Source organism: Streptomyces sp. NPDC047130 (assembly GCF_040643475.1).
In the GTDB taxonomy this organism is placed as follows: Bacteria; Actinomycetota; Actinomycetes; order Streptomycetales; family Streptomycetaceae; genus Streptomyces.
Genome location: NZ_JBEYUK010000002.1, coordinates 512,128 through 556,287 on the forward strand (window position 1 = coordinate 512,128; position 44,160 = coordinate 556,287).

General features: G+C 73.1%; 31 protein-coding genes, 2 tRNA genes and 1 pseudogene. 4 read left to right on the forward strand and 30 right to left on the reverse strand.

The window, feature by feature from the left end:
- Positions 1-441: 441 nt before the first annotated feature.
- The 12 genes from ABZ836_RS04865 to ABZ836_RS04920 form a co-directional block, all read right to left on the reverse strand.
- Entirely contained in the window at positions 442-1,287 is an 846-nt protein-coding gene (locus ABZ836_RS04865; RefSeq protein WP_356136346.1) for a DegV family protein, read from the reverse strand.
- A 222-nt stretch (positions 1,288-1,509) separates the two neighbouring features.
- Positions 1,510-2,244, reverse strand: a complete 735-nt coding sequence (locus ABZ836_RS04870) for a hypothetical protein (protein ID WP_356136348.1) — start codon at positions 2,242-2,244, stop codon at positions 1,510-1,512.
- A 234-nt stretch (positions 2,245-2,478) separates the two neighbouring features.
- A complete protein-coding gene (gene leuS / locus ABZ836_RS04875; RefSeq protein ID WP_361139268.1) occupies positions 2,479-5,355 on the reverse strand; it encodes a leucine--tRNA ligase in 2,877 nt (958 codons plus the stop codon).
- Positions 5,356-5,624: 269 nt separating this feature from the next.
- Positions 5,625-5,697, reverse strand: a tRNA-Ala gene (locus ABZ836_RS04880).
- A 125-nt stretch (positions 5,698-5,822) separates the two neighbouring features.
- Positions 5,823-6,056 carry a hypothetical protein gene (locus tag ABZ836_RS04885; RefSeq protein ID WP_108955357.1) on the reverse strand — a complete coding sequence of 78 codons (234 nt, stop codon included), beginning with the start codon at positions 6,054-6,056 and terminating at the stop codon, positions 5,823-5,825.
- Between the two features lie 151 nt (positions 6,057-6,207).
- Positions 6,208-7,023, reverse strand: a complete 816-nt coding sequence (locus tag ABZ836_RS04890) for a hypothetical protein (RefSeq protein WP_361139271.1) — start codon at positions 7,021-7,023, stop codon at positions 6,208-6,210.
- Between the two features lie 135 nt (positions 7,024-7,158).
- Positions 7,159-7,231: transfer RNA gene (locus tag ABZ836_RS04895), tRNA-Ala, on the reverse strand.
- Positions 7,232-7,341: 110 nt separating this feature from the next.
- On the reverse strand, positions 7,342-8,019 hold the full coding sequence (locus ABZ836_RS04900) for a histidine phosphatase family protein (RefSeq protein ID WP_356136481.1): 678 nt from the start codon (positions 8,017-8,019) through the stop codon (positions 7,342-7,344).
- Positions 8,013-8,462 carry a ribosome silencing factor gene (gene rsfS, locus ABZ836_RS04905; protein ID WP_356136354.1) on the reverse strand — a complete coding sequence of 150 codons (450 nt, stop codon included), beginning with the start codon at positions 8,460-8,462 and terminating at the stop codon, positions 8,013-8,015. Before rsfS ends, ABZ836_RS04900 begins: the two co-directional genes overlap by 7 nt.
- Positions 8,463-8,623: 161 nt before the next feature.
- On the reverse strand, positions 8,624-10,432 hold the full coding sequence (locus tag ABZ836_RS04910; protein ID WP_361139275.1) for an LCP family protein: 1,809 nt from the start codon (positions 10,430-10,432) through the stop codon (positions 8,624-8,626).
- A gap of 16 nt (positions 10,433-10,448) precedes the next feature.
- Positions 10,449-11,102: a nicotinate-nucleotide adenylyltransferase gene (nadD, locus tag ABZ836_RS04915; RefSeq protein ID WP_356136358.1), complete on the reverse strand. Its 654-nt coding sequence runs from the start codon at positions 11,100-11,102 to the stop codon at positions 10,449-10,451.
- Positions 11,103-11,188: 86 nt separating this feature from the next.
- Positions 11,189-11,350: a hypothetical protein gene (locus ABZ836_RS04920; RefSeq protein ID WP_356136360.1), complete on the reverse strand. Its 162-nt coding sequence runs from the start codon at positions 11,348-11,350 to the stop codon at positions 11,189-11,191.
- A gap of 160 nt (positions 11,351-11,510) precedes the next feature.
- Between ABZ836_RS04920 and ABZ836_RS04925 the strand changes: the two genes are divergently transcribed.
- A complete protein-coding gene (locus ABZ836_RS04925) occupies positions 11,511-12,524 on the forward strand; it encodes a M48 family metallopeptidase (RefSeq protein WP_356136483.1) in 1,014 nt (337 codons plus the stop codon).
- Positions 12,525-12,579: 55 nt separating this feature from the next.
- Here ABZ836_RS04925 and ABZ836_RS04930 read toward each other — a convergent pair whose 3' ends face one another.
- The 5 genes from ABZ836_RS04930 to proB form a co-directional block, all read right to left on the reverse strand.
- Positions 12,580-13,689, reverse strand: a complete 1,110-nt coding sequence (locus ABZ836_RS04930; protein WP_361139278.1) for a hypothetical protein — start codon at positions 13,687-13,689, stop codon at positions 12,580-12,582.
- Positions 13,690-13,773: 84 nt separating this feature from the next.
- Positions 13,774-14,457, reverse strand: a complete 684-nt coding sequence (locus ABZ836_RS04935) for a hypothetical protein (protein ID WP_356136364.1) — start codon at positions 14,455-14,457, stop codon at positions 13,774-13,776.
- Positions 14,458-14,552: 95 nt separating this feature from the next.
- On the reverse strand, positions 14,553-15,854 hold the full coding sequence (locus ABZ836_RS04940) for a glutamate-5-semialdehyde dehydrogenase (protein ID WP_356136365.1): 1,302 nt from the start codon (positions 15,852-15,854) through the stop codon (positions 14,553-14,555).
- Between the two features lie 105 nt (positions 15,855-15,959).
- On the reverse strand, positions 15,960-16,427 hold the full coding sequence (locus tag ABZ836_RS04945; RefSeq protein WP_356136367.1) for a hypothetical protein: 468 nt from the start codon (positions 16,425-16,427) through the stop codon (positions 15,960-15,962).
- A 157-nt stretch (positions 16,428-16,584) separates the two neighbouring features.
- Entirely contained in the window at positions 16,585-17,691 is a 1,107-nt protein-coding gene (gene proB / locus ABZ836_RS04950; protein ID WP_356136485.1) for a glutamate 5-kinase, read from the reverse strand.
- A 282-nt stretch (positions 17,692-17,973) separates the two neighbouring features.
- Here proB and ABZ836_RS04955 point away from each other — a divergent pair, with 282 nt between their 5' ends.
- Positions 17,974-19,986 carry a hypothetical protein gene (locus ABZ836_RS04955; RefSeq protein WP_361139283.1) on the forward strand — a complete coding sequence of 671 codons (2,013 nt, stop codon included), beginning with the start codon at positions 17,974-17,976 and terminating at the stop codon, positions 19,984-19,986.
- 184 nt (positions 19,987-20,170) lie between these two features.
- Here the strand turns inward: ABZ836_RS04955 and ABZ836_RS04960 are convergent, their stop codons facing one another.
- The 6 genes from ABZ836_RS04960 to galE form a co-directional block, all read right to left on the reverse strand.
- Complete coding sequence (locus ABZ836_RS04960) at positions 20,171-22,210, reverse strand: hypothetical protein (protein WP_361139286.1); 2,040 nt, start codon at positions 22,208-22,210, stop codon at positions 20,171-20,173.
- Between the two features lie 245 nt (positions 22,211-22,455).
- Positions 22,456-23,955 carry a bifunctional cytidylyltransferase/SDR family oxidoreductase gene (locus ABZ836_RS04965; RefSeq protein WP_356136373.1) on the reverse strand — a complete coding sequence of 500 codons (1,500 nt, stop codon included), beginning with the start codon at positions 23,953-23,955 and terminating at the stop codon, positions 22,456-22,458.
- A gap of 269 nt (positions 23,956-24,224) precedes the next feature.
- Positions 24,225-25,664, reverse strand: coding sequence for a GTPase ObgE (obgE, locus tag ABZ836_RS04970; protein ID WP_356136375.1), 1,440 nt, complete (start codon positions 25,662-25,664; stop codon positions 24,225-24,227).
- Between the two features lie 136 nt (positions 25,665-25,800).
- Positions 25,801-26,055, reverse strand: coding sequence for a 50S ribosomal protein L27 (rpmA, locus tag ABZ836_RS04975; RefSeq protein WP_049715810.1), 255 nt, complete (start codon positions 26,053-26,055; stop codon positions 25,801-25,803).
- A 14-nt stretch (positions 26,056-26,069) separates the two neighbouring features.
- Positions 26,070-26,390 carry a 50S ribosomal protein L21 gene (rplU, locus tag ABZ836_RS04980; protein ID WP_151773201.1) on the reverse strand — a complete coding sequence of 107 codons (321 nt, stop codon included), beginning with the start codon at positions 26,388-26,390 and terminating at the stop codon, positions 26,070-26,072.
- Positions 26,391-26,669: 279 nt separating this feature from the next.
- Positions 26,670-27,641, reverse strand: coding sequence for a UDP-glucose 4-epimerase GalE (gene galE, locus ABZ836_RS04985; protein ID WP_356136378.1), 972 nt, complete (start codon positions 27,639-27,641; stop codon positions 26,670-26,672).
- A 437-nt stretch (positions 27,642-28,078) separates the two neighbouring features.
- Between galE and ABZ836_RS04990 the strand changes: the two genes are divergently transcribed.
- Together ABZ836_RS04990 and ABZ836_RS04995 are read left to right on the forward strand one after the other, a co-directional pair.
- Positions 28,079-30,919 carry a CDP-glycerol glycerophosphotransferase family protein gene (locus tag ABZ836_RS04990; protein ID WP_361139375.1) on the forward strand — a complete coding sequence of 947 codons (2,841 nt, stop codon included), beginning with the start codon at positions 28,079-28,081 and terminating at the stop codon, positions 30,917-30,919.
- Positions 30,916-32,124, forward strand: a complete 1,209-nt coding sequence (locus tag ABZ836_RS04995; protein WP_361139291.1) for a glycosyltransferase — start codon at positions 30,916-30,918, stop codon at positions 32,122-32,124. The genes ABZ836_RS04990 and ABZ836_RS04995 overlap by 4 nt, the downstream gene beginning before the upstream one ends.
- Positions 32,125-32,255: 131 nt before the next feature.
- Here ABZ836_RS04995 and ABZ836_RS05000 read toward each other — a convergent pair whose 3' ends face one another.
- The 7 genes and pseudogenes from ABZ836_RS05000 to ABZ836_RS05030 form a co-directional block, all read right to left on the reverse strand.
- Positions 32,256-36,635, reverse strand: coding sequence for an Rne/Rng family ribonuclease (locus ABZ836_RS05000; protein ID WP_361139294.1), 4,380 nt, complete (start codon positions 36,633-36,635; stop codon positions 32,256-32,258).
- Between the two features lie 246 nt (positions 36,636-36,881).
- A complete protein-coding gene (locus ABZ836_RS05005) occupies positions 36,882-37,643 on the reverse strand; it encodes a TIGR03936 family radical SAM-associated protein (RefSeq protein ID WP_356136384.1) in 762 nt (253 codons plus the stop codon).
- A 46-nt stretch (positions 37,644-37,689) separates the two neighbouring features.
- On the reverse strand, positions 37,690-38,850 hold the full coding sequence (locus ABZ836_RS05010) for a hypothetical protein (RefSeq protein WP_361139298.1): 1,161 nt from the start codon (positions 38,848-38,850) through the stop codon (positions 37,690-37,692).
- Positions 38,851-38,997: 147 nt separating this feature from the next.
- Complete coding sequence (locus ABZ836_RS05015) at positions 38,998-40,962, reverse strand: TIGR03960 family B12-binding radical SAM protein (RefSeq protein WP_361139301.1); 1,965 nt, start codon at positions 40,960-40,962, stop codon at positions 38,998-39,000.
- Between the two features lie 154 nt (positions 40,963-41,116).
- Entirely contained in the window at positions 41,117-42,625 is a 1,509-nt protein-coding gene (locus ABZ836_RS05020; protein ID WP_361139304.1) for a CYTH and CHAD domain-containing protein, read from the reverse strand.
- 188 nt (positions 42,626-42,813) lie between these two features.
- Positions 42,814-44,016, reverse strand: a complete 1,203-nt coding sequence (rodA, locus tag ABZ836_RS05025; RefSeq protein ID WP_356136392.1) for a rod shape-determining protein RodA — start codon at positions 44,014-44,016, stop codon at positions 42,814-42,816.
- Between the two features lie 41 nt (positions 44,017-44,057).
- Positions 44,058-44,160 (reverse strand): annotated as a pseudogene (locus tag ABZ836_RS05030) (dTDP-4-keto-6-deoxy-D-glucose epimerase); the annotation flags it as partial.

The following is a 44,160-nucleotide window of genomic DNA, read 5'->3' on the forward strand; positions in this document are numbered from 1 at the left end:
ACCACTCCTGGCGCCCGCGGGGGCCCGGTGCGGCGCGCCCAGGAGGGCGTCGCCCCCGCAGCCGGCGGTGGCCCTGCCGCGCCGGCCCCGGGCGCGGGCCCGGCGCGGAGCGGCGTGCGCGCGCCGGGCTGCGGCGCGGGAGGAGGCGCAGGACGAGACGCTCCGTGCGGTGCCGGACGAGGCGCCTCACGGGACGCCTCACGGGACGCCTCGAAAAGTGCCTGACGCCCTGCCTGACGAGGTGCCGTGTGAACGGTGGTTCCCGAGGTCATGGGCCCAGGATCCGCCTTTGCCCCACCCCGCGATGATCAAGGTCGAAACCTGTGGACAACCGCGCCCGTTGTGGACAACCGCGTCACCGTGAGGAGATCACCGCCGGAAGATCACCGCCGGAAGATCACCGCGGGAAGATCATCCCGCGCGGAAATCACCGCCGGGAGATCACCGCGGGGAGATCACCACGGCCAGCAGCCCCGGCCCGGTGTGCGCGCCGATCACCGCACCGACCTCACTGACGTGCAGGTCGGCGAGGCCCGGCACGCGGGCGCGGAGCCGGTCCGCGAGGGCCAGGGCCCGTTCGGGGGCGGCCAGGTGATGGACCGCCATGTCGACCTCCGCCGCGCCCGCCCGCTCGGCGGCGATCTCCTCGAGCCGCCCGATGGCCCGCGAGGCCGTGCGCACCTTCTCCAGCGGCTCGATCCGCCCGTTCTGCAACTGCAGCAGCGGCTTGACGGCCAGGGCGGAACCGAAGAACGCCTGCGCCGCTCCGATGCGCCCACCGCGCCGCAGGTACTCCAGGGTGTCGACGTAGAGGAACGCGGACGTCCCGGCGGCCCGCTTCTCCGCGGCCGCGGCCACCTCGTCCACGCCGCCGCCCGCCTCGGCCGTCTCGGCGGCGGTCAGCGCGCAGAACCCCAGCGCCATCGCGACCATGCCGGTGTCCACGACCCGGACCGGCACCGGCGCCTCCCGCGCGGCCAGCACGGCCGCGTCGTAGGTGCCGGAGAACTCGGCGGACAGGTGGAGCGAGACGATCGCCGAGGCGCCGGTCTCCGCGATCCGCCGATAGGTTTCCGCGAACACCTCGGGGCTGGGCCGTGACGTGGTGACGGGCAGTTTCCGGCGCAGCGACTCCGCGAGGGAGCGGGCGGAGATCTCGGTGCCCTCCTCCAGCGCCCGGTCGCCGAGGACCACGGTCAGCGGGACGGAGGTGATCCCGTGCCGCGCCGTCGTCCGGGGCGGCAGGTAGGCCGTGGAATCGGTGACGATCGCGACATGGCGGGACATGGATGGGAGGTTACCTGCCGTACTTCCCGCCCGGCATACCACCCCGGTGACGCGGGCGTTACGGCGCCGGAGCCGCGGCGCCCGAGGCCCGGCGCCCACGACGACGGCCGACCGGACACCGCGAGGGATCAGACCGCCCGGAATCAGACCGCCCGGGATCCGACCGCCCGGGAATCAGGTCGCCCGGGGATCAGGCCGCCCGGACATCAGGGCGCCCGGGGATCAGGTCGTCCCCTCCGGGCGGGCCTGGGTCTGCTTCTCCCACGAGTACGGGTTCCGCGGCCGCGACGGGTCCAGCGCCGCGCGGTCCACGCGCGGGTCCGGCCGGGACGGGTCCGGCTGCACCTGCGGCTCCGGACGGGTCCTCGGGTCGGGCTGCTCCGTCCGCGCGGCGGACGGCCGGTCCTCCTCCGTCCGGTCCCAGTGCCGCAGCGCGCCCGCCTCGACGTCGATCTGGGCGCTCAGCGACTCCAGGTCGTCGTCGGCGAAGCGCCGCGCCCGGTCCCGGGCGGCCCAGCGCAGCGAGTCGGCCGAGCGGACGATCTGCTCGGTGCGCTCCCGCAGGGACGGCAGCCGCTCGGCGAGGGTGGCGCGGTCGGGCTCCGACTGGAGGCGCTTGAGGTCGTCGTCGAGCTCACGGCCGTGCACGCCGAGCCGCTCGAACAGCGACCGGGTCTCCTGCAGCGAGGCGTCCTCCGGGGACCCGGCCTCCAGCGCCTCCTGGGTGGCCCGCATCGACGTGCGCAGCTTGAGACGCAGGTCGGCGAGCTCGCCCACGGGGCCGGGCTGGGCCAGCGAGCGGGCGCGCAGCGTGGTGTCCTCGACCGTGCGGCGGGCCTGGGTGATGGTGCGGTCCACGCCGCGCCGGGCCGCGCCGACGGCCTTGACCGTGCCCCAGGCGGCCAGCGAGACCAGCACCAAGAAGATCACCGCGATCACGGCAAGGATCACATCCACCGCAGTTCCTCCTTCGCGCCCGGCCGCCCGGTGCGGGAATCGGTTCCCACACCACTCTCCCACGGTAAACGCCAGGGGCAGGTCCGGAGTTCCTCGGAACCCCGGACCTACCCCTGATCATTCCCCGGATCCGCAGGCCCTGCGTCCCCTAGGGGCCGCATGCCCGCCGGATCCGGGCCCACTCCTGGTTCGCCGCTCGTCCGTCACGGCTCGCCCACGAGCACCGCTCTCCCGTCACGCCGGGACGATGTTGACCAGCTTCGGCGCGCGGACGATCACCTTGCGGACACCGGCGCCGCCCAGCGCCGCGACGACCCGCTCGTCGGCCAGCGCGATCTTCTCCAGCTCCTCCTCGGAGACGGACGGCGGCACCTCCAGGCGCGCCTTGACCTTGCCCTTGATCTGGACGACGCAGGTCACCGTCTCGTCGACCACGTACGCCGGGTCCGCGACCGGGAAGTCCTGGTGGACGACCGAGTCGGTGTGGCCCAGGCGCCGCCACAGCTCCTCGGCGATGTGCGGGGCCAGCGGGGCCACCATCAGCACCAGCGGCTCGGCGACCGAGCGCGCCACCGGGCCGCCGGTCTTGGTCAGGTGGTTGTTCAGCTCGGTGATCTTGGCGATCGCCGTGTTGAACCGCATGCCCTCCAGGTCCTGGCGGACGCCGTCGATCGCCTTGTGCAGCGCGCGCAGGGTGTCGTCGTCGGCCTGCTCGTCGACCACGGTGACCTCGCCGGTCGCCTCGTCGACGATGTTGCGCCACAGCCGCTGCAGCAGGCGGTACTGGCCGACCACCGCGCGGGTGTCCCAGGGGCGGGAGACGTCCAGCGGGCCCATCGCCATCTCGTACAGGCGCAGGGTGTCGGCGCCGTACTCGGCGCAGATCTCGTCCGGGGTGACGGCGTTCTTCAGGGACTTGCCCATCTTGCCCAGCACCCGGGAGACCTTCTCGCCCTGGTACCAGTAGGCGCCGTCGCGCTCCTCCACCTCGGCGGCCGGCACGGCGATGCCCCGGCTGTCGCGGTAGACGAAGGCCTGGATCATGCCCTGGTTGAACAGCTTGTGGAACGGCTCGGCCGAGGAGACGTACCCCAGGTCGAACAGGATCTTCGACCAGAACCGCGCGTACAGCAGGTGCAGCACCGCGTGCTCCTGGCCGCCCACGTACAGGTCCACACCGCCGTGCGGCATGCCCTCGCGCGGACCCATCCAGTACTGCTCGATCGCGGGGTCGACCAGCTTCTCGTCGTTGTGCGGGTCCAGGTAGCGCAGCTCGTACCAGCAGGAGCCGGCCCAGTTGGGCATGGTGTTGGTCTCGCGGCGGTACTTCTTCGGCCCGTCGCCCAGGTCCAGCGTGACGTCGACCCAGTCCTCGTTGCGGGACAGCGGGGTCTCCGGCTGGGTGTCGGCGTCGTCCGGGTCGAAGGTGCGCGGCGAGTAGTCCTCGACCTCCGGCAGCTCCAGCGGCAGCATCGACTCGGGCAGCGCGTGCGCCACGCCGTCCTCGTCGTAGACGATCGGGAACGGCTCGCCCCAGTACCGCTGACGGCTGAACAGCCAGTCGCGCAGCCGGTAGTTGACGGTGCCCTCGCCGATGCCGTTCTCGGCCAGCCAGGCGGTGACGCGGGCCTTGGCCTCGACGACGCCCAGGCCGTCCAGGGAGACGTCGTCGCCGGAGGAGTTGATCAGCTCGGCGTCGTACGCGGCGAAGGCGTCGTCCCACTCGGCCGGGTCGGTGGAGCGGCCGTCGGTGGGCTCGACCACGCAGCGCATGGGCAGGTCGAAGGCGCGGGCGAAGGCGAAGTCACGGCTGTCGTGGGCCGGGACGGCCATGATCGCGCCGGTGCCGTAGCCCATCAGCACGTAGTCGGCGATGAAGACCGGGATCCGCTCGCCGTTGACCGGGTTGGTGGCGAAGACGCCGGTGAACACGCCGGTCTTGTCCTTGGCCTCGGCCTGCCGCTCCACGTCGGACTTGGAGGCCGCCTGCGCGCGGTAGGCGGCGACCGCCTCGGCCGGGGTGGCGTGACCGCCGGTCCAGGCCTCGCGGGTGCCCTCCGGCCAGGCCGCGGGGGTGAACTTCTCCACCAGCGGGTGCTCCGGCGCCAGCACCATGTAGGTGGCGCCGAACAGGGTGTCCTGGCGGGTGGTGAAGACGGTGATGGCCTCCCCGTCGACGGGGAAGTCGACGCGGGCGCCCTCGGAGCGGCCGATCCAGTTGCGCTGCTGCATCTTGATCGCCTCGGGCCAGTCCAGCCCGTCCAGGTCGTCCAGCAGGCGGTCCGCGTAGGCGGTGATGCGCATGTTCCACTGGCGCAGCCTGGCCTTGAAGACCGGGAAGTTGCCGCGCTCGGAGCGGCCGTCCGCGGTGACCTCCTCGTTGGCCAGCACGGTGCCCAGGCCGGGGCACCAGTTGACCGGCGCGTCCGAGGCGTAGGCCAGGCGGTACTCGCTCAGCAGGTCGGCGCGCTCGACGGCGGACAGCTCGGACCAGGCGCGGCCGCCGGGGACCTCACGCTCGCCGCTCTCGAACTGCGCGACCAGCTCGGTGACGGGGCGGGCCTTGCCGGCCTCGGGGTCGTACCAGGAGTTGAAGATCTGCAGGAAGATCCACTGGGTCCACTTGTAGTACTCCGGGTCGATCGTGGCGAACGACCGGCGCTTGTCGTGGCCCAGGCCCAGGCGGCGCAGCTGCGCCTTCATGTTGGCCATGTTGGCCTCGGTGGAGACCCGCGGGTGGGTGCCGGTCTGCACCGCGAACTGCTCGGCGGGCAGGCCGAAGGCGTCGAAGCCCAGGGTGTGCAGGACGTTGTGCCCGGTCATCCGCTGGTGGCGGGCGTAGACGTCGGTGGCGATGTAGCCCAGCGGGTGGCCGACGTGCAGGCCCGCACCCGACGGGTACGGGAACATGTCCATGATGAACTTCTTGGGGCGTGCGGCCAGCTCCGGGTCGCCCGCCAGGTCACCCGACGGGTTCGGGGCCTCGTAGGTCCCGTTCTCGTCCCAGAAGTCCTGCCAGCGTGCCTCGATCTCGGCCGCCAGCGCGGCCGTGTAGCGGTGCGGCGCGACCTCCGCCGGTTCGGCGGCGGTAGCGGGGTTCGTCTCGCTCATGATCTCAAAGCTCCTGATCGACGTCGTCTCTGCCCAGCGGTGCCTGCGGTGCGGAAATGAAAAAGCCCCTCGCACAGGAGGGGGCGCCGCGCCGATGCCGGCCACGGTTCTCGTGGTGGCCGGGACTGATCAGCGCGGCTAGCTAAGCAGAAGGCGTACGGCACGCATGGCGTCAGGGTACCGCAGCCCTCGGGAGCGCTGCGACGGAGTTCGGGACCCGGGAAACACGAAGGCGGGCCATCCTGATCGGATGACCCGCCTTCTCACTGTGGAGCTAAGGAGAATTGAACTCCTGACCTCCTGCATGCCATGCAGGCGCTCTACCAACTGAGCTATAGCCCCTTGCGCTGTGTCGTCCGGGCTTCCCTCGCGGTTCCCCCGGCGACACAGAGAACATTACATGACCGTGGGGGCCGGACACCAAATCGTTTCCGCTCTGTCCGTTTATGCCCGTTAAGTCGCGCGGCTCAGGCGGTTTCGAACGAGTAGAAGCGCTTCAGCGTGCAGAGCTCGTCGAGCAGCCGGCCGTAGATCGGCTCTCCCTCGAGTTCACGGTAGGTCTCGATGGGATCGCCTTTTATGATCAGCGCCCTGGCGCACTCCTCGCACCAGTACTGGTACTCCTCGTTGACCGGCTCCATGTCCCGCACGATCGGTGTGCCGCTGCCGCACCAGTCGCACTTTCGGCGGTGTGCCCCCACGCGCCACTCCCTCCCGTCGGGCCGCGGTCCCCTTCCGGCCGTCCGATTCTGCCACGGGGCCCGGCGCCCCCACCGGGACGACGCCGCGGCCGCCGAGCCCGATACCAGGCTGATACGAAAAGATCCCGTCCTTGCGGACGGGATCCCTTCCCTACTGCACGTCCACGTAGTCGCCGCTCGAGGTGCTGGCGCCGGTGGTGGTGTTGCCGTAGTACTTCCAGCGCCAGGTGCCGTCCTCGGTCGCCTTCACCGTGGTCCTCAGGACGCCGCTGCTGTTGGCGGTGACCTTCTTCACCGTGGTGTACGCCGAGGAACCGGCCGGCTTGAACTGCAGGCTCACCAGCCGCCCGCCGTAGTTGTCGTACCGGTGCTCGGTCCAGTTGGCCCGCTGGACGGTGCCCTTGACGGTGATCGTCCCGCCCTCGGCCACCGGCTCCGGCGACGCGTTGTGGCTCTGGACGCGGGAGTTCCGCTGCAGGGTGACGGTGGCGGACGTGGTGTCCTGGTCGTACCCCTTCTCGTACCGTCCGCCCAGGCCGAAGGTCTTCCACACCGTCGCGTCGCTGTTCACGAGGTCGTCGTTGGCGGTCTGGGTGGATATCCACCGCGGATCGACGCTCACCGTCTCCTCGCAGCGGTTGTACGTGTAGCCGGAGCTGACGGTGGTCGAGCAGCCCCACCGGATCCAGGAGTTGACGAGCGCGCGCTCGCTGTTCGTACCGAGGGTTCCCCGGTAGGCGTTGATGTCCCAGAAGTCCAGCTTCACCGTGCTCCGCACGGTGTAGGTGAGCGGCACCTCGACCGGGTGGGTGGTGCCCACCACGATCGGCTCTCCCTCGTTGAAGACGATGTTCGAGAAGGAGATGTCGCCCTCGGCCGCCTGCGCGTTCGGCGCGCCGAGCAGCACGGCGGCGAGCGCCGTCGTCCCCGCCAGGAGGACACGGCCGAGCTGTGCGGTTCTGTTCATCCCGCCCCTGGTTCTGTGAGAACGCCGGTCGGTTGTCGGCCGGCGGCTGGAACTCTAGATCATCGGGAAAGGAGACCATCATGAAAAAACGACGATCCCGCCCGGTCGAGGTGACCGGGCGGGATCGTCCGAGTGTGGAGCTAAGGAGAATTGAACTCCTGACCTCCTGCATGCCATGCAGGCGCTCTACCAACTGAGCTATAGCCCCTTGCCGTTCTCCCCCGCACCGCGGGGCGAACGAGTAGAACTCTAGCCTGTGACCAGCCGAAAAGTGAAATCGGCGGTCCCGGGCCCCCGGCTGGGGCCCGGGGGAGGCCGTCAGGTGTCGTCGCCGAGCACCGGTTCGGGCAGGGAGCCCGCGTTGTGCTCCAGCAGGCGCCAGCCGCGGGCGCCCTCGCCGAGGACGGACCAGCAGCAGTTGGAGAGGCCGCCCAGCCCTTCCCAGAGGTGCGCGTCGAGGCCCAGCAGCCGGCCGATGGTGGTGCGGATCGTGCCGCCGTGGCTGACCACGACCAGCGTGCCGTCGACGGGCAGCTTGTCGGCGTGCCGCAGCACGACCGGGGCCGCCCGGTCGGCGACCTCGGTCTCGAGCTCGCCTCCGCCGCGGCGGACCGGCTCGCCCCGCTTCCACGCCCGGTACTCCTCACCGTGCCGGGCGAGGATCTCGTCGTGGGTCAGGCCCTGCCAGACACCCGCGAAGGTCTCCCGCAGTCCCTCCTCCTGGACGACCTGCAGGCCGGTGAGGGCGGCCAGCTCGGAGGCGGTGTCCGCCGCGCGCCGCAGGTCGGAGGCGACGATGGCGTCGGGCGCCAGCCGCGCGAGCAGCTTGGCGGCGCGCCTGGCCTGGGCGCGGCCGGTGTCCGTGAGGTCGACGTCCGTGGTGCCCTGGAAGCGGCGCTCGACGTTCCACGAGGTCTGGCCGTGCCGCCACAGGATGATGCGCCGGCCGCGGCCGGCGTTCCTCGACGCGGCGGCTCCCCCGGCAGCCGTCACCAGTCCTCACCGTCCGCGAGTCCGGCCTCCTCCTGGGCCGCCCGCTCCTTGGCGTGCTCCTCGGCCTTGCCGCGGGTCGCCTTGGCATCCTCCGGGAGGTCCAGCTCGGGGCAGTCCTTCCACAGCCGCTCCAGGGCGTAGAAGACGCGCTCCTCGCTGTGCTGGACGTGGACGACGATGTCGACGTAGTCGAGCAGGATCCAGCGGGCGTCACGGTCGCCCTCGCGGCGCACCGGCTTGGCGCCGAGCTCCTTCTGCAGCCGCTCCTCGATCTCGTCGACGATCGACTTGACCTGGCGGTCGTTGGGCGCGGAGGCGAGCAGGAAGGCATCCGTGATCGACAGCACGTCGCTGACGTCGTAGGCGATGATGTCGTGCGCGAGCTTGTCTGCCGCGGCCTGGGCGGCGGTGGTGATGAGCTCGAGGGATCGGTCGGTGGCGGTCACTGCCTGGCTTTCCGTCGTCGGACTTCTACCCGTCCAGGGTCTCACGGACCGCCCGGGCCTCCTCACGGATCACCGCGAGGCCATGGCCACACCGGCCCTTCCCCGCGAACGGCCGGAGCCGGCCCCGCGGCGGCGGGACCGGCTCCGGGAGGACGGCGGTGTCAGGAGGCCGGCCGGTAGTCCTGACCGAGCACCACCGTGACGTCGGCGTTGGAGGCCGTGGCGCCCTCGGCGACCGAGGACTCGGGCAGGCCCAGGGTGCGGGCCACCTCGATGGCCTCGTCCTTGGCTCCGGCGTCGGCGTACCGCACCTGGGAGGCGGCCGCCGCGTCGGCGCTGCCGGCGGCGACGTAGGTGTAGCCGCCGTTGACCAGCGCGACGCGGGCCAGGTCGGCGAGCGGCTGCTCCTTGTCGTTGGTCTTGCCGCCGGTGGCGTTGCGGAGGCTGACGCGGATGCCCTCGCCGTCCTGGCCGGGGCTCTTGGCCTGGCCGCCGAGGACGTTCTCGACGACCTCCCGGCCGGCCTTCTCGCCGAGCGTGCCGTCGGTCTCCACCTGGAGCACGGTGGTGCGGTAGTCGCCGCCCTTGGCGTGGTCGGCGAGGCCGGCGAGGAAGCGGCCGAGGTCCTTGTCGGTGAGCGGCGGCTCGATGATCTGGCCGAGCGTCTGCACGGTCCTGGTCGCGCCCTCCCGGTCGGAGGAGAACTTGCGCAGGACGCCCTGCATGACCTGGCCGAACCGCTGCAGCTGCGCGCTCTGCGGCTCGCCCTGGCCGCGGTAGGTGGCGTAGGCGGCGGCCATCTTCCCGCTGAGGGTCTGCTGCTCGCCCTGGTGGACCAGCGGGCCGGCGTCCTCGCCCTCCGCCTTCGGGTCGGGCACGTCGGTGTCGGTGTCGACCTCGATGTGGCCGACGAGGTCGACCAGGTTCTGCAGGAACGGGGTGTCCAACCGCCAGGTGCCCTCGATCCGGGTACCGAGGATGGTGTCCAGGGACTCCCGGGTGCCGGAGGAGCCGTCGTCGCCGACGGACTGGCCGAGGGTGGTGGCGTTGCCGTCCTGGTCGCTCAGGGCGAGCGAGTTGGGCAGCAGCACCGCGCTGCCCTGCTGGGTGGTGGCGTTGTCCACCAGCAGCAGGGTGGAGGTGTCCTTGCCCTTGGTGTTGTGCAGGTGGACGACGATCACGTCGCGCTTCTGGGCGCCGAGCGAGGCGTCGGAGGCCTGCGCGGTGTCCGAGGAGGACAGGAAGGGCAGCTTGCCCGCGTACCAGAGGTAGCCGCCGCCGCTGACGAGCACCAGGGCGAGCACCACCAGCACGGCCGTCGTCCGGGCGCGGGCGCGGCGCTTGGCCTCCTCGCGGCGCTCGGTGCGGTTCTCGGTGAACTGGAGCCAGTCGATGACGTCCTCGGCCTCGGCCTCGGCTTCCTCGACGAAGGCGAACTGCTCGGTGTCGTACCCCGGCCCCGCGTCGCGGCGCGGGGCCGGGCCGGGGCCGCCGTGCTGCTGCGGGATGCGCGCGGTCTGCTCGGCCACGCCGGGGCGGCCCATGGGCGCGCCGGAGCCGCCGTACGGCTGGGCGCCGGGGCCCTGGCCGGGCGGGCCGGGACGCTGCGGGGGCTGCGGGGGCTGCGAGGGCTGCCGGGGCGGCTGCTGGGGGTGGGGCGGCGGGCCGCCGTAGGGCTGACCGGCCGGGGGCGCGGGCGGCTGCTGCCCGGTGCCGGGGCCGCCGGAGCCGTAGGGGTCGTGCCCGGTCCGGGGCGGCGGCTGCTGCCTGCCGTGCTGTCCGGACCCGGTCGCGTACGGGTCGTACCCGTACCCCTGCGGCGGGCCGGCCTGGGGCTGCGGGGGGTAGCCCTGCGGGCCGGCCTGGCGCGGTGCCTGCCGGTACACGGGCTGCCCGTACTCGTCGTAGCCGACCAGTTCGTACTGGCCGTCCGCGTTCCCCGCGTGTCCCGCGTCGTATCGGTCGTTCACCGGTGCCCCTCTCGGCTCACTCGCCGCGGTACAGCTGGCGCTTGTCGATGTAGCGCACGACTCCGTCCGGCACCAGATACCAGACGGGGGCGCCCTTGGCGACTCGCGCACGGCAGTCCGTGGACGAGATGGCGAGGGCGGGCACCTCGACCAGCGAGACACCGCCCTCGGGGAGCCCTGGGTCGTGCAGTATGTGTCCCGGTCGCGTCACGCCGATGAAGTGCGCGAGGGAGAAGAGCTCGTCCGCGTCCCGCCAGGTCAGGATCTGGGCGAGCGCGTCCGCGCCCGTGATGAAGAAGAGGTCCGTCTCCGGGTTGAGCGCGCGCAGGTCGCGCAGCGTGTCCGTGGTGTAGGTCGGACCGCCGCGGTCGATGTCGATGCGGCTCACCGAGAACTGCGGGTTCTCGGCGGTGGCGATGACCGTCATCAGGTAGCGGTCCTCCGCCGGGGTGACCTCCCGGTGGCTCTTCTGCCAGGGGCGGCCGGTGGGCACGAAGACGACCTCGTCGAGGCCGAAGGCGGCGGCGACCTCACTGGCCGCCACCAGGTGCCCGTGGTGGATCGGATCGAACGTCCCGCCCATCACCCCGAGGCGGCGGCGTCTGCTCCTGTCGGCCGGGCCGGCGGCCGGGACGCCGCCCGGACCGGCAGGCATGTCCTGCTCTCCCATGCGTGCAGACCCTACCGGCCCGGTCGCCCGTCCTTGACCGCGACCTCTCCCACCTGGGGTTGTGCGGCGGGATCACCCGTTCCGGTTCAGCGGTCGCGGTTGAAGCCCATGGTGATGAACAGCAGCAGCATGAGGATCACGAAGGCGCCGATGCCCGGGATCAGGGGGTTGAGGTTCATGTGGTGGCCGGTCTCGCCGCCCTCGGCGGCGAGGGTGACCAACTGCGCGGCGCTCTGCTCAAAGCTCATCTTCGGCTGGACCAATCCGTATGGGCTGGATAAGGACGTCGGCTCATCGTATGCGCCGCCGCCGGGCGGGAACCATCGGGCCCGCCCGCTCGTCCTACGCACTGCGACACCGGCCGGTCGGCCGGGGGGTGGACGGGTGACGACACGGGCGGGGGACCTGATGCCGGGCGGAGAGAACACCGAGCGCGACGGCGGGGCCGCGGCGCGCAGCCGACGACGCTTCCCGGGGCTGTCGTCCCGGGCCTACGAGCACCCGGCGGACCGCTCCGCCCTGGTGGCCCTGCGCAAGCTCAGCGGCTTCGACACGGTCTTCAAGGCCCTCAGCGGGCTGATCCCCGAGCGCAGCCTGCGGCTGCTCTTCCTGTCGGACTCCGTCCGGGTGGGCGACGAGCAGTTCCCCCACCTGCACGACATGCTCCGTGACGCCTGCTACATCCTCGACCTGCAGAAGGTCCCGGCGATGTACGTCTCCCAGGACCCGAAGCCGAGCGCGATGTGCGTGGGCCTGGACGAGCCGGTGATCGTGGTGACCACCGGCCTGGTCGAGCTCCTCGACGAGGAGGAGATGCGGGCCGTCGTCGGCCACGAGGTGGGGCACGCCCTCTCCGGCCACGCCGTCTACCGGACGGTGCTCCTCTTCCTGACCACGCTGGCGGTCCGCGTCTCGTGGATCCCCCTCGGCAATGTCGCGATCATGGCGATCGTGACGGCGCTGCGGGAGTGGTTCCGCAAGTCGGAGCTCTCCGCGGACCGGGCCGGTCTGCTGGTCGGCCAGGACGTCCACGCCTCGATGCGGGGCCTGATGAAGCTGGCCGGCGGCAACCACCTGCACGAGATGAACGTGGACGCCTTCCTGCGCCAGGCCGAGGAGTACGAGGCCGGCGGCGACCTGCGGGACTCGGTGCTGAAGATCCTGAACGTGCTGCCGCGGTCCCACCCGTTCACCACGGTCCGGGCGGCCGAGCTCAAGCGGTGGTCGTCCTCGCGGGACTTCCAGCGGCTGATGGACGGCCACTACCCGAAGCGGGAGGACGACAAGGACGCGTCGGTCACGGACGCGTTCCGGGAGTCCGCGGCCAGCTACGCGGAGACGGTCCGGACCTCCACCGACCCGCTGCTGAAGATGGTCGGCGGGGCCACCGACCGGATACGCCGGGGCTTCGGCGGGGCCTGAGACGGGGGCCGGGGCCTGAGCCGGGGCCGGGGGCCGGGACCTCGCGGCCCTGGTGTCACAGCCTGGGCATGGCCGCCGGGGAGAGGGTGCCGCACAGGCCGGCCGGGCTGGCCGCGCGGTAGGGGTCGGTGCCGGGCGGCACCGCGTCGCCCGCGCGCTGGCCGGCCAGCAGCGGCCGCAGCACCTGGTCGGGGTCTCCGGTGCAGGACAGCGGTCCGGCCTGCACGGAGGCGGACACCACCCGCACCTGCCGCAGCCGCAGGTTGTCCTGGTCGAACCGCATCCGCACCTCGCGCCGGACGGTGAACAGCGAGACCCGGTCCTCGCCCCCGCTCCCCTCGCCCGCCTTGGTGAGCGCGTAGACGAAGACGTGGTCGGCCACCACCTCGAGGGTGGCGGCGTTGCGCTCGGCGACGCGGAACGTGCCGCGCACCCGGATGTCGGGATCGGCGAGCCGGACCCGGGTGGGGTCGAGGCGGACCATCCAGCCGAGCGGGGCGGTGGCCTCGTCGGCCGATGCCCGGTCGCCGTCAGCGGCGGCGCCGCCGGTGGTCTCGCCCAGACTGCGGTCGAACTGGTCGAACTGGTCGGGGTCGAGCAGCACGCGCACCGAGCGGGTGGCGTCGCCCATCAGCACCTTCGGGTCGAGCGAGGAGCCGATCACGTAGTCGCGGGCGGCGGCCAGCGCGGCGATGACCTGGCCGTCGGTGAAGTGCTCGGTGCGCCGGGCGGGGGGCATGGTGACGCCCTTCTCGCCGCTCTCGAAGCCCCGCGCGGGGCTGGCCGCGTAGAGCCGCTCCGGGTCCGACGCCCCGGGCACCGCCTCCTGGGGGGCCAGCGGGACCACGGTGACCCGCACCGGGTCGGCGTTCCGTCGGCCGACGGACGGCAGGTCGGGGTTGCGCACGCCGAGGTAGACGGCGGTGGCGAAGGCGAGCATGACCAGCAGGGCCAGGATCAGCGCCTGCCGCGACAGCCGGCGGATCCCGCTCGGCCGGGGCCGCACCGGCGGCGCGTGGTCGGCGAGACGTTCCTGCGCGCTGTACTCCTGCAGGCGGGCAGCCCTGACGAACGATTCGTCGAAGACGACGGATCGGTACTCCTCCTCGTTGCCTCCCGCGGCGCCGTCGGGCGTGCCGTCGGGTGGCTCTCCGGGCCCGCCCATACTTTCAGAGTGGGTTCTGCCGCCTTCCGGTAAACGCGGCCGTCCGAGCCATCCGGCGCCCCGCGACGGCGGACGGGCGGGCCGTCAGGGGGTGGAGGCCGAGGCGCGCGGGACGGCCGCCGCGGGCGGCCTGGAGTACTCGGCGGAGGCCGACGGGCCCACCTCGGTGTCGGGGGCGGGCGCCGGTGTGGGCCGCGTGGAGACGGGCGGCGGGACCTGGCCGGTCTCCCCGGCGGCGCCCCGCTGGACGGCGGTGAAGGCCAGCGCGACCATGCCCATCCCCATCACCAGGGCGAGCACCCAGGCCACCGGCCGGTGCCACCGGCCGGGCCGCACGGAACCGCCCGGACGGCCGAACAGGCCCGGTGCGAAGTCGGCCGCCGCCTCGCCCCCGGGCAGGCCCGGACCGCCGGGGTCCTGGCCGGTGCGGGCGACGAAGGCGGTGCCGGCGTCGGGTGCGCCGAGACGCGGTGGGCCGTGGGCGAGGCCCAGGTCGTCGGGTCCGGGCGCCTCGTCGTGCCGGTCGTCGTCGGGCCGGGGGCCGCCGGCCCGGGCGCGGCGCGCCGCGTCCGCCTCGGAGGCCTCGGCGCGGGCCTGCGCGGCCGCCACCAGGCGCTCGACGGCGGTCGGCTCGTGGACCGGGGCCGCGCGCACGAACTCCTCGTCGAAGACCACGGGGGCGAACGCGTCGTCCTGCGCCCCGCGGTCCTGGTCGTCGTCGGGCCCTCCGCCGTCAGGGAACGGCGTGCCCCCCACGTCCTCCGCCACGGCACCAGAGTAGACGTGCCGGGTCAATTTGGGCAGACGGTACGGAAATTCGTCCACGGGCCCCCGCCGGAGCGGGGGCCCGCGGACGGGCGGGGTCAGGGGCGGACGTGCCCGTCGCCCGTCACGATGTACTTGGTGCTGGTCAGCTCCGGGAGCCCCATCGGGCCGCGGGCGTGCAGCTTCTGGGTGGAGATGCCGATCTCGGCGCCGAAGCCGAACTGGCCGCCGTCGGTGAAGCGGGTGGAGGCGTTCACCGCCACCGTGGTGGAGTCGACCAGCTGGGTGAAGCGCCGGGCCGCGGGCTGGGAGGCGGTGACGATCGCCTCGGTGTGGCCGGAGCTCCAGCGGCGGATGTGCGCGACGGCCGCGTCCAGCGAGTCGACCACGGCCGCGGCGATGTCGTAGGAGAGGTACTCGGTCTCCCAGTCCTCCTCCGTGGCGGCGACCACGGTCGCCCTGGTGTCGCCGGCCAGCGCCAGCACCCGCTCGTCGCCGTGCACGGTGACCCCGGCGCCGGCGAGGGCTTCGAGGGCGCGCGGGAGGAACGCCTCGGCGATGTCGCGGTGGACCAGGACGGTCTCGGCGGCGTTGCAGGTGCTGACCCGGTGGGCCTTGGAGTTGAGCAGGACCTCCACGGCCATGTCGAGGTCGGCCTCGGCGTCGACGTAGACGTGGCAGTTGCCCGTGCCGGTCTCGATCACCGGGACGGTGGACTGCTCGACCACCGTGCGGATCAGCGAGGCGCCGCCGCGCGGGATGAGGACGTCGACCAGGCCCCGGGCGCGCATCAGCTCGTGCACCGAGTCGCGGCTCTCGCCGGGCACCAGCTGCACCGCGTCGGCCGGCAGGCCGGCGGCCGCCACCGCGTCCCGCAGGACGGCGACCAGGGCCTTGTTCGAGGCGTAGGCGGAGGCCGAGCCGCGCAGCAGCACCGCGTTGCCGGACTTGAGGCAGAGCGCGGCGGCGTCCACGGTGACGTTGGGCCGGGCCTCGTAGATGATGCCGACCACGCCGAGCGGGACCCGGACCTGGCGCAGGTCGATGCCGTTGGGCAGCACGGAGCCGCGGACGACCTCGCCGACCGGGTCGGGCAGCGCGGCGATGTCGCGCACGTCGGAGGCGATGGCGCGGATCCGCTCCGGCGTGAGGGTCAGCCGGTCGATCACGGACTCGGCGGTGCCGCCCTCGCGGGCGCGCGTCACGTCCGCGGCGTTGGCCTCGACGATCTCAGCGACCCGGGCCTCGAGGGCGTCCGCCACCGCGAGGAGGGCGGCGTCCTTGCGGGACCTCGGGAGCGGGGCGATGTCGGCGGCGGCGGTGCGGGCGCGGCGGGCCACGGCGGTCACCGAGGGCTCCGCCGGCTCCGTGGTGGCTGCGGGCGTCGTGAGCGTGGTCATACTGCGCAGGGTAGCGCCGCGGGCGCGGGCGACGACGAGCGTTCCACGTGCCGGTCGGCCGCCCCGCCCCGCGGCCCCGCAGCCCCGCCCGGCGGCCCGGTGCGGTCAGAAGGGGTGGACGCCCATGCGGGTGGCCGGGGGCGGGCCCTGGCCGGCGGCGAGGCGGTGGTGGTAGGTCTCCCGGTCGACGACCTCCAGGCCCACGATCTCCCAGCTCGGCAGGTTCGCCGTCCGCCGGTGCTCGCCCCACAGCCGCAGCGCGACCGCGGCGGCGTCGTGCAGGTCGCGGGCCTCCTCCCAGTAGCGGATCTCCGCGTGGTCCGTGGCGTACCGGCTGGTCAGCAGGAAGGGGTGGTCGTGGGCGAGCTGCTCGAGGGCCCGCCGGACCTCCGGCAGCGGGACCTCCGCGCCGGAGACGCTGAGGGTGACGTGCCACAGCCGTGGGAGTTCCTCGGGGCCCGGCGGATCGCCCTGGAACCGGTCGTCGGAGGACACGCTCGTGAGGCCGCGCCGCGCCGCCGCTCCCCCGCCGGACGGGCGGGGCGCCGCCGCTCCCGGGCGCACTCGTCTCACAACGGCCTCCTTCGCGCGGTGCTCACGGTGGTCGCCCGGCTACCCGCCAGGGCGTCTGCCCCCACCAGTGCAGCAGGCGGAAGGGCTCCGTGGGGCCGTTTTATCGGAACGTCGCCCACCGGATTCCGGCCACATCGACCGGAACCCGACGTCGGCGTCAGTGCCGCAGCAGCACCAGGTCGTCCGCGTGTACGACCTCTCGTTCGTAGGCGGGACCGAGCTCGCGTGCCAGTTCCCTGGTCGAGCGGCCGATCAGGCGAGGAATCTCACGTGCGTCGAAGTTCACCAGGCCCCGCGCCACGGCCCGCCCCTCGGTGTCCCGGAGCTCCACCGGGTCGCCGGCCTGGAACTCGCCCTCGACGCCGGCGATGCCGGCCGGGAGCAGGGACGTGCGCCGCTCCACCACGGCCCGGACCGCGCCGTCGTCCAGGGTCAGCGCGCCCTGCGGGGCGGAGGCGTGCTGGAGCCAGAGCAGGCGGTCGGCGGAACGGCTGCCGGTGGCGTGGAAGTAGGTGCCGGTGTCCCGGCCCTTCAGCGCGTCGGCGGCCTGGCTGGCGCTGGTCAGCACCACCGGGATCCCGGCCTCTGCGGCGATCCTGGCGGCCTCCACCTTGGTGACCATCCCGCCGGTGCCCACTCCGGCCCTGCCGGCGCTGCCGATCTCCACGCCCGCGAGGTCCTCGGGCCCGCGGACCTCGCTCAGCCGGGACGTTCCGGGGCGTGACGGGTCGCCGTCGTAGAGGCCGTCGACGTCGGAGAGGAGCACCAGGAGATCGGCGTGGACGAGGTGCGCCACAAGCGCGGCCAATCGGTCGTTGTCGCCGAAACGGATCTCGTCGGTAGCTACCGTGTCGTTCTCGTTGACAACCGGAACAGCGCCCATCGCCAGCAATTTGTCGAGCGTTCGGGCTGCGTTACGGTGGTGGGCACGCCGACTCGTATCATCGGCCGTCAGCAGCACCTGACCCACCCGCACGCCGTAGCGTGCGAAGGAGGCGGTGTAGCGAGCAACCAGCAGGCCTTGCCCTACGCTGGCGGCTGCCTGCTGGCGGGCCAGGTCGCGAGGCCGGCGTCGTAGACCCAGTGGGGCGAGGCCCGCAGCGATGGCACCGGAGGACACCAGGACGATATCCCTCTCGCCGCCGTCCCTGCCCGCCGCCAGGACGTCGACCAGCGCGTCGACCCTGTCGGCGTCCAGGCCGCCCTCAGCCGTGGTCAACGACGAGGACCCCACCTTGACGACGATCCTGCGAGCACCGGTCACGGCCTGCCTTGCCTCAGTCACCTTGCCGTTGTCCCCTCACCTGGTTCTCAGCTGCCCGTCCGGCAATCTACGCGACCGCGACGGCGCGGCGCGCGTGCGTTCCGCCCCACGGACGCGCGTCCCCGGACCCGCACGGCTCGTACCGCGCGCGGGCGTCCGAGGCGTGTCGTCGGAGTGTTCACGCGCGTTGAAACTGAGTCCCTGACGCAACACGTCCGCGCAGCCCATTGGAGTGACGCAGTGCCCACACCCGTCCCCCGTCGGCAGACCGCCGTAAGAGGCATGGTCACCGCCCTTCTGGCGGTGTCGTTCCTCACACTCGCCGTCACGGCCGTCGTCCCGAACGTGCCCGCCATGATCGCGGCAGCGGCCGTCTCCCTCGCCGTCGAGGGCATCCTGTACCGCTGGCAGCGCGGCATGGTCGCCATGTTCGCGAAGATGCACGCCGACGTCACGGTTCGCCACCTGCTGCGGGACATGCTGATCGTCGTCGCCCTGGTCCGGCTGCACGGCCAGAACGAGGAGACCGACCTGGCGACGCCGCTGCTGGTGCTGCTCGGGTTCTACGCACTGCACTTCTCCATCCAGGCCGTCTCGGTGGTCGTCCGCCGCACCCGCACCACTCCGGTGCTCACCCGGAACATCGACACCTCCGGCCTGCGCCTGACGGCCGCGCCGCCCGCGCTGCTGCTGCGCCGTGCCGGGCACCGGCTGCTCATCTTCGGCCTGCCGGCCACCGCGGGTCTGCTGGCCGCCGGGGCGACCGGGGAGGCGCTGTGGGGCGTCGTGGGCGCGGGCGTCTCGGTCGTCATGGCCCTGGCCGGTCTGATCGTGCTGGGCAGCCACCTGCTGCCGGGCCGCCGCCCGCCGTCCGAGGAGGCGGTGCTGAAGTGGTTCGACAAGTGGCTGGCCTCGTACAAGCCGACCATGGGCATGTACTTCTCCGGCGGCGCCGCCTCCGCCTACCAGGCCAACATGTGGCTGGACCCGCTGGCCAAGCTGGACGGGCGTCCGCTGATCGTGCTGCGTGAGCGGTTCATGATGCAGAAGATCACCGCGACCGACGTGCCGATCGTCTGCCTGCCGCAGGTCCACCACCTGATGCGCCTGGAGCACTCCACCCTGCAGGCGCTGATCCACCCGTCGAACTCGGGCAAGACCTCGCAGGTCCTGCGGATCCCCACCATCAAGCACGCCTTCGTCAACCACGGCGAGAGCGACAAGCTGTCCTCCTGCAACCCGTACGCGAAGGCGTACGACGAGGTGTGGGTGGCCGGCCCGGAGGCCCGCGAGCGGTACGAGCTGGCGGACATCGGCGTCGAGGACAAGGACGTCGTGGAGATCGGCCGTCCGCAGCTGGACGGCATCGTCACGTACCAGGGCGCGCCGGAGGGCGAGTTCACCAACGTCCTCTACGCCCCCACCTGGGAGGGCTGGGACGGCAACCCGGGCAACACCTCGGTGATCGCCGCGGGCGAGAACCTGGTCCGCGCGCTGCTCGCCGACCCGAAGGTCCGGCTGGTCTACAAGCCGCACCCGCTGACCGGATCGGTCGACCCGCGGGCCGGCGCCGCCGACCTGCGCATCCGCGAGCTGATCACGGCCGCCAACCGGGAGCGCGGCGGTGCCCGTCCGGGCCCGGAGGCGCAGGCCGAGCTGGGCCGGCGGACCGCGGAACTGGACCGGCTGACCACCTCCTCCTTCCGGGAGTCCGCCGACAACCTGGAGCGGATGATGCTGCAGGGCGCCCCCGACCCGGGGCGCGCGGACGCGGTGACGGCGGCCACGGCGGCGTGGGTCGAGGCGTACTGGGCGGCGCTGCCGGAGTGGGAGCACCAGATCGTCACGGACGCGCGGCCCGACATCCAGGCCTGCTTCAACCGTGCCGACCTGCTGATCAGCGACGTGTCCAGCGTGATCTCCGACTACATGGCCAGCGGCAAGCCGTACGCGGTGGCCAACACGTCGGGGCTGAGCGAGACCGCGTTCCGCGAGGCGTTCCCGACGGTGCGGGCGGCGACGGTCCTCACGCCGGACGCGGCGGGCGTGCCGGAGCTGCTGAAGCGGGTGCGGGAGCCGGAGCTGGACGACCTGCGGGACGCGCGGGCGGAGCTGAAGCTGCGGCTGCTGGGGCCGTCGGAGCCGTCGTCGCAGGTGCGGTTCAACGAGGCGATGCGGGCGTTGTGCGAGGAGGCGTTGCGGCATCGGAGGCGGATGACGGAGCGGGAGGCGCGGATTCCCGGGCAGCGGGCCGCCGCCCCCACCGGCGACCCCGAACTCACCACCGGCGCCTGACCTCCCGTCCCTCCTCCCCCTGGGCCCCCGTCACTCGACGGGGGCCCTCGTGGTTCCCCCGCCGGTTTCCCCCTCACTCCGGCGCCCCGGTGCCACCTGCGGGATGTCTCGTCCCGCGGACGATCGTGCCGCCGGGGCGACGGAGGTCCCCCCTGGGCGGCCCAGGTCCGTGGGGTCAGTGGGGTCAGTGGGTGGGGACTTCGGTGGGGGTGGTGGAGCGGGTCTGGCCGAGGTTGCGGGCCTCGGCCTTGAGCGCGAGCGCCGCCACCGCCCCGTTGAACCGCTCCAGCGACGGCGGCTCGTCCGTCCCCAGCAGGTACTCCTTGAGCTCCGCCCGCGCCGGCGCCAGCTCGTCCGCCTCCACGTCCCGGACCGCCGCCAGCAACGCGTCCAGCTCCGTCGCCTCGTTGGAGAGGATCACCGCCGCCCGCACCGCCGTGTTCTGCCGCACGAACTCCTCCGCGCCCAGCCCGGCGGAGTCCGTCACCGCGTACGGCTTGCCGCTGGCGATGAAGTCGGAGACCACGCTGGAGATGTCGGAGACCATGCCGTCGGAGACGTTGAAGCAGTCGTACAGCAGCGGCTCGGCCCCGGTGATCACCCGGTGCTCCCACTCCGGGAAGGACCGCCAGTACGCGGCGTTCCACCGCTCGCGCAGCCGGGCGATCTCGTCGTAGACCGTGAGGTCGGCGACCCCGTCCCGCGTCGCCATCGCCTCGTCGCCGTCGTCGGTCTCCCCGGTGAGCTCGGCGAGCCGGGCCTCGATCCGGGCCAGTTCCGCCCGGGCCTCCTCCAGGGCCGCCTCGTCGGCGGAGAACCCTGGGTCCAGCGCCCGCGCGGCGGCCGCCTGCTCCACCAGGGCGGTGATCCGCTCGTGGGCGTCCCGGGCGCGCGAGCTGCGGGTGCCGGTGAAGGGGTGCGGCTTGTAGAGCACCCGCACCGGCCGGTCGGCGGCCAGCAGCCGGCGGACGATGTTCTCCCCCGCCGACATCAGGGAGGTGTTGCCGGGGTTGTCGTCCCAGCCCTCCCAGGTCGGCGCGTAGAGCACGGTCGGGATGGCGACGCCCTCCCGGCGGCCGGTCCGGATCGGCGCGAGCTGCGGGCGGCCGACCTCCACGATGTCCTCGTCGCGCACCCCGACGTCCGCCATGGCGTACCGGTCCCGGCCGGCCTTCCCCGCCGTCCAGACCTCGTCGTAGACCTTGCTGTACGGGTTGACGCTGGCGACCTTGTCGCTGTCGCCGTGACCGATGAAGACGTGCTTCATGGTCGGCACGCGCAGCAGGTGGATGTTCTTGCCGACGTTGGCGGCGTAGAGCGCCACCCGGACGGTGGACAGGTCCAGGTTCATCAGGTGGACGCCGCCGGGCACGCAGATCACCGGCACGGTGGTCGGCGCCAGCCGCTCCAGCACGGCCCGCTCCCGGAGGATGATCAGCGGCCGGGTGTCCAGCCGCTCCATCGTCTCCAGCCACATGTTGACCTGGTACGCGGACTCCTTGGCCCCGGAGAAGTACAGAACCGTTTCCGGGCGGTAGGAGCGCAGCCAGGTGTCGATCGCGGCGAGCACCGTCTCCGGGGACGGCGCGCGGCGCGGGCCGACCAGGTACGGCAGCAGGACCACGGTGTAGAGCCCGCCGAGACCGAGGGTGGCGATGATGCCGAGGCCTCCCCACAGGCCGTCGCCGAGGTACGCCGAGACCAGGCCGCCCACGAAGACCGGCAGGTCGAGGTGGAGCATCTTCTCGCCGGGGCGGTTGAGCAGCTTGCGTGAGGGGGCGTCCGGTATCCGCACGGCCGTCGCCAGGGCGATGTTGCGGGTGGCCACCGGCAGCGTGCGCCGGATCCTGATCAGCGTCACCAGGGCGCCGTGGACCGCCTGGAGCCCGTAGAAGGTGATGAAGCAGCCGACCAGCGCGTAGAAGAACACGCCGTAGGCGAGCCCCAGCCGGGCCAGCAGCAGCACCAGGATGAGCTGCCGGACCAGGAAGCGGATGGCCAGGCCGGCCCGGACCACGCTCAGCCGGTTGACCAGGTAGCTGTTCCTGCGGTGCAGGTAGTGGTCGGCTGCGTAGGTCATGACCGCGGCGACGGAGAACAGGGGGATGTTCGGCAGCAGCGCGGCGATCATCAGGGTGGGGAAGCCCACCACGATGAGGGCGGCCGCGGCGACCAGTTCCCCGACGCTGCCCACCCGGGCGGCGCGTACGACTGTGGATATCACGTGTGAACCTGCTCCAGGAGAGGTGCCGGCATGGTGCGTGAACGGCCTTGGGCGCATAACTCCGACAGTTCCGGAAAAGACCGTGCGTATTTCCCGATCGGTACGACTGGTGTGGCTGGTGCGACTGGTGCGACTGGTATGGCTGGTGCGTGCTGCTGTTCGGCTGTTCAGGCGATCAGGCCCCCGCGATCGCACCTCTCGATGCAGCCGCAGAGGCCTGAACGATTTCTGGCAATTGCGGCCGATTATGCCACGCCGTCGTGGCGGTCGAGGACGGTCGCGAGCGCCTGCTCGAAGCCGGACGCCTGGCCCGCGACGGCGGTCGGATCCTGCTGCCGCACGTCGATGACGTGCCCGGTGAGGTCGGAGAGCAGCACGTCCAGCGAGGTCCGGGCGACCGCCTGGGAGGACAGCAGGGACTCGGCGGGCTCCTGGCCGAACGCCTTGGTCCGCATGGGCGTCGCCGTGCGCTCGGGGTTGACGCAGTTGACCCGCACCCCGTCGGCGGCCCATTCGTCGGCCAGCGCCTGGGTCAGGTTGACGACGGCGGCCTTGGTGGAGGAGTAGAGGCTGTACTCGGCCCGGCCCCGGGTGTAGCTGCTGGAGGTGTAGAGCAACAGCTGGCCCTTGGTCGCCGCGAGGTACCTGTACGCCGAGCGGGCGATCTGGACGGGCGCCAGGTAGTTGACCCGCAGGGCCTCCAGGATGGTGTCGTTGTCGGTCTCGTCGAGCCTGCCGATCCGCAGCACGCCGGCCGTGTTGATGACGTAGTCGATCCGGCCGCTCTCCGCGTACGCCTTGCTCAGCGCCTTCTCGACGTCCTCGGCGTTCTCCACGTGGGTGCCCGTGGTGGAGCGGCTCAGCGCGTACACGGAGGCCCCGTAGCCCGCGGCGAGTTCGGCGACGTCCTTGCCGATGCCGTAGGAACCGCCGAAGACCACCACCGTCCTGCCGGTCAGCAGTTCCCGGTAGCTCTCCTCGCCGCGGGGCTCCGGGGCGGCCGTGGAGGCCAGCTGGAAGAGCTTGTCGGCGATGAAGACGTCCACCGGCTGGGTGACCTTCATGTTGTACTCGTCGCCCGCGACCACGTGGATGGGTACGTCCGGCAGGTACTTGAGGACCACCGAGCAGTCGTCGGTGGCCTGGAAGTGGGGGTCCTCGGCCGCGATCTCGTAGGCGTGCCGGATCGTCGACAGCTTGAACGCCTGGGGCGTCTGGCCGCGGCGGAGCCGGGAGCGGTCGGGGATCTCGGTGATGAACTCGCCGTCCTCGCCGTGGGTGCGGGTGACGATGATGGTGTCGGCGGAGGGGATGGCCACGTCCACCGCCTGGTAGCGCTCGAGGGCCCGGACGCAGTCGTCGATGACCCGGCGGCTGAGGAGCGGGCGCACCGCGTCGTGGAAGAGGACGTTGAGGTCCTCCCCCTCGACGAGGCCCTCGCCGAGCACCTCGATGGCGCGGCGGGTGGTCTCGTTGCGGGTGGCGCCGCCCTCGACGATCCGTTTCACCTTGGTGAGGCCCGCCCGGTCGACGATCCGCTGGACGTCCGACACGTGGCCGGGCGTCATCAGCACCACGACGTCGTCGATGGAGTCGGCCTCCTCGAACGTGGTCAGCGTGTGCTCGATGACCGCCTTTCCGGCGATCTTGATCAGCTGCTTGGGAATCTGCAGCCCGACCCGCTGCCCGGTCCCTCCGGCGAGGATCACTGCGGTCGTACGGGGAGCGGTTATGCGCTGCGGCACGGGCTATTCCATCCTTGGCATCAGCGGACCGGCGGGCTCGGGGAGATCAGGTGAACCCCCACCACTTGGTACCACACTGCAAGCCAGGTTTCGCTTCCCGCAAACGGCCGGTTCACGCCCATTCCACCTGCACGTCGGGACACACAAGCGGAACTAATTCCTACGATTTTCGACCGTGCGCGGGAAAAGGCGAACAGCGCCCCGGAAACACGACCGGCCGGATCTCCCCTCCGCAGGGGAAATCCGGCCGAATTTCGGCGTGTCGCTGTCTAGAAAGGTTCGAAGTCCTCGAACTCCTGAGCGGCCTCGTCGCGCTCGGCCTGACGCTCGCGGCGACGCTGGGCGGCGGGCCGGGGCGCCTCGAAGCGGTGGTCCTCGCCGCGGCGGCCGAGCATCTCGGCACCGGCGGTGACCGACGGCTCCCAGTCGAAGACGACCGCGTTCTCCTCGGGGCCGATCGCCACGCCGTCGCCCGAGCGGGCGCCGGCCTTCATCAGCTCGGTCTCGACGCCGAGGCGGTTGAGGCGGTCGGCGAGGAAGCCCACGGCCTCGTCGTTGTTGAAGTCGGTCTGCCGCACCCAGCGCTCCGGCTTCTCGCCGCGCACCCGGAAGAGGCCGTCCTCCTCGCGCGTGACGGTGAACCCGGCGTCGTCCACGGCCTTGGGCCGGATGACGATGCGGGTGGCCTCGTCCTTCGGCTTGCGGGCGCGGTACTTGGCGACCAGCTCGGCCAGGGCGAAGGAGAGCTCCTTGAGGCCGGTGCGGGCCACCGCGGAGACCTCGAAGACGCGGTAGCCGCGCGCCTCCAGGTCGGGGCGGACCATCTCGGCGAGGTCGCGCCCGTCCGGCACGTCGATCTTGTTGAGGACCACCAGGCGGGGGCGCTTGTCGAGGCCGCCGCCGTAGAGCTTGAGCTCCTCCTCGATGACGTCGAGGTCGGAGAGCGGGTCGCGGTCGGACTCCAGGGTGGCGGTGTCCAGGACGTGCACCAGCACGCTGCAGCGCTCGACGTGGCGCAGGAACTCCAGGCCGAGGCCCTTGCCCTGGCTGGCGCCCGGGATCAGGCCCGGGACGTCGGCGACGGTGTAGACGGTGGAGCCGGCCGTGACCACGCCCAGGTTGGGGACCAGGGTGGTGAAGGGGTAGTCGGCGATCTTCGGCTTGGCGGCGGACATCACCGAGATCAGCGAGGACTTGCCGGCGCTCGGGTAGCCGACCAGCGCCACGTCGGCGACGGTCTTGAGCTCCAGGACGACGTCGCGCATGTCGCCCGGCTCGCCGAGCAGCGCGAAGCCGGGGGCCTTGCGGCGGGACGAGGCCAGCGCCGCGTTGCCGAGGCCGCCGCGGCCGCCCTGGGCTGCGACGAAGGAGGTGCCCTGGCCGACCAGGTCGGCGAGCACGTTGCCCTGCTTGTCGAGGACGACCGTGCCGTCCGGGACGACCAGGACCAGGTCCTCGCCCTCCTTGCCGGAACGGTTGCCGCCCTCGCCGGGCTTGCCGTTGGTGGCCTTGCGGTGCGGGGAGTGGTGGTAGTCGAGCAGCGTGGTCACCGACTGGTCGACGGTGAGGATCACATCGCCGCCACGGCCGCCGTTGCCGCCGTCCGGGCCGCCCAGGGGCTTGAACTTCTCCCGGTGCACGGAGGCACAGCCGTGGCCCCCGTTACCCGCGGCGACGTGCAGTTCGACGCGGTCCACGAAGGTGGTCATGGTCAGGTGCCTCCAGTTAACGCGTAAGTCTCGGGTCGAGCAGTGGTGCTCGCGTGTCAGGTAACACGCGAAAGGCGGACCCACTTCCCCGACGGGGAAGTGAGGTCCGCCTCGCGAATGCGTTCGGTCAGCCTGCTCAGGCGACCGGAACGATGTTCACGACCTTGCGGCCACGGTGGGTGCCGAACTGCACCGCACCGGCCTGCAGGGCGAACAGCGTGTCGTCGCCGCCGCGGCCGACGCCCGCACCCGGGTGGAAGTGGGTGCCGCGCTGGCGGACCAGGATCTCACCGGCGTTGACGGTCTGACCGCCGAAGCGCTTCACACCGAGCCGCTGAGCGTTGGAGTCGCGACCGTTCCGGGTGGACGATGCGCCCTTCTTGTGTGCCATGTCTCCTCAGTCCCTTACTTCGCAGCCGCGGGGATCGACGTGACCTTGATCGCCGTGTACTGCTGGCGGTGGCCCTGCCGACGGCGGTAACCGGTCTTGTTCTTGTAGCGCAGAATGTCGATCTTCTGGCCCTTGTGGTGGTCCACGACCTCGGCCTGGACCTTGATCCCGTCCAGGACCCACGGGTCGCTGGTCACGGAGTCGCCGTCGACAACGAGCAGGGTCGAGAGCTCGACCGTGTCGCCAACCTTGGCGGTGGAAATCTTGTCAACCTCAACGATGTCGCCGACAGCAACCTTGTGCTGGCGACCACCGCTGCGCACGATGGCGTACACGCGGATCTCACTCTCTCGCTCGGAAACGGCACCCCCGCAGTCCAGCCTCCCTGTGACAAGGGACCGGCCTCTCCCGGGGCGCGGCGCGAAGCCTGCGGCCCGCCGGGAGGAATGAGGTTTACGGGGATGTGGCGTGCCAGTGGACACGCCGAGGGTCAAGGTTACGGTGACCGGGGCTGGAGGGTCAAACCGGCCCCGACCCGCCCTGACCCGCCCCGACAGGTGGCCGGCCGCCCGGGCCGTCCCCCTCGCCGGGTCGCCGGGCAGCACCGCGCCCGGTCAGGGGTGCAGGCGGCGCCATCCCGCCCAGGCGGAGCGGATCATGTCGTCCAGGTCGTGGCGCGCGGACCAGCCCAGCTCGGCCGCGATCCGCTCCGACGAGGCCACCACGCTCGCCGGGTCGCCCGGGCGGCGCGGGCCGGTCTCCGGCGCCAGGTCCTCGTGGCCGGTGATCTTCAGGATGTGGTCGATCATCTCGCGGACCGAGCTGCCCTCGCCGCGCCCGATGTTGAGGACCAGCGCGGTGCCCTCCTCGGCCCCGGCCAGGCGTCGGGCGGCTGCCAGGTGCGCGGAGGCGATGTCCATGACGTGGATGTAGTCCCGGACGCAGGTGCCGTCCGGGGTCGGGTAGTCGTCGCCGAAGACGACCGGGGCCTCGCCGGCGTCGAGGCGCGCGAAGACCATCGGCACGATGTTGCCCGCCCCGGTGTCGGCCAGTTCCGGAGCGGCGGCGCCGGCCACGTTGAAGTAGCGCAGGGAGGCCGACCGGATGCCGTGGGCCCGGGAGGCGGCGGCGATCAGCCACTCGCCGGTCAGCTTGGTCGCGCCGTAGGGGTTGATGGGGGCGCAGGGGGTGTCCTCGGTGACAAGGTCGACGTCGGGCATGCCGTAGACGGCGGCCGAGGAGGAGAAGACGATGCTGCCGACGCCGGTGGCCGTCATCGCCTCCAGCAGCGTCTGCAGCCCGGTGACGTTCTCCCGGTAGTAGTGGAGGGGCCGCTCCACGGACTCCGCGACCTGCTTCTTGCCCGCGATGTGCACCACGCCGGTGACCTCGTGCTCGCGCATCGTGCGCTCCAGCAGCGGGCCGTCCAGGACGCTGCCGGTCACCAGCGGCACGTCCGCCGGGATCCGGTCCGCGCTGCCGGTCGACAGGTCGTCGAGCACGACGACCCGCTCCCCGCCCTCGGCCATCACCCGCACCACATGCGCGCCGATGTACCCCGCGCCGCCCGTGACCAGCCAGCTCATCTCGATACCTCCCGGATCGTCTGCCGGGGTCCAGACTCCCCCATCGGCCGGGCGGAAGCGAGCCCGGCCCGTCCACGCCCCTCCACGCCCCTCCGCGTCAGCCCGCGTCCGCCCGCACCGCGGACTCGCGGCGGGACCACCGCGCGGGTTCAATGGGAGGACGCCCCGATCCTCCCGGGTTGTCCTGCACGGGCCCTCCCGGGCGTCGGGGCGCGGTCCCACCCCGACGGAGGTGCCTGCCGGTGTCCGCCCCGCACGAGGAAGCGCAGCCCGAGACCCCCGAGAACCCCGAGCATTCCGAGAACCCCGAGAACCCCGAGAACGAGGACCACGAGGAGCCCCGGTACGCCCGGCCGGGGCACGACGGCCCGCCGGACGGCACGGCGGAGGGCACGGCCGAGGGCACTCCGGACGCCACGGCCCAGCGCACGCCCGACATCAGCGTCGTCGTCATCGTCTACAACGACGAGCACCGCCTGCCGGACGCCGTGCGGTCGGTCCTCGGCCAGACGCTGCGCAACGTCGAGGTGGTCATCGCCGACGACCACTCGACGGACGGCTCCTTCGAGGTGGCCCGCCGCCTGGCGGCCGGGTCGGACCGGGTGCGGGCCGTCCGGCTGCCGGAGAACAGCGGCGGCTGCGGCGAGCCCCGCAACCAGGGCGTGGCGCTCGCCCGCGGCCGGTACGTGATGTTCCTGGACAGCGACGACACGCTGGAGCGCAACGCCTGCCGCAACATGCTGGAGGCCGCCGAGACCACCGGCGCCGACCTGGTCTCGGGCCTGTGCCTGCGGGTCCACGTGGACAGCCGCTGGGGCACCACCTCGCCCTGGTACCCGTGGCTCTACCGGCGCACCCGCACCCTGGAGTCGATCGCCGAGCTCCCGGACCTGCTGGTCTTCGACACCCTGTCGACCAACAAGTGCTACCGCCGCTCGTGGCTGCTGGAGAAGGGCCTGACCTTCCCCCGCGGCATCCACTACGAGGACCTGCTCTTCTCGGCCCGCGCCTACCTCGCGGCCTCCCGCATCACGCTGATCCCCAACACCGTCTACCACTGGAACGTGGTGCGGAAGGCGGAGGCCAGGTCGATCAGCAACCGGCGGCACGAGATCAACAACTTCGCCGACCGGGTGGAGATCCACCGCCGGATCGACCGGATCCTCGCCGCCGAGGGCCTGCACGAGCTGCGGCTGCACAAGGACCGCAAGTTCCTCAAGCACGACCTGGTGCTCTACCTGCGGGAACTGCCCTTCCTGGACGACGACTACCGCCGCCGCTTCGCCGAGACGGCCGGCGGCTACATCCGGGACTTCCCGGAGGAGGCGTACGAGGAGCTGTCGCCCGTCCACCGGCTCTGCGCCTACCTCCTGCTGCGGGAGGACTGGGACCACCTGATGCCGGCCGTCGACACCCTGATCAACAAGAACAAGGTGTCCAGCCCCCTGGTCGAGCGCGACGGCCGCGTCTACTGGTGCGCGGAGCACCTCGACGACCCGCTGGGCCGGACCGTCCTCGACGTCACCGACCTCGGTCTGCACCACCGGCCCGTCTCCCGGCTCCACCTGCGCAACGCGGTCACCGCCTACTCGGAGTCCCCGGAGGGCGTCCGCCTCGCCGGGGAGATCGTCAACCCGCTGGGGGCCGTGCCGCCCGACGCGCGGCTCACCGCGGAGCTCGAGTTCCGCGCCCGGCGCCGGAGCCTGCGCTCCTTCCGCTTCCCGGTGCGCACGGTGCGCCACCAGGGCTCCTCCATCGCCTGGGAGGCCGAGGCGCCGCTGGCGCGGAGGCTGCGGCCGGTGGGCGTCCTCGACGACGTGTGGGACGTGCGGCTGCACCTCGACGTGAACGGCGAGCGCACCGTCAGCCGGCTCACCGCGGGGCGCACCGACCTCGCGAGCGGCGGCGTGGTGCGGGTCCGCCCGCTGCTGAGCCGGCTGGCCGCCGACCGCCTCCGCCCGCGCGTCTCCGCCCACGGGCACCTGGCCTTCCACCTGGTCCAGCACGGCCCGCTCCCCCGGCGCACGTCCGCGCTGCTGCGGCACCACATGCAGAGCCCGCCCGCCCGGATCACCAAGAGGGCGCTGCGCGGGGCGCTCGCCCTGCGGGCCGACCTCGGCTCCGGCCGCCGCAAGATCGACGCCTACCACCGCATGATCCGCCTGCTGCCGGTCCGCAGGGGCACCGTCGTCTTCGAGAGCCACCTCGGCAAGCAGTACAGCGACAGCCCGCGCGCCCTCTACGAGGAACTGCGCCGCAGGAACGTCCCGGTGCGCGCGGTCTGGGCGTACCAGGGCTCGCCGGAGGGCTTCCCGCGCGACGCCGAGCTGGTGCGCCGCTGGTCCTGGCGGTACCTGAGGGAACTGGCGCAGGCGGAGTTCTGGATCGACAACCAGGGCTTCCCGCTGAAGCTGGCCAAGCGCCCGGAGACCACCTACATCCAGACCTGGCACGGCTCCGCGCTCAAGCGGATGGGCTTCGACGTCCCCGACCTGCGGGTGGTGCCGGAGCCCGAACGGCGGCTCCACGAGCGGGCGGTGGACCGGTTCGACCACTTCGTGGTGCGCGGCCGGCACGACGAGCTCACCCTCGCGCGGGCGTTCCGGATCCCCGAGGGCAAGCTGCTGCGCACCGGTTATCCGCGCAACGACGCCCTGGTGCGGGCCCGTGAGCGGGGCACGTCCGGTCCGGCGGCGCGGGAACTGGCGGAGCGGCTCGGCGTCCGCCGGGACCTCCCGGTGGTGCTGTACGCGCCGACCTTCCGGACGGCGGACGGCGGCGGGGTGAAGTCGTTCGCGTTCCCCTTCGACGTCGAGGAGTTCGCCAAGCGGTTCGGCGACCGGCTGACCCTGCTGGTGCGCACCCACTACCTCAACGGCGTCACCCTGCCGCCCTCGGTGGCCGGTCAGGTGATCGACGCCGGCGGGGAGGACGACATCACCCCGGTGCTGCTGCTGTCGGACGTGCTGGTGACGGACTACTCGTCGGTGATGTTCGACTACGCGCTCCTGGGGCGGCCCATGGTGTTCTTCACCTACGACTGGGACGACTACGTCCACAACGGCCGCGGCACGTACTTCGACCTGTCGAAGGAGGCCCCCGGCCCGGTGGTGCACACGTCCGAGGCCCTCTTCGAGGTGCTCTCCGACCTGGACCGGCTGGACCGGTACCGGCCGCGCGTGGAGCGGTTCATGACCCGGTACGGCGAGTACGACCGGGGCGACGCCGCGGCCCGGATCGTCGACCGCTTCTTCGGCGCTGAGGGGGAGGCGGGATGACCGGGACCGCAGGCACCGCAAGCACCGCAGGCACCGCAGGCGGCCCGGGCACCGCAGGCGGCGCCGCGCGCGACGTCTTCCTCGTCGGGAACGAGGTCAACGAGCTGGGCGGCGTGGGCCGTTGGCAGATCTCCATGGCCCGGCTGTTCGCGGAGCGCGGCCACCGGGTGACGGTGGTGGGCGTCGCGCCCCCGCACGCCCCGTTCGACCTCGGCGAGGACCCGCCCTTCGCCACCCTCACCCTCCACGCCACCCGTCCGCCCGGACGGCGCCGCCCGCGCGGCCTGGCGGGCCGGCTGGACCTGGCGGCCCGGCGGCGTGACGCGGCACGGGAGCGGGAGCGGCGGGAGGCCGCCGGGCGGCTCTCGGCCGTGTTCCGCGCAGCGCGGCCGGGGGCGGTGATCATCGTGACCCAGGTGTGGGCCATGGAGTGGGTCGCCCTGGCCGACACCGCGGGGCACCTGGTCATCGGCATGAGCCACGAGTCGTTCGCGACCTCGCGCGGTTCCTCCCGGTTCGAGCGCGTCAAGCGGTACTACCGGGACGTCGACCGTCTGCTGGTCCTCACCCGCGAGGACGCCGACCTGTGGATCGGGCAGGGGTTCGACCACGTGGGGTTCGTCCCCAACCCGGTGCCCCTGCGGGACCCCTCCCCCTCGCCCCGCACCGACAAGGTCGTGGTCTCGATCGGCCGCCTCGGTTACGAGAAGGGCGTGGACCTGCTGCTCGACACCTGGGCCGAGGTGGCGCCCCGGCATCCCGGCTGGCGCCTGCGCATCCACGGCTCCGGACCGGACGAGGGGACGCTGAGGGAGCAGTGCACCCGCCTGGGACTGGACGGGTCGGTGGAGTGGGCGGGGCGGACCGAGGACGTCGCGGGGGCGCTGGCCCGGTCGTCGGTGTTCGTGCTGTCCTCCCGCGGCGAGGGGTTCCCGCTGGCGCTGCTGGAGGCGATGTCCTGCGCCGTCCCCTGCGTGGCGTTCGACTGCGCCCCCGGTGTGCGGGAGATCGTCCGGCACGAGGAGGACGGGCTGCTGGCCCGCCCCGGCAACACGGCGGAGCTCGCCCGGCACCTGGGGCTGCTCCTGGAGGACGACGGGCTGCGGAACCGGATGGGCGAAAGGGCGGCGGTGAACGTCCGGCGCTTCTCGCCGTCCGCTGTCACCGACCGCTGGGAGTACCTCTTCAGCCTCCTGACCCGCTGACCCACCCGCCGATCCGCCCCGCCGGCCCCTGGGCGCGTCCGGCGCGGGACGGCGGAAAGCCCGCCGGGCCCGGTCCCCCTCGGCGGGGAGCCGGGCCCGGCGGGCCTCGGAGCGGGCGGTGACGCCCCCGGTCAGTCCTCCGTGGTGGCGGTGACCGAGGACGGCGACTGCTGCTCGGCGGCAGCGGTCTTCGCCGTCTTCTTCGCGGCGGTCTTCTTGGTCGTGGCCTTCTTGGCCGTCGACTTCGCAGCCGTCGTCTTCGTGGTGGCCGTCTTCTTGGCGGCGGCCTTCTTGGCCGGCGCCTTCTTCGCGGCCGTCTTCTTGGCGGTGGCCTTCTTCGCCGCGGTCTTCCGCGCGGGCTTGGCCTCCTCGGCACCGGCCTCCGCGGCACCGGGCTCCGCGGCACCGGGCTCCGCGGGCTCCGCCGCCCCGGCGGGCTCCGCGGTCCCACCGGCGGTGTCCGCGGCGGCCGGCAGGACCACCACGGCGGCCTCCACCGGAGCCGTGGGCGCCGTCGCCTTGCGGACCGCGCGACGCCGCGGACGCGCCGGCGGCGTGGCCTCGGCGACCGGCTCCACGACGGGCTCGGCGACCGGCTCGGCCTGCGCCTCGGCGGGCGCGGGCTCGGCGGGGGCCGGCTCGACGACCGTCACCGCGGCCTCCTCGGCGGCGGGCGCCCCGGCGGGCGCGGACACCCGGCGGGTGGCCCGGCGGCGCCCGCGCTTGGGCGCCTCCTCGGCGGCCTCCGTCCTCGCGGCGGTCTCGGCGGTCTCGGCGGCCTCTGCGGGGACCACCGGGTCCTCGACCGCGACCGGCTCGGCCTGCGCCTCGACGGCGGACTCGGCGACCACCGGACGCGCGGCCTCCTCGGCGGCCGTCACGTCCTGCGCGGTCGGCGCGCCCTGCTCGGCGGCCTGCTCCGCGGCCTGCGCACGGGCCTCCTCCGCGGCCTGCTCGGCCCGGCGGCGGCTGCGCGCCTGCGCCTTGGTCTCGCGCGGCTCACGGGTCTCCGACGCCTCCGGCGCACCGGCGGGAGCGGTCGCCCGGCGGCCGGCGCGGCGGCGTCCGCGGCGACCGGCCGCGGCCTCCGCCTCGGCGACGCTGCTGTACAGCTCCTCGTCGGCCGCGAAGTCCGGCGAGGGCAGCGCGATCGGCTCCTCCGTGGACTCCGTGACGGTGGACGCCTCGCGCTCGAGCTCGGCCTCCTCCTCGGCGGAGGGGGCCTCGGCGACCAGCGCCGACGGCTCGTGCTCGTGGGGCTGCTCCTGCTGCCCGTCCCGCGCGCCGCCCCGCTTCTTCTTCTTGCCGCCACCGCCCGCGGCGGACGGCACGTCGAGGTGGACGATCACACCGCGGCCGTTGCAGTGGACACAGGTCTCGGAGAAGGACTCCAGCAGGCCCTGGCCGACCCGCTTGCGGGTCATCTGCACCAGGCCCAGCGAGGTGACCTCGGCCACCTGGTGCTTGGTGCGGTCGCGGCCCAGGCACTCGAGCAGGCGCCGCAGCACCAGGTCCCGGTTGGACTCCAGCACCATGTCGATGAAGTCAATGACGATGATGCCGCCGAGGTCGCGCAGCCGCAGCTGGCGGACGATCTCCTCGGCCGCCTCCAGGTTGTTCCTGGTGACGGTCTCCTCGAGGTTGCCGCCCTGGCCGGTGAACTTGCCGGTGTTGACGTCGACGACGACCATCGCCTCGGTCCGGTCGATCACCAGCGAGCCGCCGCTGGGGAGCCAGACCTTGCGGTCCAGCGCCTTGGCGAGCTGCTCGTCGATCCGGTAGGTGGCGAACACGTCGACCTCGGACGTCCACCGCTGCAGGCGGTCCGCCAGGTCCGGCGCCACGCCGGCCACGTAGCCGTGGATGGTCCTCCACGCCTCGTCGCCGCTGACGACGACCTTGGTGAAGTCCTCGTTGAAGATGTCGCGGACGACCCGGACGGTCATGTCCGGCTCGCCGTAGAGCAGCGTCGGCGCGTTGCCCTTCTTCGCCTTCTGCTGGATCTCCTCCCACTGCGCCTGCAGACGCTCGACGTCGCGGCGCAGCTCGTCCTCGCTGGCGCCCTCGGCGGCGGTGCGCACGATGACGCCCGCGTCCTCGGGGACGATCTTCTTGAGGATGGTCTTCAGCCGGGCGCGCTCGGTGTCGGGCAGCTTGCGGCTGATGCCGGTCATCGACCCCTCGGGGACGTAGACCAGGTAGCGGCCGGGCAGCGAGACCTGGCTGGTCAGGCGGGCGCCCTTGTGGCCGATCGGGTCCTTGGTGACCTGGACCAGCACGGACTGCCCGGACTTCAGCGCGGTCTCGATGCGGCGCGGCCCGTGGGCCATGCCGAGCGCCTCGAAGTTGACCTCGCCGGCGTAGAGCACCGCGTTGCGGCCCTTGCCGATGTCGATGAAGGCGGCCTCCATCGACGGCAGGACGTTCTGCACCTTGCCGAGGTAGACGTTGCCGACGTAGGAGGTCGACTGCTCCTTGTTGACGTAGTGCTCGACGAGGATGTTGTCCTCGAGCACGCCGATCTGGGTGCGGTCGCCGTGCTGGCGGACGACCATCACGCGCTCGACGGCCTCCCGGCGGGCCAGGAACTCGGCCTCGGTGATGATCGGCACGCGGCGGCGACCCTGCTCGCGGCCCTCGCGGCGGCGCTGCTTCTTCGCCTCCAGACGGGTCGAGCCCTTGATGGACTGCACCTCGTCGGCGGCAGTGTCACCCGGGCCGGAGCGCTCGTCCTTCCTGCGGGGCTCACGCACCTTGACGACCGTGCGCTCCGGGTCGTCCTGCGACGGCTCGCTCTCGACGGCCGAGTCACCGGCGCGACGACGGCGGCGACGGCGACGGCGGGAGCTGCTGGACCCGCCGCCCGTCTCGCGGCCGGCCTCGGCCTCGTGCTCGTCGGACTCGTGCTCGTCGGCGTCCTCGGCGCTTTCGGCGTCCTCCGCGACCTGCTCGGCGCCCTCCCCGTCCGAGGCGGACTCCGCGTCCTGCTCGGCCTGGTCGGCGGCGACCTCGGTCTCCTCGTCCTGCTCGGACTCGGTGTCGGTGTCGCGCTCGGCGTCGCCGGCCTCGCCGCGACGGCGGCGACGGCCGCCCCGGCGGCGGCGACGGCGGCCACCGGTCTCCTCGTAGTCGCCCTGGTCGCCCTGGTCGCCCTCGCCCTGGTCGTCGCGGTCGGCCTGCTCGGCCTCCTGTTCCGCCTCGTCGGCGGGCTCCACGGGCTCCTCGGCGGGCGCCTGCTCGACGGCGGGAGCGCTCTCCTCGCCGCCCCGGCGGCGACGGCCGCGACGGCGGGCGCCGGCCTGCTCGGTCGTCTCGGCGGGCTCCTCCACGGCGGCGGACCCGGCCGGCTCCGTGGCGCGGGCGGCCTCCTGCGCGGCCTCGTACGCGGCGCGCTCGGGCGTCTGGAACATCGGCTCGGTGAAGACCGGGGCCTGGAACACCGGGGCCGCGGGACGGCCCGGACGGCGCGGGGAGTCACCCTCGGACGCGCGGGGGGCGCTGAAGCCGGTGGCGGGGCGGCGCACGGCACGGCGGCGCGGGCGGCGGCCCTCGGCCTCGCCCTCGGCGGCCGGCTCGGCGGCCCGCGGCTCCTCGGCCTTGGCCTCGGCGGCGGCGCGCGACTCCTGGGCCTTCGCCTCGGCGGCGGCCTCCTCGGCACGCTGCGCCTCGGCGCGGGCCAGGTCCTCCGCGGACGGGGCGGCGGCCGGGCGGGTGGCGCGGCGCCGGGTGCGGCGCGGCGCGGCGGAGGTCTCCTCCACGGCGGGGGCCTCGGCGGCGGGCGCCTCGGCGGGGGTCCCGGCGACGGCCTCGGCGGCGGCCTGCTCGGCCTCCTCCTCGGCGGCGGGAGCCTCGGCGGCGGAGGCTTCGGTGGCGGGAGGCTCGGGGGCGGCCACGACCTCGGCGGCCTCGGGGGCGCCGGCGGGCGAGGTGGCGCGGCGGACGGCACGGCGGCGGCGCGGGGCCGGAGCGGCCTCCTCCACGGCGGGCGTCCCGGCGGCGGCCTCCTCGGCGGCGGCCTCGGCCTCGGTGGGGGTCTCCTCGACGGCGGCGTCCTCGTCCTTCGCCACGGCTGCGGCCTGCTCGGCGGCGGTCGGGGCGGCGGCCGGGCGGACGGCACGGCGGCGGGAGCGGCGCGGCGCTGCGGGCGCCTCGTCGGCGGCGGCCTCGCTCGGCGCGGCGGCCGGGGCGGCTGCCTCGACGGCGGGCTCGGCCGGTGCGGCCGGCTCGGCCGCGGCCTCGGCGGCCGGGGAGTCGGGCGTGCCGGCCGGCGCGGCGGCGCGGCGTACGGCGCGGCGGCGGCGGGGCGCCGGTGCGGCGTCCTCGGCGGCGGGGGTCTCGGTGGGGGCCGGGGCGGGCTGCTCCGGCGCGGTGGCGGCCTCGGCGGCCTCCGCGGTCCCGGCCGGCGGACCCGCCGGGCGGGACGCGGCCCTGCGCCGGCGGCGCGGCGGCAGGCTGTCGCTGGGGGTGTTGTGGTCGGAACCCTCGTTGGTGGGTTCGGTCGGTCCGAGCATGCGGGCGTTTCTCCCGTCAGGCTCCCGGGCGTCGCGCCTGGTCCGGTGGGCACCGGTGACGTCCGCGGCTCGCGCTGTGCGCGTCGCCGCCGTCCGGGGCGCGGGCGCCGCACGGGAGCACTACTAGTCCTGTCTCGCCGGTTCCGTCCGCCGATTTGCGGACGGCCTGGCGAAAGTCTTGTGGTCGTGCGCGCTGCCCGACCCAGGTGGCTCCCGAGTATCAGGGCGGCGCTACGGCGTTCGTCCCTACGCGGGACCTTCCGGCGCCGGCGCCTGCGCGGCGGCAGAGGAGTCTGCCTCGCGGTCGGGCGCGAGCGGGTCGGTCACCGTGCCGGTCTCTTCGTCGAAGAGCCCCTGCGCCAGCCTGGTCACCGCTGCGGGGACGGGCGGCGCCAGGTCAGCCACCACACGGAGGCCGGACAGGACGTCGTCGGGTCGCACGGCAGGCGTCACGTGCCGAACAACCAGGCGCAGTATCGCACAGGGGTGGTCGCCGGGCCCATCGTCGCCACCGGCCGCCCGGGCTTCCAGGCTGACGACGGCGCCTCGGGCGTCGAAGGTGCGGACACCGTTCTTCGTCATGCGTTGCACTTCGACGGTCTCGGCCTTCGTGAAGGCCTCGACCGCGCGGGCCGCGTCCTCGGGGGCCACGCCGTCCAGGCGGAGCTCCCACTCGGACGCCGTGAGCCGGTCGGCGAGGCCCGACGTGCGGGCCTCCACCGCGTCGATCACGTCGAGCCCGTCGGGCAGCGACTCGTCGAGCAGCTCACGCAGCTTCCGCGGGTCACGCGACTCGGTGAGCGCGATCTCCAGGTACTCCGCCTCACTGCCCGTGCCGGTGGGTGCGGCATTGGCGTACGACACCTTCGGATGCGGCGTGAACCCCGCCGAGTACGCCATGGGTACGTCGGCGCGGCGCAGCGCGCGCTCGAAGGCGCGCTGGAAGTCGCGGTGGCTGGTGAACCGGAGGCGGCCGCGCTTGGTGTAACGCAGTCGGATGCGCTGCACGGCGGGTGCCGGCGGCGGGCCTTCGGGCTGTCGCTTGCCCAGTGCTCTAATCCTTCGTGAGTGCGGTCGTACTGCTACCAAGAGTACGCGCTCCCGGGCCCGCGGGTTCCCGCCGGTCCCGGGGAAGTGGTGCCGCGGGGGCCTTGCGGGGGCTGCCGAAGAGGGCGGTCCGCACCTCTTGGCGCAGCTCACGGACCGTCAACCGGGCGGCGGCCACGGTGTCGCGCACACCGCGGCCCGCGGCCCGTGCCGTCCGGCCGAGGGGGCGCAGCACGGTGTCGCGGACGAGCCGTCCGGCGGGCGCCAGCACCGCCCGGTAGGCCCACCGGACCGGGTCGACGAGGATCCACCGCAGCAGCCGCAGCAGGAGACGGCCGGCGGCCAGGGAGATCCGTCCGGCGACCCTCCAGGCGTGTCCGAGCGCCTCCCCGGCCTCGCGCAGGATCACCGCGAGCACCCGTCCAACGGCGCGCAGCGGCACGACCACCAGCCACCGGACCAGCCAGACCGTCACGGCAGCGACGCCCCGGGCGCACCGGGCGGCGCCGTGGCCGAGCGGGGTGAGCACCCAGCGGTACAGCGCCACGGCGGGAGCGACCACCAGCCACCGCACCAGCCAAATCAGACCGTGCCCGAGCGGCGTCAGCACCCACCGGTACAGCCACGCCGCCGGGATCGCCACCAGCACGCGGCCCAGCCACGCCACCGCGGCGGCGGCGCCGCGCCCGCCCTGCCGCAGCGACCGCCACAGCCACCGCCCCGCGGACGCCGCCGCGCGGCCGAGCGGCGCCAGCACCCACCGGTACAGCGCCTCAGCCGGGGCGGCCACCAGCCACCGGGCGAGCCACACCCCCGTGACGGCGATCCCCCGCCCGGCCCGCAGCAGCAGCCACCCGAGGCCGCGTGCGACGAAGGCCACGGCCCGCCCGGCCGGCGCCAGCAGCCACCGGTACACCCACCGGGCCGGTGTCAGGACCAGCATCCGGCCCAGCCACCGCGCGGTCCGGTCGAGGCCGCGCCAGGCGGGGCCCAGGACGGCGGTCCACAGGAGCCGTCCGGTGGCCACGACCAGGTCCCACAGCATCCGCAGCGGCAGCACCACCACCAGCGCGACGATCCGCACCGGCAGCCGCACCGCCGCGACCAGGCATCCCTGACCCCCCGGCGTTCCGCCTCGCTCCGGGAGCCGTTCCCTCGTCTTCTCCACGTCCGGTAGGACGCGCGGAAGGGGGCCGGGCGATGCCTCTGTCACCGAACCGGTACGTACGCCTGCGCCTACGCCTACGACGACGCCGCCGCTCCCCTGCGGGATGCGGCGGCGTCGTGCGGCGTTGCGCGGGTGGGGCAGGCCGGGTCAGTGGCTGTGGCTGTGGCTGTGGCCGCCGGCGGCCCCGGCGGGCTGCTTGACGGTCAGCGGCAGCAGCTTCTTGCCGGTGGGGCCGATCTGGATCGTGGTGTCCATGGCCGGGCAGACGCCGCAGTCGAAGCAGGGCGTCCAGCGGCAGTCGTCGACCTCGGTCTCGTCGAGGGCGTCCTGCCAGTCCTCCCAGAGCCAGTCCTTGTCGAGACCGGAGTCCAGGTGGTCCCATGGCAGGACCTCCTCGTAGGAGCGCTCGCGGGTGGTGTACCAGTCGACGTCCACGCCGTGCGGGGCGAGGGCCTTGCCGGCGCAGGCCATCCAGCGGTCGTAGGAGAAGTGCTCGCGCCAGCCGTCGAAGCGGCCGCCGTCCTCGTAGACGGCGCGGATCACGTCGCCGATGCGGCGGTCGCCGCGGGAGAGCAGTCCCTCGACGATGCCGGGCTTGCCGTCGTGGTAGCGGAAGCCGATGGAGCGGCCGTACTTCTTGTCGCCGCGGATCTTGTCGCGCAGTTTCTCCAGGCGGGCGTCGGTCTCCTCGGCGGAGAGCTGCGGCGCCCACTGGAACGGGGTGTGCGGCTTGGGCACGAAGCCGCCGATGGAGACGGTGCAGCGGATGTCGTTGGAGCCGGAGACCTCGCGGCCCTTGGCGATCACCCGGGTCGCCATGTCGGCGATCTGCAGCACGTCGTCGTCGGTCTCGGTGGGCAGGCCGCACATGAAGTACAGCTTCACCTGGCGCCAGCCGTTGCCGTAGGCGGTGGCGACGGTGCGGATCAGGTCGTCCTCGGAGACCATCTTGTTGATGACCTTGCGGATGCGCTCGCTGCCGCCCTCGGGGGCGAAGGTCAGGCCGGAGCGGCGTCCGTTGCGGGTCAGCTCGTTGGCCAGGTCGATGTTGAAGGCGTCGACGCGGGTGGAGGGCAGCGAGAGGCCGACCTTGTCCTCCTCGTAGCGGTCCGCGAGGCCCTTGGCGATGTCGCCGATCTCGGAGTGGTCCGCGGAGGACAGCGACAGCAGGCCGACCTCCTCGAACCCGGTGGCCTTGAGGCCCTTCTCGACCATCTCGCCGATGCCGGTGATGGAACGCTCGCGCACCGGGCGGGTGATCATGCCGGCCTGGCAGAAGCGGCAGCCGCGGGTGCAGCCGCGGAAGATCTCCACGGACATCCGCTCGTGCACCGTCTCGGCCAGCGGGACCAGCGGCTGCTTGGGGTAGGGCCACTCGTCGAGGTCCATCACGGTGTGCTTGGACACTCGCCACGGCACGCCGGAGCGGTTGGGCACCACGCGGGCGATCCGGCCGTCGGGCAGGTACTCGACGTCGTAGAAGCGCGGGATGTAGACGGCGCCGGTCCTCGCCAGGCGCAGCAGCACCTCGTCGCGCCCGCCGGGGCGGCCTTCGGCCTTCCAGCCGCGGATGATCTCCGTCATGTCGAGCACGGCCTGCTCGCCGTCGCCGATGATCGCGGCGTCGATGAAGTCGGCGATCGGCTCGGGGTTGAACGCGGCGTGTCCGCCGGCCAGGACGATCGGGTCGTCCGGGCCGCGGTCCTTCGACTCCAGCGGGACACCCGCCAGGTCGAGTGCGGTCAGCATGTTGGTGTAGCCGAGCTCGGTGGAGAAGGAGAGCCCGAAGACGTCGAACGCGCCGACGGGGCGGTGGCTGTCCACGGTGAACTGCGGGACGCCGTGCTCCCGCATCAGCGCCTCCATGTCCGGCCAGACGCTGTAAGTGCGCTCGGCGAGGACGCCGTCACGCTCGTTGAGGACCTCGTAGAGGATCTGGACGCCCTGGTTGGGCAGGCCGACCTCGTACGCGTCCGGGTACATGAGCGCCCACCGGACGTCGCACGAGTCCCAGGGCTTGACGGTGGAGTTGAGCTCGCCGCCCACGTACTGGATCGGCTTCTGCACATGCGGGAGCAGAGCTTCGAGCTGCGGGAAGACCGATTCGGACATCCTTGAACCTTCATGAGCGGACTGGGGTGCTCCTCCCCGCCGGGCCCCACCGGTCTTCCGGCCAGGCCCTGCCGGGTTTCCGGCCGGGGTCCGGCCGGGTTGCGGCCGGGGGAGGATGACTCTCAAGCGTACCCGCAGTGCGCCGCCCCTCAGGTCACCCCTTCGGACGAGCCCGGCGGGCCACCTCCGCCCAGCGCGCGGGCAGCTCCGCCTCGGTCAGGGCGGCCGTCCTCTCCTCCCGCCCGTAGAGGACGCCCCAGGAGAACGCGGGCTCGCCGGCTGCGGCGGCGTCCTCGGCGAGGGTGCGCAGGGCCTGGCGGGACATCACGCTGTCCTGGTGTTCGCCGAGCGGACGCTGGAGGGACTTGGCGTCGCGGGAGAGCCGCCGGGCCGCCTTGCCGAGGGCGGGAGCGGCGGCCTCGGCGGCGTACCGGGTGCGCTTGGCCTTCTTGCGGGCCTCGTGGAGGGCGGTGTCGCGCTCGGGGCCGGGCTCCAGCGCCAGTGCCCGCTCGATCCGGCGGGAGAGCCGCCGGAACTCCTTGTCCAGGGCCTTGGCCAGCGGCTTGCCCGGTTTCCGGGCGGCGGCCTTGCGCAGCGGCGGGTCGGCGAGGAAGGCGTCGAGGGCGGTGAGGAGCTCCAGGTAGCGGCGGCTGTCGAGGGCGGCGGCGACCCGGGGGCGGCTGGCGCCGCGGCGGGTGCCGGACCAGAGGGTCAGCCGCTCGCGGGCCGGGCCGGTCCGCAGGTGGCCGGGAAGGGCGTCCAGGGCGGCGGCGAGGCGTTCGTCGAGGACCTCCTGGTCGCGGTCGACGCCGAGTTCGCGGGTGAGCCACTGCAGTTCGGCGGCGAGCGGGGCGACGGCCTCGCGGTCGAGCAGCGCGCGGTAGGCGCGGAGGGCGGAGCGCAGGCGGCGGGTCGCCACGCGCAGGTCGTGGACGGAATCCGGGAGGTCCCGCCGGACGGCGGGGTCCAGGGCGACGAGCCGGTCGCGCTGGGCGCGGAGGTAGGCGAGGACGTGGTCCCCGGCCGTGACCGGCTTCCGTCGGCGGGGCGCCGGACCGTCGCCGTCGGGGTCGGTCTCCGTCAGGGCGCGGGCCAGCTTGGACGGCACGTCGGAGGGGCGGACGCCGGCCCGGCGGAACCGCTTCTCCACCAGGTCGAGCAGCTCCGGGTCGACGCCCTCGGCGAGCTCGACCTCGATCTCGGTCCACTGGGCCTCGCCGTGCCCGCCCACCAGCCGCTCGGCGTGCACGGCGTCGGCACTGGCCTCGGCGAGCAGCCGTCCCTCCGCGTCGCGCAGCTCGCGCACGTCCCGGACGGAGCGGAGGCGGACCACGGGGACGACCCGGGCGCCGAGGGTGCGGGAGCGGATCAGCCGCAGCAGTTCGGCGGGGGGCTCGTCGGTGAGCGGCGTGCCGATCTCGTCCCGGGTGTCGGGCCCGACGGGGAGCTTGAGGTGCCAGCCGGGGGTGGAGCCGCCGGTGCGGCGGCGCAGCGTCACCGAGGAGGCGGCCAGGCGGAGGTCGGGGGTGTCGTAGTAGACGGCGTCCAGCTCCGTCACCCCCTGGTCCACGACGGTGGCGATGCCGCCCACGTTGGTCAGGTCGGGGAGCCCACTGTCCCGGGACTCGAATTTCCGCTCGATCTCACGTGTGGTGTCCGCCATACACCTGAGGCTAACCGCGCGGGGCCCCGAACGGCGGCACGGCGCAGGCGCGGCCCACCGGCACGGCTCCCTTCCGAGCACGGAGTCACCATCGGGAAGTCACGGAGAACGGGGCGGTTCCCCACCCCGCGTGCGGGTGGGGAACCACCCCGTCGGTGCTCCGCGCTCCGTGCTGGGCCCGGACCCGCTCAGGCGGAGACCGGCCGTTGCAGGCGGATGGACTGGAGCAGGCCGACCGCGATCCAGACGGCGAACATGGACGAGCCGCCGTAGGACACGAACGGCAGCGGCAGACCGGCCACCGGCATGATCCCCAGCGTCATCCCGACGTTCTCGAAGGACTGGAAGGCGAACCAGGCGATGATGCCCGCGGCGACGATCGTGCCGTAGAGCTCGGTGGTCTCGCGCGCGATGCGGCAGGCCCGCCACAGCACCACGCCGATCAGCAGCAGTATCAGCGCGCCGCCCACGAAGCCGAGCTCCTCGCCCGCCACCGTGAAGATGAAGTCCGTCTGCTGCTCCGGGACGAACTGGCCGGTGGTCTGGGAGCCCTGGAAGAGGCCCGAGCCGGTCAGGCCGCCGGAGCCGATGGCGATACGGGCCTGGTTGGTGTTGTAGCCGACGCCGGCCGGGTCGAGCTCGGGGTTGGCGAAGGCCGCGAAGCGGTTGATCTGGTACTCGTCCAGCACGCCGAGCTGCCAGACGGCGATCGCCCCGACGGCCCCGGCGCCGATCAGCCCGAGCACCCACCGGTTGGACGCGCCGGAGGCCAGCAGCACGCCCAGCACGATCACCACCATGACCATGACCGACCCGAGGTCGGGCATCAGCATCACGATCAGCATGGGCAGCGCGGCCAGTCCGAGCGCCAGGAGCACCGTGCGGTGGTCCGGGTGCTCGCGGTCGCCCGCGTCGACGCGGGCGGCGAGCAGCATCGCCATGCCGAGGATGATGGTGATCTTGACGAACTCGGACGGCTGGAGCGAGAAGCCGCCGCCGAGCTTGATCCAGGCGTGGGCGCCGTTGATGGTGGCGCCCAGCGGGGTGAGCACCAGCACGATCAGCAGGACCGAGATGCCGTACAGGATCGGCACCGCGCCGCGCAGGGTGCGGTGGCCGAGCCAGATGACGCCGGCCATCAGGGCGATGCCGATGCCGGTGTTCATCAGGTGGCGGACCAGGAAGTAGTACGGGTCGCCCTGGTTGAGCTCGGTGCGGTTGCGGGTGGCCGAGTAGACCAGCACCGTGCCGATCAGGCTGAGGGCCAGGGCGGACAGCAGTATCGGCCAGTCCAGCCGCCGGGCCGCCGAATCGCGCGCGACCAGACGGGCCCAGGCGGACCGCTCGGGCCCGTACCCGGAGACGGAGAAGCTGTTCACTCCGACGCTCATGAGCACCTGCTTCCCGGTCGGCCGGAGCGGCGGCCGACGCCCTGGTTCCCGGCGACGTAGCCGCCGGAGAGCATGTACGACATGACCGTGTCGTCCTCGAGGGAGACGAAGGCGTGGCCGAGGCCGACCGGGAAGTACATGGCG

Bases quoted from the DNA above. Each gene is read 5' to 3' on its own strand.
- ABZ836_RS04865 (WP_356136346.1), bottom strand. From the start codon at position 1,287: ATGTCCCGCCATGTCGCGATCGTCACCGATTCCACGGCCTACCTGCCG.
- leuS (WP_361139268.1), bottom strand. From the start codon at position 5,355: ATGAGCGAGACGAACCCCGCTACCGCCGCCGAACCGGCGGAGGTCGCG.
- ABZ836_RS04890 (WP_361139271.1), bottom strand. From the start codon at position 7,023: ATGAACAGAACCGCACAGCTCGGCCGTGTCCTCCTGGCGGGGACGACG.
- nadD (WP_356136358.1), bottom strand. From the start codon at position 11,102: ATGGGAGAGCAGGACATGCCTGCCGGTCCGGGCGGCGTCCCGGCCGCC.
- ABZ836_RS04920 (WP_356136360.1), bottom strand. From the start codon at position 11,350: ATGAGCTTTGAGCAGAGCGCCGCGCAGTTGGTCACCCTCGCCGCCGAG.
- ABZ836_RS04925 (WP_356136483.1), top strand. From the start codon at position 11,511: ATGCCGGGCGGAGAGAACACCGAGCGCGACGGCGGGGCCGCGGCGCGC.
- ABZ836_RS04930 (WP_361139278.1), bottom strand. From the start codon at position 13,689: ATGGGCGGGCCCGGAGAGCCACCCGACGGCACGCCCGACGGCGCCGCG.
- ABZ836_RS04940 (WP_356136365.1), bottom strand. From the start codon at position 15,854: ATGACCACGCTCACGACGCCCGCAGCCACCACGGAGCCGGCGGAGCCC.
- ABZ836_RS04955 (WP_361139283.1), top strand. From the start codon at position 17,974: ATGGTCACCGCCCTTCTGGCGGTGTCGTTCCTCACACTCGCCGTCACG.
- obgE (WP_356136375.1), bottom strand. From the start codon at position 25,664: ATGACCACCTTCGTGGACCGCGTCGAACTGCACGTCGCCGCGGGTAAC.
- rpmA (WP_049715810.1), bottom strand. From the start codon at position 26,055: ATGGCACACAAGAAGGGCGCATCGTCCACCCGGAACGGTCGCGACTCC.
- galE (WP_356136378.1), bottom strand. From the start codon at position 27,641: ATGAGCTGGCTGGTCACGGGCGGCGCGGGGTACATCGGCGCGCATGTG.
- ABZ836_RS04995 (WP_361139291.1), top strand. From the start codon at position 30,916: ATGACCGGGACCGCAGGCACCGCAAGCACCGCAGGCACCGCAGGCGGC.
- ABZ836_RS05000 (WP_361139294.1), bottom strand. From the start codon at position 36,635: ATGCTCGGACCGACCGAACCCACCAACGAGGGTTCCGACCACAACACC.
- ABZ836_RS05015 (WP_361139301.1), bottom strand. From the start codon at position 40,962: ATGTCCGAATCGGTCTTCCCGCAGCTCGAAGCTCTGCTCCCGCATGTG.
- ABZ836_RS05020 (WP_361139304.1), bottom strand. From the start codon at position 42,625: ATGGCGGACACCACACGTGAGATCGAGCGGAAATTCGAGTCCCGGGAC.
- rodA (WP_356136392.1), bottom strand. From the start codon at position 44,016: ATGAGCGTCGGAGTGAACAGCTTCTCCGTCTCCGGGTACGGGCCCGAG.